This window comes from Streptomyces triculaminicus (genome assembly GCF_017349075.1).
In the GTDB taxonomy this organism is placed as follows: Bacteria; Actinomycetota; Actinomycetes; order Streptomycetales; family Streptomycetaceae; genus Streptomyces; species Streptomyces triculaminicus.
Genome location: NZ_JAFMOF010000005.1, coordinates 509,381 through 567,051, shown reverse-complemented (window position 1 = coordinate 567,051; position 57,671 = coordinate 509,381). Strand labels below are relative to the sequence as shown.

Below are 57,671 nucleotides of genomic sequence, written 5' to 3'. Positions count from 1 at the left end.
GGGAACGGCCGGTTGGATGGCATGTCGGCCCGCTGCGGTTTCCAGTAACCGCAACACGATCCCCTTGCCGACTGCGTGCCGGGCTCGGGACGATCGGACGCGACACCGGCCGGCGAGGGGGCAGAGTGAGGCTGACGCGGCTCGTAGGTGAGTGCGACGGGGGCGAGTGCCCCACCATCTATCGCACAGATCGGGGAACGCTTGCCTTCCAGGGTGAGCGGATCACCGACCACGGGATACGGGTTCCGGAGCACGAAGCCATGGTGGAGATCCCCGTCGAACTGATCCGAAGGACCATTCGTGACAAGCTCATCTAGAACTCTGGGCGAGTGGTTCTCGGAGTTCGAGCAGGAGGCGTTCCGGCTGGAGACGCTGGACGACTACAGCCAGTCGGGCGGCGTGGACGCGTACCACGCCTTTCTGGCCGGTGAGGAACAACCGGAGTCGTTCGTGTCGGCCGACTGGGTGACCACCGTGCGCAGCGCGACCCGAGCGGGAAAGCGCATGTATCGAGTACACGTTCTGTCCCGCCCGCTGACCGATTACCTGCGGTTCGAGCTGGGGTGGGGGTACCGGCGCAATGCTGCGGCAGGTGAGGAGTTCTACATCCTCGACATCACCGAGCGCGAGAGCCCACTTCCGGGAGTGCCGGACTTCTGGATGTTCGACAACCGTGTCGTCGGCGCCATGAGGTACGACGGTGCCGGAAAGTACTTGGGGGCCGAGTTCCTGGGAGACGACAGGCTGGCCGAGTTCAGTACGTACCGGGACACCGCCTTGGCTCATGCCGAGCCGTTCCCGGAGTGGTGGGCAAAGTACGGCGAGTGAACCGATCCGAACTTGGTTCCGCGCTGCGGGCACTGCGGGAGGCCTCAGGGATGGAGGCCAAGGCCGTGGCCCGCAGCGCAGCCATGTCCAGATCCAAGCTGAGCAAGATCGAGACGGGCAGTGTTGCCCCCAGTGTGGTCGACGTGTCGCAGATCCTCACGGCCCTGGGGGTGTCGGGCGAGGTCAAGGCCGAGTACATGGCTGCGGCCCGGGCAGCGGCTACCGAGGCCACGGCGTGGCGGCTCTATCGCCGACTGGGATATCACCGCAAACAACAGCAGGTGCAGGCCCTGGAGTCGAACACGAAGCTGTTGCGGCTCTTCCAGTCTTCGTTGATCCCAGGGCTGCTTCAGACTCCTGAGTATGTACGGGCCGTTTGGACACGCATGGATCTCGGGGAAGAGCAATTGGCCCGTGTCACGGCGGCGCGCCTGGCGCGTCAGGGCATCCTCTATGACGCTTCGAAGACCTTCCGTTTCGTCATCACGGAATCGGTCCTGCGGTGGCGGATCCTTCCGGCGCTGGTCATGGTGGGGCAGTTGGACAGGTTGATTTCCGTTTCCCGGCTGCCGAACGTCGACATTCGCATCGTCCCCCAGGCGGCGCCACAGAGCGATTTCCCATCGCATTCCTTCTCCATCAAGGATGACCGGATGGTGACCGTGGAAACGGTGCACGCGGAGTTGGTGGTCACCGACCCCAGGGATGTCAACCTGTACGTGGAGAAGTTCGAACGGTTCGAGATCTCGGCCATTTCGGGCGACGACGTCCGCTCCTTCGCTGCCGGCATCCGCGACGACTACTTGACCGAACAGGAAACCCTCTAGGTTCGCATCCCGCTTCTGTTCCACGATGTGCCGGTGACCGCATCGTTTCTTGGGAAGGTGGACCAATGAGCGTGACCGACCTGTACAGCCTGTCTTTGAACGGGACCAGGTTCATGAAGGCGTGCGGGGGCAATACGCACCCTGACGGCGAAGCGTGCGTCACTCTCGCGCGGATCGGTGGCGGCGCCTGGGCGGTGGGCGACAGCAAGCGGCCGGAGGCGGAGCCCCTGAGGTTCACGACGGCGGAGCTGGACGCGGCGGGCATCGACCCGGGTCGCTTCGGGCTTTCGGCCTGACCCTCATCGAGCCGTAGCTCCCGCTCCCCGGTGAAGGGGGCGGGAGCCGCCCACCCGCACGCGAACGGAACGTTCCATGCACTTTCACGGCTACCTGTGGGTCGGCGACAAGGCCATTTTCGACAAGGAGAGCGTTAGACGCCCGCCGTTGCCCGTGGAACCGGCAATGCCCAGTCCGCCGGACGTTGTTGAGCGGTACCGCGCTGCCGTCGCCGAGTGGCGGGTGACCGACGTGCCCCCGCTGGAGGTGGCGTACTGGTTGGTGAAGCCGGCCGGGCTTGTCCGGGGGACGTGGGCGCACCCGAAGGACGCCGCGCGATGGCTGGGAGACCGGCTGGCAGAGTACGCGCCGCGGTTCGCCGCGCGGAGTGACCGGGATGCGACGCGGCTCGCGCAGCGGGTGTTCCATGCGGCCGAGACGCTGGCGTTGGGCGGGGACGTGTCTTTCGGTTACTACCTGCGTCGGCCGCACTTTCTCAGCCTGGCTGTGGTGACGTGCTCGCCGAATCGCTCGGCGGCGAACCGGGAGTGCCCGGCGCCCTAAGCGTGCTGCTGCCGCAGGCGCAGCTTGCGCCACTCCACTTCTTCGACAGTCATCGGGGCCGTGATGCTGTTGACGTCACCGACCCGGAGGTTGCCCGGGGTGAGGTACTCGTCGTGCGCGCCGATGACGCTCACGGCCGCCAGTGACTCGGGCTGCCAGAACCAGCGGTAGTGCGGCGACTGGTCCGAAGGGACCTCGACGAGAGGCGTGCCGCGCTTCGCCAGCAGCCGCTGCAGCTTCTCGAACCGCAGCCGCCGCTCGAACCGGCCGTACCGGGTCCGGAGCGTCTTCTCGACAACATCGCTCCGCCCGTACGCGAGCCGGTGCACCTGCAGCGTGAAGTGGTGGCCCGCCCACGGGTGCTCGGCGGACTCGCGGCTCCAGAAGAACTCCGTCATGCCGTAGTCACGCCACATGTTGTGGACGTCGAAGGAGTTCTCGCCGAAGTCCGGCCCCAGGAGCTTCGCTACTTGGTCGGGGGTGTCCGTCGGCTTCGCGCCGAGGACCGTGCCGGAGGTGATGACGTCCATGTAGAACGCCAGGGAGTGGGGCGTCATGGTCAGGTGGTGGGGCGCTGACCGGTCACGAACGAGCCCATGCCGTGCGTGGTGACGATCAGCCCTTCCTCGCGCAGCGCGGCGGTGACCTTGCGAACCGTTCCGCGTGCGACGCCGAACTCCTGCTCGAGCAGCACCTCGGAGACCAGGTGGTTCGGCTGGTACTCACCTGTCTCGATGCGCTGGCGGATCACGTCTCTGATCTGCTGCCACTTCGGCTTGGTCGGGTCGAACTCCATCACGCGGGTGACTGTACGCATGAATGTCCAAGTGAAGATAGATATTCAATTCCTTGGACGACCATGGACATGGGTGAAAGACCCGCTCTATCGTGGTCACAGGAGCCCCCCGCGACCGTGCGACCGGCCCGGGGGAATGGCCACCAGCTACACGCAGGAGCTGATGACGTGAGGGACTCTATCGCCCGCTTCCTCCGCCGGGTAAGGGTCGCGTGGGCGCCCGCGACGGCGGCAACGGTCGACGTTCGAGCCGCAGCGCCGCCGCCGGAACCGCAGGCGGTGTTCGCGTTCGTGGGCGCCCACGGGATCGACATCCGGCGCCGCCCGGCCGAACCGATCGAGTGCCGCTGCCCCGCCCCCGAGCATCAATTCGCCCCCGAGCCGGGCGCGTTCGTCGTCGACACGCGTCGCGACAAGGTCGGCCAGGTCATGGGCCACGAAGGCCCCCGGTTGCAGCTTCGCCCACCACGTGGCGGCCGGGAGTGGGAGGCGGCGCCCGAGGACGTACGACCCGTCACGCACGCGGAAGCGGTCGGCGGGTGGGTGAAATGAGCGCTCACGCCGTGATCAGGTGGGCCGACTGGACGATCGGTCCCGACGTGGCGCCGGAGGCCCCGGTCGTCGACTTCGAGATGCAGTGCATCGAGTGCGGCGCCTCGTCCGGGGCCGACGAGGACTTCGAGACCGCGCGAGACTGGGCCTTCCGGCACGTCGGGCGCAGCCCGTCCCACACGGCATTCCGTGAGGTCATCCACCGGCCCTGGCGCGCGACGCTCGTCGGGTGACGCAAACGGCCGCCGTGACCGACGGATGGCGGTCGCGGCGGCCGTGACGGTCACTTGTCCTTGCGGACCTCGTTGCGGATGTTGGCCGTGGCCTCGGAGAGGTCCTTGGCCGACATGACGTTGCCGCCGGCAGAGGTGACGGTTCCGGCGATGCCGCCGGAGGTCTTGGTGACCTGGTGCTCGACGATGCCCACCGCGCTGCTGTCGGCCCAGACGCAGGTGCTGACCTCCGTGTGGGTCGACGTGGGGCCGGCGGTCCTGTCGGCCTTCTGCGTCAGGCACTTGACCACCGTGCCGTCGAAGCCGTTCGGGTGGTAGACGGCGGTCGGCGAGACGGTCTCGATGCTCGTCTTGAACGTCTCCGCGCTGCGCTTCTGGTTCTCGTCCATCTTCGCGAGCATCGCGTCGGCCGTCTTGCCGGGATCGGCGATCTCGCCGTAGATGCCGGTCACCCGGAGCTTCTGCTTCTCGTCGTTGCGGTACGAGCCCTTCACGGCCGTTCCGTTGACGATGCCCATCTCCTTGGCCTTGGCGTCGTTGCTGAGGTCCTCGGTCTCCTTCGCGCCCTCGAGGGACTGCTTGGTGTACTTCCCGTCGAGCAGCTTCTCCGGGAGCGCGATCGTGTACGGCTTCATCCTGCTGTCGTCCTGGCCGTTGGACCCGGACGTGAAGAACAGGATTCCGCCCCCGATCGCGCCGGCCGCGATGATGGCACCGAACGCGATGCCGATCGCCTTGCCCTTGCCGCCGCCGCGCTGGGGCGGCATCGGAGGCTGGCCGTAGTACGGGCCTGGCTGCTGCGGCGGGCCCCAGGCACCGGGTGCCTGCGGCTGCTGCGGCGGTATCGGCGGCGGGCCGTACGGGCCCGGCTGGTTGTGGCTCATGTGAATCCCCCGTAGAACCGTCGCCGGCCTACTTCTCCTTGCGGACCTCGTTACGGACCTTGGCCGTCGCCTCGGAGAGCTCCTTGGCCGACATGACGTTGCCGGTGGCGGCCATGGAGCTCGTGCTCCCGGTCAGGCCGCCCGAGGTCTTCGAGACCGTGTGACGGACCATGCCCACGGCGCTCGAGTCGCCCCAGATGCAGATGCTGATCTCGGCGGAACTGGAGATGCTGCCCGCCGAGTAGGTGGACTTCTTCGTCTGGCACTTCATGATGGCGCCGTCGAAGCCGCTCGGAGTGAACATGGTCCAGGGCGTGACCGTCTCGACCTGCGCGCCCTGGACGAGAGTCTCGCTCTTCTTCGCGCCCTCGTCCATCTTGGCGACCATGGCGTCCACAGTCTTCTGCGGGTCGGAAAGCTCGCCATAGGCGCCTCCGACGTACAGCTTCTGCTTCTGGTCGTTCGTGTAGTTGCCCTTGACGCCGGTGCCGTTGGAGATTCCCATCTCCTTGGCGGTCTTGTCGTTCGTGATGTCCTCGGTGTCCTTGCCGGCCGCGGCGCCCGGCGTCGCGCTCTTCGTGAACTTCCCGCCCAGCAGCGACTCCGGCATCACCATCGTGTACGGCTTCACCTCGCCGTCACTGCCCGCGCCGCCCAGGAAGAAGACGGCACCGCCCACGATGGCGCCCACCACCACGAGCGCGCCCACCACGAGGCCGATGGTCTTGCCCTTGCCGCCGCCCTGGGGCGGCATCGGCGGCGGGTACTGGCCCGGAACGCCCGGCATGCCCGGCTGCTGGCCGTAGGGGCCCGGCATGCCGGGGTGTTGCGGCTGGCCCCAGCCGCCCGGGTGCGGCTGCTGCGGCGGGGCGCCGTACGGCGCCGCCGGCGCCGGGGGCTGCTGCGGGTAGCCGTAACCGGGGGCACCGGGCTGGCCGTACGGCGGCTGTTGTGGGGGCTGGCCGTAGGGGCCCGGCTGCTGGGGGTAGCTCATCGTGTCTCTCTTCGGTGGGGACGTGCGCGACGGTGGTGGGGGTGCTCACGCGACAGATGGTCAACATCCTTGCGGATGGCTTATCCCAGCCTTACCTCGGAGACGCAACGGTTTCGGAACAGTCCCGTCTCCGTTGCGGGGCCGGGTGTTACGGGATTTCGACGCGGGTCTCGCGGCGCAGCTTGGCCGTGATGTCGCCCGCGGAGGCGAGGGGGATGTCCTCCTCGTTGAGCACCTTCGCCGCGTCGACCACGAAGACGCTGCCGACCGTGCTGTGGTCGGCCCAGATGCACAGCGGCATCTTGATGGGCTTGGGCGCGGTGGCGTCCTTGATCTCCGTCTTCTGGCACTTCATCACGGCGCCGTCGTCGAGGCCCTCGGGGGTGACCTTCTCCGGCTTGCCCTCGAGCTGGGTCTTGCTGTCGTCCTTGGACGCCAGCGAGACGCTCAGGAACATGCTGTCGACGGTGCTCTCGGGGTTGGCGACCTCGCCCCACAGGCCGCTCAGGCGCAGGGCCTTGCGGGTGAGGGCGGCGCCGTCGGTCTTCCACGCGCCGGCGATGCTCTCGGCGTTCTTGATGCCGACGATGGCGAGCTGGCTCTTGTCCTTGCCGGCGAAGCCGTCGTTGCTGCCGCTGGCGTCGTACTTGTACTCGCCGAGGACGGTGTCCGGCGTGGTGATCTTGTAGCGCTTGCCGGCGACCGGGGTCGCGGAGGGGGCGGCGCTGCTCGCGCTCGCCGACGGGGTGGCGCTGGCCTTGGGCTTGGCGTCGTCGGACTTGTCGCCCTTGCTGCTGCCCAGGAGGACGAATCCGCCGCCCACGATCGCGCCGACGAGGATGACGGCGCCGACCGCGATGCCGATGGCCTTGCCCTTGCCGCCGCCCTGCGGGGGCACCGGCGGGCCCATCGGCGGCGGGTACTGGCCGGGCACGCCCGGTCCGCCGGGCTGCTGGGCGTACGGGTTGGGCTGGGCGTACGGGCTCGGCTGGGCGTACTGCCCGGGCTGCGCGTACGGGTTGGGCTGGGGCTGGCCCTGCGGCGGCAGCGGCGGCTGCTGAGGGGGCTGCTGAGGCGGTATGCCACCGCCGTACGGGTTCGGCTGCTGGTCGGTCATCGTTGCCTTCACGTCTCTCACCGCCACGGGACTCGCGGCGGAACGGTTGCGCGCCATCCTCGCCGATGGCGCGTCGCGCTACTTCTTCGGGATCTCCACGCGTACGTCGGCGCGGAACTTCGCGGTGAGCCGGCCCGCTTCGTCCACAGACGTCTCCTTGCCGGCCATGGCGGTCGCCATGTCGACAGTGAACACCGCCGCCGTGGTGCTGTGGTCGGCCCAGATGCACAGCTGCATCATCGGGTGCTCGCCGCTTGGCGTGGTGGAGCCCACCACGCGGACCGCCTGGCACTTCATCACGCCGTCGTCGAAGCCGCTCGGGGAGACCGCCTTGGGGCTGCCGACGAGCTGGAGCTGGCTGCTCTTCTTGCTGTTCGCGGCGCGCATGCCGGTGAACATGTTGTCCACCACGGTCTCGGGCTTCTTGATGCGCCCCCAGGCGCCCATGAACCGGATCTGCTTGCCGGTGAGCTGCGCTCCGGGGGTCTGGTACACGCCGCTGAGGGTCTCGGGGTCGGCCACGCCCATGCCCTTGAGGTCGTCCTTCGCGGCCGTGCCGAACTCCGGAAGCTTCGCGTCGCGGTCCAGTTCGTACTCGCCGACGACCTTCTCCGGGGTCGTCAGCTTGTAGTGCTTGCCGTCGTCCGGGACCGAGCTGCCGCCCGCGAAGAAGAGGAAGCCGCCGATCACGACGGCGCCGACGACGATGACCGCGCCGAGCGCGATGCCGATGGCCTTGCCCTTGCCGCCGCCCGGCGGCGGGACCGGCGGCGGGTAGGGAGCCGGATAGGGGGCGGGGTACGGAGACTGCTGTGCTCCCGGATGGCCGTACGGGCCGGGATAGCCGTAGCCGGCGGGCTGCTGCCCGTAGCCGGCGGCGGGCTGCTGACCGTACGGCCCCTGCTGCTGCCCGTACGCGTCCGGCTGTCCGTAGCCGCCGGGCTGCCCGTAGGGGTTCGGCTGCTGGGGCGGCTGCGGCGATATGCCGCCTCCGTACGGGCCCGGCTGCTGGTGGCTCATCGTCGCCTCTGTGTCTCGACAGACATGGATAGGTCATCCTTCACGATCGTTTATCCGTCGCTTACGGCGGGGCCGGGCCGGACGGAAACGGGTTCGTGAGCTGTCACCCCCGCCCCGTAGAATTCCCCCCGTGACCGAGAACACTCAGCAGACACCAGACAGCGCCCCCGAACTGCCGACCCAGTACGCGCCGGCCGCGGTAGAGGGACCGCTGTACGAGCGCTGGGTAGAGCGCGGTTACTTCACGGCCGACGCCAAGAGCGAGAAGCCCCCGTACACCATCGTCATCCCCCCGCCGAACGTCACCGGCTCGCTCCACCTGGGCCACGCCTTCCAGCACACGCTCATGGACGCCCTCACCCGGCGCAAGCGCATGCAGGGCTTCGAGGCGCTGTGGCTGCCCGGCATGGACCACGCCGGCATCGCCACGCAGAACGTGGTCGAGCGTGAGCTCGGCAAGGAGGGCGTCTCCCGCCACGACCTGGGCCGTGAGGCGTTCACCGAGCGCGTCTGGCAGTGGAAGGAGGAGTACGGCGGCAAGATCCTCGGCCAGATGCGTCGTCTGGGTGACGGCGTCGACTGGAGCCGTGAGCGCTTCACCATGGACGAGGGCCTCTCCAAGGCCGTCCAGACGATCTTCAAGAAGCTCTACGACGACGAGCTGATCTACCGCGCCGAGCGCATCATCAACTGGTGCCCCCGCTGCCTCACCGCGATCTCCGACATCGAGGTCGAGTACCAGGACGACGACGGCGAGCTCGTCTCCATCACCTACGGCGAGGGTGACGAGACGCTGGTCGTCGCCACGACCCGCGCCGAGACGATGCTCGGCGACACCGCCGTGGCCGTCCACCCGGAGGACGAGCGCTACGCCCACCTCGTCGGCAAGCGGATCAAGCTGCCGCTGACCGACCGCACGATCCCGGTGGTCGCCGACACCCACGTCGACCCCGAGTTCGGCACCGGTGCCGTCAAGGTCACGCCCGCGCACGACCCCAACGACTTCGCGATCGGCCAGCGCCACGGCCTCGAGTCGATGACCGTCATGGACGAGCGCGGCATCATCACCGTCCACGGCCCGTTCCTCGGCCTGGACCGCTTCGAGGCCCGCTCCGCCATCGTCGGCGCCCTGCGCGCCGAGGGCCGGATCGTGGCCGAGAAGCGCCCCTACGTCCACTCCGTCGGTCACTGCTCGCGCTGCAAGACGACGCTCGAGCCGCGTCTGTCCATGCAGTGGTGGGTCAAGGTCGAGCCGCTCGCCCAGGCGGCCGGCGACGCCGTCCGCGACGGCAAGGTCGCCATCCACCCGGCGGACATGTCGAAGCGCTACTTCGACTGGGTCGACAACATGCACGACTGGTGCATCTCGCGCCAGCTGTGGTGGGGTCACCGCATCCCCGTCTGGTACGGCCCCGACGGCGAGACCGTCTGCGTCGGCCCCGACGAGCAGCCGCCGTCCGGCGAGGGCTGGACCCAGGACCCGGACGTCCTGGACACCTGGTTCTCCTCCGGCCTGTGGCCGTTCTCCACGCTCGGCTGGCCGGCGAAGACCCCGGACCTGGAGAAGTTCTACGCCACCGACGTCCTGGTCACGGGCCACGACATCATCTTCTTCTGGGTCGCCCGGATGATGATGTTCGGCCTGTACGCGATGGACGGCGAGCCGCCGTTCCACACGATCGCGCTCACCGGTCTGGTCCGCGACCAGTTCGGCAAGAAGATGTCGAAGTCGTCGGGCACCGCCGTAGACCCCCTGGACTGGATGGACCAGTACGGCTCCGACGCCGTCCGCTTCACCCTGGCCAAGGGCGCGAACCCGGGCACGGACGTGCCGATCGGCGAGGACTGGGTCCAGGCGTCCCGCAACTTCGCCAACAAGATCTGGAACGCCACCCGCTTCGCGCTGATGAACGGCGCCACGCTCGAGGGCGAGCTGCCGCCGGCCGAGGAGCTGTCGGCCACCGACCGCTGGATCCTCTCCCGGCTCAACGCCACCATCGCCGAGGCCGACGCCTACTACGACGACTACCAGTTCTCGAAGCTCACCGACGCCCTCTACCACTTCGCGTGGGACGAGGTCTTCGACTGGTACGTCGAGCTGTCCAAGACCACGTTCATGGGCGGCGGCGAGCCGGCCAAGGTCTCGGCGCGCGTGCTCGGCGAGGTCCTGGACGTCACGCTCAAGCTGCTGCACCCGGTCATGCCCTTCGTGACCGAGACGCTGTGGACCACGCTCACGGGCAAGGAGTCGGTCGTCATCGCCGACTGGCCCAAGGACAGCGGCTTCCGTGACGCCGCCGCCGAGGCCGAGATCGAGAACCTCCAGCAGGTGATCACCGAGGTCCGCCGCTTCCGCGCCGACCAGGGCCTGCAGCCCGGCCAGCGCGTCCCGGCGACGCTCGACCTGTCGGGCACGTCGCTGGCCGCCCACGAGGGCGCGATCCGTCAGCTGCTGCGCCTGCAGCCGGCCGAGGACGGCTTCCAGGCCACCGCGACCCTGCCGATCGCCGGTGCCACGGTCGCCCTCGACCTGTCCGGCACGATCGACGTCGAGGCCGAGCGCAAGCGTCTGGCCAAGGCGCTGGCGGCGGCCGAGAAGGACAAGGCGCAGTCCACGGCCAAGCTGGGCAACGAGGCGTTCCTCGCCAAGGCCGCCGAGGCCGCCGTGGAGAAGATCCGCAAGCGGCTGGAGACGGCCGAGGCCGACATCGAGCGGATCACCGCCCAGCTCGAGGGCCTGCCCAAGGGCTGACGCCCCCGGGCGGCGCCCCGAGGGCTAGCGCGCCCAGGGTCTTTCACGGCCCGGGTGCGCCCACGGCCTCGTACGTCCCGGATCCCACATGGGGCCCCACGGCCCCTCCACAGGCTCCTCGTCCCCCCGGTCGAGGGGCCTGTGCTGGTTCCGGTCCCGGCGGTCGCGTACGGGTGCGAAGAGCACGTAGGCCGTCGACACCACCACGAACCCCAGCCGGATCAGGCCCTTGGCCGACTCGTCCGGCACGGCGAACACGCTGCCGTAGAGCACCATCAGCGCGATCCAGCTCCACCACGGCACCAGCCGCCGCTGGCCGCACACGTCCCACAGCAGCGTGCCCAGCAGCACGGAGGCGGTGTAGTAGGTGTAGACGCTGGGGTCGAGGACGATCCGGGCGTTGGCGCCCAGCAGCACCACCGCCGCCCATCTGCCGCGCCAGACGGCGATCGCGCCGAGGCCCAGGCCCAGCGCGGCCTGGGCGGGCCGGGCCCAGTTCGGGGTCTCGGGGTCGTTGGCGCCCAGCCAGCGCAGGGCGGACGCCGGGTTGTTGGGGATGGTGAACTTCGCCGCGGCGAACGAGTGCGGGTCGACGACGAAGAACGGCAGCCACGCCACCGCCACCAGGCCCACGCACCACAGGCCCGCGCGCAGCCACCGCTCCTTGGGCAGGGCCAGCAGCAGCGGCAGGAACGCCAGCGCGGTGGGCTTGGAGTCCAGGGCCAGGGCCATGCAGATGCCGGTGCCCGCCGCGTTGCAGCGCGTGAGGCAGTACACCGCGAGGGCGGTGAAGAACAGCGCGAGAACGTCGTCCAGATGGGCGAAGCGGACCGAGACCTCGATCCACATGGGGATGAAGGCCAGGCCCGCGACGAGCACCCGCTGCCGCAGCCGCTGGTGGTTGGTGCCGGTGCCCAGGAAGTGGCGGGCGGCGCTGCGTCCGGCGAGGACCAGGATCACCAGGCCCAGGCCCGACATGAACGCCTCGGCCAGCACCTGCCCGACCTCGGCCGGGAAGGGGTTGAACAGCCCCGCCACCAGGAAGCTGATGGGGCCCATCTGCAGCTCGGGGTGGCGGGCGTAGAGGTTGAGCCCGCCGTCGCCCGAGGAGCCGCCCTCGTAGATCAGCTCACCGCCGGTGCGCAGGTAGTGCCAGGAGAAGCCGCCGCTGGGCTCCACGACGATGAACCAGAGCACTGCCCACGCGGTGAGCAGCAGCAAGTGCATCCGCGAGCTGAGTTCCGGTATTCGCACAACGCTCCGTTCCGCCACCCGGAACCGTTCCGGGCATAAATATCACCGGCGGTCAGATGGCGGAACGGTACGTGAAGTTGCCTCGTCGGCCGATTCTGTGACCGAACTCATGGCATGAACCGGTGATGGGGGCTCAGGCCTCGATGGCCACGGGGCCCGACTCCACGCGCTCGGCGTTGCGCCGGGTCTTGGCCCAGCCGTTGCGGCCGCGCAGCATCCGCGCGAAGCCGCGCGCGGACGCCGGGAAGAGGTGGTACGCGTACAGCCACAGTGCCAGCCCCCACAGCAGGGCGGTCAGCAGCGACCGGTCGGACGCGCGGTCGCGGCGGTAGACCGGGCCCCAGAGTACGAACGGCGTCACGGACACCACGGCCAGCGCCAGCACCAGCGGCCACAGCTCCAGCATGCCGCCGAAGGCCTCGTCCACGCCGTCCTGAGCGGCCGTCAGGCCGAGCAGCGCGAACATCACGGCGCACAGCGCGAGCGTGACCAGGTGGGCCACCGGCTGCAGGAAGGTGTAGAGGGTCTCCAGCACGCCCTTGCCGCCGTAGTGGCGGGAGGAGACGATGCGCGGCGCGTAGCGGACGCACTGCAGGTTGCCCTGCGCCCAGCGGGTGCGCTGGGTCAGGAAGCGGCGGCCGTGCGGCAGGCCCTCCTGGGAGACCCAGGTGTCGGCTATGTGGGTTATCCGGTCGCCGGTGAGGGTCATGTGCAGGCCCAGCTCGTAGTCCTCCAGCAGCGCGCCGCGCTGCCAGGGGCGGCGCTCGGCGGCGGCGATGCGGTCGAGCGAGGCCAGCCGGGTGAACTGGCCGTTGCCGCCGAGGCCCACGGAGCCGGTGCGGCCGCGCAGCAGCTGCATGCCGGCGTTGGAGACGGAGAACTCCATGTCCTGCATGCGCACCAGGAGGCGGGCGAAGGCGTTGGCGATCCGTCCGCGGCCGGGCAGCGGGCGCGGGTCGTCGGTGTTGCGCATCCGGACGCTGACCTGCACGCCGCCGGTCTCCGGGTCGCCGAAGCCCTGCGGGCCGGAGACCCGGGCCAGGGCGTGGGGGTCGAGCTGTCCGTCGGCGTCGATGACGCACACCACGGCGCGCTCGCGGTCGACGTCCTTGGACAGGAACTGGTTCAGCTCGTCGTACGCGGCGTTCAGGGCCGCGCCCTTGCCCTGGCGGGCGTGGGGGCGGTGGCGGCGGACGAGGTGGACGCGGCGGTCCTCCTCGGCCAGCGCGGCGACGATCGCGCCGGTGCGGTCGTCGCTGTCGTCGTCGATGACCCACACATGGGCGCCCGGGTGGTCGGCGCGCAGCCGGCTCACGGTGGTGCCGACCACGGCCTCCTCGTCCCGGCAGGGGACGAAGAAGTGCCAGTCGAAGGCGTGCGGGTCGCCGTCCTCGACGGCGGGGCGGCGCAGGTAGGCATGGCGCGCGCCCGCCCAGTAGAGCAGGAAGCACAGCAGGAGGAAGAAGGGGAAGGCGAGGAGGAAGGGGCTGGAGAACATGCGGGCTAATGGCTCCGGGTGGGTTTGCGGGGGCGGTCGTTGCGTGTGCGGCGCGGAAGGGGCCCCGGTCCCGCCCTTTCACCGTTTCTTGTCCTCAAGCGCCGGACGGGCTGGAATCCGAAGCCGTCCGGCGCTTGAGGACCGGGGGTACGGGGCGGAGCCCCGGTTACGGGAAGGGCGGGGCTGGGAAGGAACCCTTACGCGGCGGCGGCCAGCTCCGCCGGCGCGCCGATCGCCGTCAGCAGCGCCACGATGCGGTCCGACGCCAGGCCGTCCCCGAAGGGGCTCGGCAGGGCGGCCAGGCGCTCCAGTTCCTGCGCGCCGGAAGCCAGCCGGCGGCGTGCGGCCGCGCCGATGGCGGCGCCCGGCTCGACCAGGTCCGCGAAGTCGGCCATGGCCTCCGGCCGCTCCGTGGAGCGGCGGACGACCACCAGCGGGCGGCCCAGGACCGTGCACTCCTCCTGGATGCCGCCGGAGTCCGACACCAGCAGCGCCGAGTGGCGGGCCAGCGCGAGGAACTCGGAGTAGCCCAGGGGCGCGGTCACCGTGAGCGGGGCCAGCAGGTCCGTGAGGCCGGCGGCCTCCACGCGGGCCCGGGTGCGCGGGTGCAGCGGCAGCACGACCGGGCGGTCGGCGGTGGCGAGGGCGCCCAGCTCGCGCAGGATCGCCCGCAGCGCCTCGGCCGAGTCGGTGTTCTCGGGCCGGTGCACGGTGGCCAGGACATAGCCGTCGGCCACAAGACCCTGCCGGGCCAGGAGCGCCGCGCGCTCCCGCTCGCCGGGCAGCTGGTTGCGTACGGCCTCGACGACGGTGTTGCCGGTGACGGCGATGCGGGCGTCGGCGACACCCTCGGCGAGCAGGTTCGCCCGGTTGTCCTCGGTGGCGGCGCACAACACGTCGGCGACGCGGTCGATCAGGACCCGGTTGTGCTCCTCGGGCATGGCGCGGTCGTGGCTGCGCAGGCCGGCCTCGACGTGCACCAGGGGGATGCCGCGGGCGTTGGCGGCCAGGGCACCCGCGAGAGCGGCGTTGGTGTCGCCCTGCACGACGACGGCCAGCGGCGGCTCGGCGGTGAAGAGCGCGTCGAGCTGGGCGAGGGCGGCGGATATCTGCACCGCGCGCGGACGACCGCCGACGCCGGTCAGGAAGGTCGGCTCCGGCAGGCCCAGCTCGGTCAGGAAGCGGCCCGACAGCTCCTCGTCGTAGTGCTGTCCCGTGTGCACCAGGTGGGCCGCCGGGCCCAGCAGGCGCACGAGGTCGGTGAGCTTGACGAGCTCGGGGCGGGTACCGAGGACGACGGCGACACTCCGCGGGGGCAGGGGCTGCACGAGGGACTCCTGAGCTGGCGTGTGGGGACAGCACCAGAGCCTGCGGTTCCTCGGTTGCCCTTCCGGGGGGACTTCGGTTGCCGGACGGTTGCGACCGGATGATCGGTGACCTAGGTCCCGGCCGGGTCAGGGACCTTCGCCCCCTCCTCCGCCCCCTCCCGCGCCCCCGTGCTCCCCGCCCGCCGGCCCGTCCGGCGCGCGGTAGCGGTAGCCCAGGCCGCGCACGGCCTCCAGCGGGTCGGCGGCCTCGTCCCCGGCGGCCTGGCGCAGCTTGCGCCGCAGCCGCAGCACCGCGAACTTCACCCGCTCCCGGCCCGTGCCCTCCGGGTCGTCCCACACCCGGTCGAGCAACTGCTCGGTGGTGATCACCCGGCCCCGGTTGCGGACGAGCACCTGCAGCAGCCGGTACTCGATGTCGCTGAGCCGCGCCTCGTGCCCCTGCCACACCGCCGAGCGCCGCTCGGGCACCAGCCGCAGCCCGTCCCCGCCGAACGAGTCGCCCGCCCAGCGGGTCGGCGCGCTGCGCCGCAGCAGGGCCTCGACCCGGGCCAGCAGCTCGTCGTTGCCGAACGGCTTGGGCAGATAGTCGTCCGCGCCGGCGCGCAGGCCGCGCACGCGGTCGCTCTCGGCGCCGCGGGCCGTGAGCAGCAGCACGGGCAGGTCGCTCATGTCCCGGGTGCGCTCGAGCACCTCCCAGCCGTCGAGGCCGGGCAGCCCGATGTCCAGGAGCAGCAGGCCCGGCCGCTCGGCGAACAGCAGCCGCAGGGCCTCGCGGCCGTCGTCGGCGTGGGCCACCTCGTAGCCGGCGCGGGTGAGCAGCACGCGCAGGGCGAGGCCGAGGTCGGGGTCGTCCTCCACGACGAGGATGCGGGTCATGCGTCCTCCGGGGCGGGGGTACGGATCATGCGCCCTCCCGGGCCGGGTTGCCGGTCACACGTCCTCCCGGCCGGTGGGCGGCGGCCCCGCGATCGGCAGCCGGACGCGGAAGACGGCCCCTTCCCCTCCCGGCCCCCGCCGAGATGGCGCCGCCGTGCTGCTCGACGACGCTGCGCCCGATGGCCAGGCCCAGCCCCGTCCCGGGGTAGCCGCCGGAGCGGGCGTTGGACGCCCGGACGAAGCCGGTGAAGATCTCGTGGCGGGCCTCCTCGGGGATGCCGATGCCGGTGTCGGCCACCTCGATGTCCCAGTAGGGGCCGCGGGGGGCGGCCGTGACGGTGATGTCGCCGCCGGGCGGGGTGAACTTCGCGGCGTTCTCCAGCAGGTTGCCCAGCACATGCCGCAGCCGGTGCCCGTCGCCGCGCAGCGCGGGGCCGCTCGCGCAGTCCAGCACGGCGAACAGGCCCGCCCGCTCGATCGCCCCCATCTGGTCCATGACGGCGTCCTGCAGCATGCGCGGTACGTCCACGGGAGCGAACTCCAGCTCGGGCCCGGAGGCCCGCAGGCGGGTGGTCAGCAGCAGGTCGGAGATCACCCGCTGCATCCGCCCGGCGTTGCGCCGGATGGCGTCGAGGAAGGAGGCCTGCTCGGCGGTGAGGGTGCCGAAGGCCGGGTCCGCCAGCAGCTCGCCGAAGCTGCTGATGGAGGTGAGCGGGGTGCGCAGCTCGTGGGAGGCGGCGGCGGTGAAGGTGTTGCGCTGCCGGGCCAGCTCCGTCAGCGCCCGGTTGTCGCGCTCCAGGTCGCGCTCGCGTCGCTTGGCGTCGCTGATGTCCGTGAACATCCACAGGGCGCCCAGGTACGCGCCGTTCCTGCGCAGCGGCTCGACCACCCGCCGGACGACGCGCCCGTCCTCGAGCCGGATCTCGGCCACCCGGTGGACGTGCCGGCCGGGGGAGAGGCCGGCCCCGCCGTCCGTGCCGAACATGGCGGTGAACCTCCGGTTGACCGCCAGCACCTCGTCGGACGGGCTCTGCAGCACCGCGCCGGCGGGCAGCGCCTCCAGGACCGCCTGGAGCCGGTCCCGGTCCTCGGACCCCATGACTCTCACCTGCCGAACGCCCGTCGGAAACACACTCAACGGATCTTTCGGAAAAACCGTATGCCAAAGCGGATGCGAGCGCTCCCGATGCTCCGGCGGGTGCCCCGGCCCTCCGCGCGCCCCCGGTCCGTAGACTGGGCGCCGTGAGCGAGCGCCCCCTGAACGACGACAACGGCGATATCGAACCCGGCGAATCCGGCGAAACCGGTCCGGCCGACCGGTTCGAGGACATCGTCGAAGCCGAGACCGACCGCGACCCCGACCTGGCCGTGATCGAGGCCGGAAGCCGCACCCTGCGCACCCAGGGCGGCCCCCCGCAGGGCGACGGCGTACCCGCCCGCCCGGAGGACCCCGAGGTGGACCGGGCGCTGCGCGAGGTGGAGACCGAGCTCGCGGGCCGCTGGGGCGAGACCAAGCTGGACCCCTCGCTGGTCCGCGTGGAAGCCCTGATGGACATCCTGGGCCAGCCGCAGCGCGCGTACCCCTCGATCCACATCACCGGCACCAACGGCAAGACCAGCACCGCCCGCATGATCGAGGCCCTCCTGGCCGCCTTCGACCTGCGCACCGGCCGCTACACCAGCCCCCACGTCCAGTCCGTCACCGAGCGCATCAGCCTGGACGGCGCTCCGATCGCCGCCGAGCGCTTCATCGAGACCTACCGCGACATCGAGCCGTACGTCCGGATGGTCGACGAGCGCGAGGAGCACCGCCTCTCCTTCTTCGAGGTCCTCACGGGCATGGCCTACGCGGCCTTCGCCGACGCCCCCGTCGACGTCGCCGTCGTCGAGGTCGGCATGGGCGGCACCTGGGACGCCACCAACGTCATCGACGGCTCCGTCGCCGTCGTCACCCCCATCTCGCTCGACCACACCGACCGGCTCGGCTCCACCCCCGGCGACATCGCCCGCGAGAAGGCCGGGATCATCAAGTCCGGCGCCACCGTCGTGCTCGCCCAGCAGCCGGTGGACGCGGCCCAGGTGCTGCTCAAGCACTCCGTCGACGTCGACGCCACGGTCGCCCGCGAGGGCATGGAGTTCGGCGTCACCGCCCGCGAGGTCGCCGTCGGCGGCCAGCTGCTGACCCTGCGCGGCCTCGGCGGCGACTACGAGGAGCTCTTCCTCCCCCTCTACGGCGCCCACCAGGCGCACAACGCCGCCGTCGCGCTCGCCGCCGTCGAGGCGTTCTTCGGCATCGGCTCGCAGCACGCCCGCACGCTCGACATCGACACCGTCCGCCGCGCCTTCGCCTCCGTCACCTCGCCGGGCCGGCTCGAGGTCGTGCGCCGCAGCCCCACGGTCGTCCTGGACGCCGCGCACAACCCGGCGGGCGCCGCCGTCACCGCCGACGGCATCACCGAGGCCTTCGGCTTCAGCCGCCTCATCGGCGTCGTCGGCACCAGCGCCGACAAGGACGTGCGCGGCCTGCTGGAGGCCTTCGAGCCGATCTTCGCCGAGGTCGTCGTCACCCGGAACTCCACCCCGCGCGCCATGGACGTCGACGAGCTGGCGGCGCTGGCCGTCGAGGTCTTCGGCTCCGAGCGCGTGCAGGTCGAGCCGCGCCTGGACGACGCCCTCGAGGCCGCGATCACCCTCGCGGAGGAGGAGAGCGAGTACTCCGGCGCCGGCGTCCTGGTGACCGGTTCGGTGATCACGGTCGGCGAGGCCCGGCTGCTGCTCGGAAGGGGCTGACATGCGGACGCTGTGCGCGAGCACTCTGATCGGTGAATTCTTCGTCATCGGCTTCGCCGGCCTGGTGGCGATGCAGACCTCGGACCTGTCCACGGGCACGGTCTGGGCCGTCAGCGGCACCGCGATGGTGCTGAGCGTGCTGCTGTGCGGGATGCTCACCCGGCCGGGCGGCGTCCAGCTGGGCTGGGCGCTGCAGATCGGGCTGATCGCCAGCGGCCTGGTCGTCCCGACGATGTTCATCCTCGGCGCGGTCTTCGCCGGCCTGTGGTGGGCCTCGGTCCACTTCGGCCGCAAGGTCGACGAGGCGAAGGCACGCTTCGCGGCGGCCGCTGCGGCGGACGCCGCGTAGTCCGGTTGTGGGTGGGCGAGGGCGTCCCTGTACCCTTCGCCCCACCGCATCCGATTGCCTGCCCGCAAGGAGCCGTACGTATGAGCCAGCGCACCCTCGTCCTTCTCAAGCCTGACGCGATCCGCCGTGGGTTGATCGGCGAGATCATCGGCCGCATCGAGCGGAAGGCCGGCTGGACGATCGGCGCGCTGGAGCTGCGCACCCTGGACCGCGCCACGCTGGAGCAGCACTACGCCGAGCACGTCGGCCGTGAGTTCTACGAGCCGCTGATGGGCTTCATGTCCTCCGGCCCGGTCGTGGCCCTGGTCGTCGAGGGCGAGCGCGTCATCGAGGGCGTCCGGGCGCTGGCGGGTCCGACCGACCCCATCTCGGCCGCTCCCGGCTCCATCCGTGGTGACTTCGGCACCATCACGCGCGAGAACCTCATCCACGCCTCGGACTCCGAGGAGTCCGCACAGCGGGAAATCAAGATTTTCTTTCCCGGCCTTGCCTGATAGCGGACCAGGGGAACATCTATTCTGATCAGGGGCGACCGATTTCTTTTCGGTCGCCCTCTGGCATATGCCGCACCGAAGGAGGGAACCTCTCACTCCGACACGACGTCACCATTACTGGGGGCGGCTCGTGTTCCGCCGACAATGGCGGAGGAACCCTCGCGCCACGTTCGAGTGGGCGAGACTACGATGAAGCTCCGCGCCCCGCAGCGCACCACACCTGCCGACCTCGAGTAAGCATTCGCTCAAACTGGGAAGGCCAGACGTATCCTCATGGGGAACAACATGTCGTTCATCGGCCGTGACATGGCTGTCGACCTCGGGACCGCCAACACGCTGGTGTACGTCAGAGGCCGCGGGATCGTCCTCAACGAGCCGTCAGTCGTCGCGATCAATACCAACACCGGCGGCATCCTCGCGGTCGGGGCGGAAGCCAAGAAGATGATCGGCCGGACCCCCGGCAACATCGTCGCGGTACGCCCCCTCAAGGACGGCGTCATCGCCGACTTCGAGATCACCGAGCGGATGCTCCGCTACTTCATCCTCAAAATCCACAAGCGCCGCTGGATGGCCCGTCCGCGCGTCGTCGTCTGCGTGCCCTCCGGTATCACAGGGGTCGAGCGGCGTGCGGTGATCGAGGCCTCCACCCAGGCCGGCGCCCGGCAGGTGCACATCATCGAGGAGCCCATGGCCGCGGCCATCGGCTCGGGCCTGCCCGTCCACGAGGCGACCGGCAACATGGTCGTCGACATCGGCGGCGGCACCACCGAGGTCGCCGTGATCTCCCTCGGCGGCATCGTCACCGCGCAGTCCATCCGGGTCGCCGGCGACGAGCTCGACAACGCGATCATCCAGCACATCAAGAAGGAGTACTCCCTCCTGCTGGGCGAGCGCACCGCCGAACAAATCAAGATCACCATCGGTTCGGCCTACGACCTCGAGCAGGACGAGCACACCGAGATCCGCGGTCGTGACCTCGTCAGCGGCCTGCCCAAGACCGTCGTCATCTCGGCCGCCGAGGTCCGCAAGGCCATCGAGGAGCCCGTCAACTCCATCGTGGACGCGGTCAAGACCACCCTCGACAAGTGCCCGCCGGAGCTCTCCGGTGACGTGATGGACCGCGGGATCGTTCTCACCGGCGGCGGCGCTCTTCTGCGCGGCCTCGACGAGCGGCTGCGCCGCGAGACCGGCATGCCGATCCACATCGCCGAGGACCCGCTGGACTCCGTCGCCCTGGGGTCCGGCAAGTGCGTGGAGGAGTTCGAGGCCCTCCAGCAGGTGCTGGACGCCCAGCCCCGCCGGTAGGGCGCACGCCCCCGGCTCCCGGCGCGCCGATGGCGCCGGAACAACCTGATATACAGGCAGAACGCTTCCGATGACCGCCCGGTCCCGCAGCCGGGCGGTCCCACGAGAAGGGCCCGCCGCCGCACGTGAGGGACACACGAGAGAGCCGGCTGCTGCTGGTGCTGCTGATCGCGATCGCCTTCGCGCTGATCACGGTCGACATCCGTGGCGGTGAACAGTCCCCGCTCGACGGCGCCCGGCACGCGGCCGCCTCCGTCTTCGGCCCGGTGGAGGAGGGCGTCGCCGACGCCGTCGACCCGTTCGGCGACGCCATCGCGGCCGTACGGGACTCGGGCGACCGCAGCAGCCGGATCTCCGAGCTCGAGCGCGAGAACACCGCCCTCAAGCAACGGCTGGGCAGCAGCGACCGCAACCGCGGCCGGCTGCGCGAGCTGGACGCCATGCTCAAGACGGCGGGCCGGGGCCAGTACGGCATCAAGGGCGCCCAGGTCATCGCCATAGGAGCCGCGCAGGGCTTCTCATGGACCGTCACCATCGACGTCGGCGCCAACGACGGCATCAAGCGCGACATGACCGTGCTCAACGGCGACGGCCTCGTCGGACGCGTCACCACGGTCGGCCCCTCCACCGCCACCGTCCTGCTCGCCAGCGACCCCAAGTTCACCGTCGGCACCCGCATGGAGAAGACCGGCGAGATCGGCTTCGCCGGCGGTCAGGGCGACCGGCTGCTGCGCGTCGAACTCCTCAACGGCAAGGCCGTCGTCCATGAGGGCGACCGCCTGGTCACCTTCGGCTCCAGCAAGGACAAGCCCTTCGTCGCCGGCGTTCCCGTCGGCGAGGTCACCCGCGTCGAGCCCGCCGGCGGCGGCCTGACCCGCACCCTGCAGGTCCGCCCCTTCGTCGGCTTCAGCAAGCTCGACCTCGTCGGCGTCGTCGTCGAGGCGCCGCGCGAGGACCCGCGCGACACCGTCCTGCCGCCCAAACCCGAGGCTCCCAAGCCCACCCCCACCGTGACCGTCACCGTCACCCCCTCCCCGAGCGCCAAACCCCAGGACTGACCGATGCGCCTGAACCGGATCCTGCTCTCGGCCGTACTCGTGATGGTGGCCCTCGTGGTGCAGGTGAGCGTCTTCGCCCGCCTCCACCTCCCCGGCGCCGTCCCCGACCTGCTGCTGCTCGTCGTCGTCGGCCTCGGCCTGGTCTACGGCCATACCGCCGGCGCCCTCATCGGCTTCGGTGCGGGCCTGCTGGCCGACATCGCCCCGCCCGCCGACCACGCCACCGGGCGCTACGCCCTCGTGCTGTGCCTGATCGGCTATCTGGTGGGCCTGGCCCGTCCGGACAACGGCCAGCTGCGCTCGGCCACGGTGCCCATGCTGGCGGTCGTCGGCGCGGCCGTAGCCTCCACGCTGCTGTACGCGGGCGTCGGCTCCCTCGCCGGCGACACCGCGGCCCGCCATGTGGGCCTGACCGGGCTGGTGTCCACCGCGGCGCTGTACGACCTGTTGCTGGCGCCCTTCACGGTGCCGCTGATCATGGCGATCGCCCGGCGCACGGTCGCCGACCCGCTCACCGGTGACGGCACGGCCGTCGCGGCCGGCGGCGACGGCGCGTACAAGCGCGGGTCCGGCGGCTTCCGGATGGGCCGGATGAGCCGCCCGAAGCGCAGAAGCCGCCTGGGCGTCCGGACGAGCCGGATGGGCGCCCAGCGCACCGGCCTGATGCCCAGGCCCGCGAAGCGGATCAAGGGGGTCAAGCGGCTGTGAGCAACCTCCCGGAGACCGGGCGGACCTCGCGCATCACCATCCGGCTGGTCGTCATCCAGATCCTCGTCTTCTCGCTGCTGCTCACCCTCGGCGGGCGGCTGTGGTACCTGCAGATCCGCAACGGCGACCAGTACACCGCCGAAGCCGCCGACAACCACATCCAGCAGGTCGTCGCCCCCGCCACCCGCGGCTCGATCCTCGACGCCCGCGGCGTGCCGCTCGCCGACAACGAGACCCGCCTGGTGGTCTCCGCCAGCCGCACCGACCTGATGAAGATGAAGGACAAGGGCCGGGCCGTCCTGGCCCGCCTGGCCGGCGTCCTGGGCCTCAAGCCGGAGGAGGTCGCCGCCAAGGTCCGGCTGTGCGACGCCAGGACCCCCAAGCCCTGCTGGGCCGGCTCGCCCTACCAGCCCATCCCCATCACCGACGAGGCCACCACCCAGCAGGCGCTGCAGATCCGCGAGCGCCAGGAGGACTTCCCCGGCATCACGGCCGAGCCCACGGCCGTACGCCGCTACGCCGGCCCGGGCGGCTCCAACACCGCCCAGGTCCTCGGCTATCTCTCGCCCGTCACCGACGAGGAGATCGCCAAGGCCAAGAACGGCCGCTCCCCGCTGCTGCGCTCCGACCAGATCGGCCGCTCGGGGCTCGAGCGGCAGTACGACACCGAGCTGCGCGGCAAGGCCGGCGTCACCCGCTACGAGGTCGACAACCTCGGCCGCGTCATCGGCAAGGCCAAGAGCGACAAGGCCGTCCCCGGTGCCAACATCGTCACCAGCATCGACGCCCGGGTGCAGGCCATAGCGGAACGCGAGCTGGACCAGGCGATGAAGGACGCCCGCAAGGAGATCGACCGCAACACCGGCGTCCCCTACAAGGCCGACTCCGGCGCCGTCGTGGTGCTGGAGTCCAAGACCGGCCGCGTCGTCTCCATGGCCTCCAACCCCACCTACGACCCCAACGCCTGGGTGGGCGGCATCTCGGCCAAGGACTACCAGGACCTCACCGGCAAGGACTCCGACTACCCGCTGCTCAACCGCGCCATCCAGGGCCAGGCCGCCCCGGGCTCCATCTTCAAGGTCATCTCCACCACGGCGGCGGTCAACGCCGGGTACGACTTCAACGGCAGCTACAACTGCTCCAGCGCGTACAACATCGGCGGACAGGTCTTCAAGAACTTCGAGTCCAAGGGCTACGGGCCCATCAACCTCGGGCGGGCGCTGGAGGTCTCCTGCGACACCGTCTTCTACGACCTGGCCTACCGCCAGTGGCAGAAGGACGGCGGCAACAAGCCCAAGCACCCCGGCGACTGGTTCTACAAGACCGCCCACCAGTTCGGTCTCGGCAAGGAGACCGGCATCGACCTGCCCAACGAGGTCCGCGGCCGCGTCCCCGACCGCCAGTGGAAGAAGTCGTACTGGGAGGCCAACAAGGACGTCTGGTGCAAGCAGGGCGGCAAGGACGACAGCTACGCCGGGAAGATCGCCAAGGAGAACTGCGAGTCGGGCATGCGGATGCGCGCCGGTGACTCCGTCAACTACTCCATCGGCCAGGGCGACACCCTCGTCACCCCCATCCAGATGGCCACCATCTACGCCGCCATCAGCAACGGCGGCACCCTCTACAACCCCACCGTCGGCAAGGCCGTGATCAGCCCCGACGGCCGGAGCGTCCACGAGATCAAGCCCGCCTCCCACGGCAAACTGCCGTTCGACTCCAGGACGCGGGACCAGATCGACGCCGCCCTCGCCGGCGTCGCCACCCGGGGTACCGCCGCCTGGCGGTTCGAGGGCTGGCCGCAGAAGGAGATCCCCATGCACGCCAAGACCGGCACCGCCGAGGTCTACGGCAAGCAGACCACCTCGTGGATCGCCACCTACACCGCCGACTACACGATCATCATGACGATCTCCCAGGGCGGCACCGGCTCCGGCGCCTCCGGCCCCGCCGTCCGCAAGATCTACAACGCCCTCTACGGCGCCGACGACAAGGGCAAGATCGACGCGAAGAGGGCCCTGCTCCCGCACCCCGAGAGCAAGCTGCCCACCATCGAGAAGGACGGCACCATCGAGGCCCAGCCCATCGCCTCGCCCACGCCCACCCCCTCGGCCTCCGCCTCCGACGGCTCCTCGGCCCCGCCCTCGGACGCGCCGGCCTCGGACGCCCCGGCCTCGCCGGAGCAGTCCCCGTCCCGGAAGGAGGACGACGACCGGTGAGCACCGCCGGCGGCTACCCCGTACGCCGCTTCACCCCCGAGCGCGGCACCTGGTCCCGCCTCACCGCCCGCGACTCCGTCCTGCGCCGCCTGGACTGGGTCATGCTGCTCGCCGCCCTCGCCCTGTCCGGCATCGGCACCCTGCTCGTGTACTCCGCCACCCGCAACCGCACCGAGCTCAACCAGGGCGACCCGTACTACTTCCTGCTGCGCAACATCCTCAACACCGGCATCGGCCTCGCCCTGGCCCTCGGCGCGGTCTGGGTCGGCCACCGGGCGCTGCGCGGCGCCGTGCCGATCCTCTACGGCATCTCCGTGCTCTTCATCCTCGCCGTGCTCACCCCGCTCGGCGCCACCATCAACGGCGCCCGCTCCTGGATCCAGCTCGGCGGCGGCTTCTCCATCCAGCCCTCCGAGTTCACGAAGATCACCATCATCCTGGGCATGGCCATGCTGCTGGCCGGCAAGGTCGACGCCGGCGACCGGCGCCAGCCCGACCACCGCACCGTCATGGAGGCCCTCGGCCTCGCCGCCCTGCCCATCGTGATCATCCTGCTGATGCCCGACCTCGGCTCGGTCATGGTCCTGGTGGTCATCGTGCTCGCCGTGCTGCTGGCCTCCGGCGCCTCCAACCGCTGGATCGCGGGCCTCATCGGAACGGGCGTCATCGGCTGCGTCCTGGTCTGGCAGCTCGGCGTCCTCGACGAGTACCAGATCAACCGCTTCGCCGCCTTCGCCAACCCCGCCCTCGACCCCGCCGGCGTCGGCTACAACACCAACCAGGCCCGCATCGCCATCGGCTCCGGCGGCCTCATGGGCTCCGGCCTCTTCCACGGCTCCCAGACCACCGGCCAGTTCGTGCCCGAACAGCAGACCGACTTCATCTTCACCGTGGCCGGCGAGGAACTCGGCTTCGTCGGCGCCGGCGCCATCATCTTCCTGATGGGCGTCGTCCTGTGGCGCGCCTGCCGCATCGCCCGCGAGACCACCGAGCTCTACGGCACCATCGTGGCCGCCGGGATCATCGCCTGGTTCGCCTTCCAGAGCTTCGAGAACATCGGCATGACGCTCGGGATCATGCCCGTCACCGGCCTCCCGCTGCCCTTCGTCTCCTACGGAGGATCGTCGATGTTCGCGGCCTGGATAGCGGTCGGACTCCTCCAGTCGATCAAGGTCCAGCGCCCGATGTCCGCCTAGCCCCGGCGGCGGATGTCCGCCTGGCCCCGGGGCCAGGCGACCAGGTCCCGAAAGCGACCTGGTCCGCCCGCCCTCCGCGCACTAGATTCGGCTTCATGGCGGACACCGTGAGGGAGATCGAGCGGAAGTACGAAGCCGGAGCCGGCGCCGGCGGCACGCCCCCGCTCCCCGACCTGAGCGCGGCCGCGCCCGTCGCGAGCGTCACCGACCGGGGCACGGCCGAACTCGACGCCGTCTACTACGACACCGCCGACCACCGCCTCGCCGCGGCCGGCATCACCCTCCGCCGCCGCACCGGCGGAACCGACGCCGGCTGGCACGTCAAACTGCCGGTCGCCCCCGGCATACGGGACGAAGTCCGCGCCCCCCTCTCCAACGGCGTCCCCCGCACACTCGCCGCCCTCGTCCGCTCCCGCACCCGCGGCGCCCCCCTGACACCGCTGATCCGCATCGTCTCCCGCCGCGAGGTGCGGCACCTGCTCGACGACCACGGCACGCTGCTCGCCGAGGCCAGCACCGACGACGTCACGGCCACCCTGATCACCGGCGCCGGAGGCACCGCCTCCTGGACCGAGGTCGAGGTCGAACTCGCCCCCGACGGCGACCCCGCCCTCCTCGACGCCCTCGAGCCCCACCTGCGCGCGGCCGGCCTGCGCCCCTCCAAGGCACCGAGCAAACTCGCCCGGGCACTGAAGGAGACGGGGGCGGGCGCCCCCGCGCCCGCCCCCAAGAGGCCCTCCCGGAAGGCCTGCGCCGGCGACCACGTCCTCGCCTTCCTCCGCGAACAGGCCGAAGCCGTCGCCGCCCTCGACCCCGGCGCCCGCCGCGGCACCGAGGACGCCGTCCACCAGATGCGCGTCGCCACCCGCCGGCTGCGCAGCGCCTTCCGTACGTACCGCAAGGTCCTCGACCGCCGTGTCACCGACCCCGTCGGCGAGGAGCTCAAGTGGCTGGCCGCCGAACTCGGCGTCGACCGCGACCGCGAAGTCCTCGCCGAACGACTGAACGCGCGCCTCGACGAGGTGCCGCCCGACCTCGTGCACGGCCCCGTCCACGCCCGGCTGCGCACCTGGTCCGGCGACGGCCGCACCGGCTCCCGCCGCCACCTGACCGCCGTCCTCGACGGCAAGCGCTACCTGCGCCTCCTCGACACCCTCACCGCCCTCCTCGCCGACCCGCCCCTGCGCCCCGCCGCCGACCACCCGGCCCGCCAGGTCCTGGCCAAGGCCGTGCTCTCCGACTACGCGCGCCTCGCCGGCCGCGTCGAGCACGCCCTGAGCACCGAAGCCGGCCACGACCGGGACGTCGCCCTGCACGACGCCCGCAAGGCGGCCAAGCGCGCCCGGTACGGCGCGGAGGCGGCCACGGCCGCGCTGGGCAAGGACGCCAAGCGCTTCGCCAAGCGGATGAAGGCGGTCCAGTCGCTGCTGGGCGAGCACCAGGACAGCGTCATGGCCCGCGACGCCCTGCGCGCCATCGCCGCCGACGCGGAGGCGGCGGGGGAGTCCGCGTTCACCTTCGGGGTGCTCCACGGCCGCGAGGAACAGTGCGCGGAACGCTACGAACGGGAGTTCCCGGCCCTGTGGGCGAAGGCGTCGGACGCGCGGTGGCGGAAGGGGCTGGAGGCGTGAGCGGCCATTTCCCGGGCCCGTGGGGATAGGCAAGATCGCGTACGAGGGACGATTCGCGGCACGTTACGCTTGAGAGTCGCCCTTTGCCCGCTCACGAAGGTTCGCCCCAGATGACTGCCGAATCGGTCTTCCCACAGCTCGAGGCCCTGCTCCCGCATGTGCAGAAGCCCATCCAGTACGTCGGCGGAGAGCTGAACTCCACCGTCAAGCCCTGGGACGAGTGCGACGTCCGCTGGTGTCTGATGTACCCGGACGCCTATGAGGTCGGGCTGCCCAACCAGGGCGTCATGATCCTGTACGAGGTCCTCAACGAGCGCGAGGGCGTCCTTGCCGAGCGCACGTACAGCGTGTGGCCGGACCTCGAGGAGCTCATGCGTGAGCACAAGGTGCCGCAGTTCACGGTGGACGCGCACAGGCCCGTCAAGGCCTTCGACGTCTTCGGCCTGAGCTTCTCCACCGAGCTGGGCTACACCAACATGCTCACCGCCCTGGACCTCGCCGGCATCCCGATGGAGTCCAAGGACCGCACCATCGACGACCCGATCGTCCTGGCCGGCGGTCACGCGGCGTTCAACCCCGAGCCCATCGCGGACTTCATCGACTGCGCCGTGATCGGCGACGGCGAGCAGGCCGTCCTGGAGATGACCGAGATCATCCGGGCGTGGAAGGCCGAGGGCCGTCCCGGCGGTCGTGACGAGGTGCTGCTGCGCCTGGCGAAGACCGGCGGCGTGTACGTCCCGCGCTTCTACGACGTCGAGTACCTGCCCGACGGCCGGATCGGCCGTGTCGTGCCCAACCGCTCCGGCGTGCCGTGGCGCGTGTCCAAGCACACCGTCATGGACCTCGACGAGTGGCCCTACCCGAAGCAGCCGCTGGTCCCGCTCGCGGAGACCGTTCACGAGCGGATGTCGGTGGAGATCTTCCGCGGTTGCACGCGCGGTTGCCGTTTCTGCCAGGCCGGCATGATCACGCGCCCCGTGCGGGAGCGAAGCATCACCGGCATCGGCGAGATGGTGGACAAGGGTCTGAAGGCCACCGGCTTCGAGGAGGTCGGCCTGCTGTCGCTGTCCTCCGCGGACCACACCGAGATCGGTGACATCGCCAAGGGCCTGGCCGACCGGTACGAAGAGGACAAGATCGGTCTGTCCCTGCCCTCGACCCGTGTCGACGCGTTCAACGTCGATCTCGCGAACGAGCTGACCCGTAACGGCCGCCGTTCCGGTCTGACGTTCGCCCCCGAGGGCGGCTCCGAGCGCATGCGCAAGGTCATCAACAAGATGGTCTCGGAAGAGGACCTCATCCGGACCGTCTCCACGGCGTACGGCAACGGCTGGCGCCAGGTGAAGCTGTACTTCATGTGCGGCCTGCCGACCGAGACCGACGAGGACGTGCTGCAGATCGGCGACATGGCGGTCAACGTGATCGCCAAGGGCCGTGAGGTGTCGAAGTCCAACGACATCCGCTGCACCGTCTCCATCGGCGGCTTCGTGCCCAAGCCGCACACCCCCTTCCAGTGGGCGCCGCAGCTCTCCGCCGAGGAGACCGACGCCCGCCTGGAGAAGCTGCGCGACAAGATCCGCGGCGACAAGAAGTACGGGCGTTCCATCGGCTTCCGCTACCACGACGGCAAGCCCGGCATCATCGAGGGCCTGCTCTCGCGCGGCGACCGCCGCGTGGGCGCGGTCATCCGGGCGGTCTACGAGGACGGCGGCCGTTTCGACGGCTGGCGCGAGCACTTCAGCTACGACCGATGGATGAAGTGCGCCGAGCAGACGCTGCCCGAGCAGGGCGTGGACGTCGCCTGGTACACGACGCGCGAGCGGACGTACGAGGAGGTCCTGCCCTGGGACCACCTGGACTCCGGTCTGGACAAGGACTGGCTCTGGGAGGACTGGCAGGACGCGCTCGACGAGACCGAGGTCGAGGACTGCCGCTGGACGCCGTGCTTCGACTGTGGCGTCTGCCCGCAGATGGACACCTCGATCCAGATCGGCCCGACGGGCAAGAAGCTGCTGCCGCTGAGTGTCGTCAAGCCTGTGACCAGCTGAAACAGCTGCTGATACGAGCGGTGCGGCGCCGTCGCGGCGCCGCCGGGATCCCGGCAGAGGCCGGCGGGAATCGGCAGCCGAGCGGGATGTAACCGGCCGGGAGCGGGGCGCGATCAGCGACGCCCTCGGTAAATGCACGGCCCTCATGCGGCCCGTCGCCATCAGGCGGCGGGCCGCAATGCGTTTGAAGCGGGAGGTGCGGGCGCCGGAGCGCCCTGCGCCGGAAGCCCAAGCGCTGCGGCGGGTGAGGTTCATCGCGGGGGCGGTGAACAGGCGCTGGAAGGCGGGTCCTGGGCAGGCCTCGGCAACGGGACTGGCGCAGGCCGAATGCGCGGATGCCTTGGGAAACCCCAGTAATGATGTCGCCCCTGCGAGCCCATTTCTGTAAAACCGGGATAACCGATTTATCGCGGAAGACCACCCGAATGTTCCATCTTTTGTGACGGCATGACCCCTCACGGATCACTATCCTGCCTTTGGAACATTCAGTGCGCATAATCTCCGCCCAGGACAGTATAGGGTAATCGCATTTTCTGTCGTTCGGAATTCTGCGCATTCGGAGGTCAGTGCTCATGGCCGCCTGAAATCAGTTCTACCGAACCCTTCGAAGGAGGTGGGCGCCTCGATGAAATCGGACGTCTTTACCGTTTCTTATTGGCGCGGATCCACGGCGTGGATGGCCGCCGTCTTCACGCTGGTGCTCGTTGCCGCAGGGATGGCGCTGATGCCGACCCGCGCGAGCGCGATCGGCGTAGCCCCCAATCTCGGTACGGCAGACAGCTACGCGGTCCTGGGCGGCCAGAGCGTCACCAATACCGGCCCCTCCACGATCAATGGGGACCTCGGTGTGAGCCCGGGGTCCTCGGTGACCGGATTCCCTCCCGGCACGGTGAACGGAACCATTCACGCCGCAGACGCGCAAGCGGCGCAGGCGCAGAGCGATCTGACCATCGCGTACGACTTCGCCGCCGGTCAGGCGCCTGATGCCACCCTCACCTCCCCCGGAGATCTCGGCGGCATGACGTTGAACCCGGGGGTCTACAAAGCAGCGTCGTCGATCAATATCACGGGCACGCTCACGCTCGACGCCCATGGCGACCCCAACGCGGTCTGGATCTTCCAGATCGGATCGACGCTGGAGACGGCCTCCAGCAGCTCGGTGTCCCTCATCAACGGCGCACAGCCGTGCAATGTCTTCTGGCAGGTGGGCAGTTCCGCCACGATCGGGACCGACTCCAGCTTCGTCGGCACGATCATGGCCCTGACATCGATCACGGTCGACACCGGGGCGACCATCGACGGCCGCGCGCTCGCCCGCAATGGGTCGACCACGTTGGACACCAACACCATCACCCGGGAATCGTGTGCGGCCGGCACGGGCGGCGTGATCGCCGGCACGACGGGTGGGGTCACAGGCGTGACCACGGAGGGAACCGGCGGCGCGATCGCCGGTCCGGCGACCGGAGGCATGACCACTGGCGGCCCGACCACTGGCGGCCCGACGACTGGCGGCCCGACGACTGGCGGCCCGACGACCGGGGGTCCGACCGGCGGCCCGACGACCGGAGGCAACGGAGGCCCGGCTGGTCCGATCATCGGAGGTCTGCTCGGAGGCATGCTCACCGGCGGTACGAGCGGCGGCCCGGGCGGCGGCGGCCCGGGTGGGGGCGGTCCGGGTGGGGGCGGTGACCATCACCACGGTGACCACCACCACGGTGAGCACCACCACCACGGTGAGGACCATGACCACGGTCGGGACCACGACCACGGTGAGGATCACGACCACGGTGAGGATCACGACCACGGTCGGGACCATGACCACGGTCGGGATCACGACCACGGTCGGGATCACGACCACGGTGAGGGCCGTCACCATGGCGAGGACCACGACCACGGTCAGGGGCACAACTACCAGTGCGGTCGCTGCGACCACGAGCGCGGCCACGACCGGCAGTCCGGGTCCTGTGACCGTCGGGACGACGGTGAGCACGGGCGCGGCGGGCACGGTGGATGCGGCCGCGAATGCGATCGGCACCACTCCGAGTGCGAGGACCACGGACGTCGCAGCCGATGACGTCGTGGGAGTCCGTATGAGGTAGCCCGCCATGGCGCGGTCCGCGTAGCTCGCGGGCCGCGCCCGGCGGGCGGACCGCACGGCGTGCTTCCTGACGACAGACGACAATTTTCTGCCTCCCCGGGCGACGTGCACCACGCCCGGGGCGGACGCCGACAGGGCCTGGGGCGGCGCGTGACGAATGGACCGAATCCATGAGTCCACCACGCGATCCCACCCGAAAGTTTCCGTGAGCGACGTTTCTCCTGGAAAATCACTCGGATGCTCCACCCCTTTGTGAGGTTCCGGTTTCTCCAACCGTGTCTACTATTCCCTGGGCTTATTCGAAGCGCGTGGTCTCCGTTCGGGAGAGCTGAAAGACAACGGTTTCTGTCCGGCATGGAATTCCTTATGTGCTTCCAGCACAAGCGCTTCAGGCCGCCTGTACAGGATTCACCGAACCCTTGAAGGAGTTGGGCACCTCGATGAAATCGAACGTTCCTTCCGCGCCTCATCGGCGCAGATTCACCGCTTGGGCCGCAGCGGGCCTCACGGTGGTACTCGGCGCCACGGGGGTGGCGCTGATGCCGAGCAGCGCGAATGCGATCGACGGCATTCCGGCGGTCCTCCCGGGCACCAGTCTCACCCTGGGACTGACATCGGGAGGCGTCCTCGGGCTGACGGGCGGCCATTTCGGCCTTCTTGCCGGTCCGACCGTCGGGGGCCTCCTCATCCCCAGGAGCACCGCCACGGTGACCGGCGGCTCGGGCATGAGCACCACGGGCGGCGGCTCCGGTGGGTACGGGCAGCACGGTCACAGGTGCGACCGCTGCGACCACGACCGTTGCGGTCATGGTCGTGGTCACGACCACGACCGGGACTACGGGTCGTGTGACCGTGGCCACGACGGCGGTTACGGGCACGGCGGCCACGACGGTGGTTACGGCCACGACGGCGGTTACGGGCACGGCGGCCACGACGGCGGTTACGGCCACGACGGCGGTTACGGGCACGGCGGCCACGACGGTGGTTACGGCCACGACGGCGGGTACGGGCACGGCGGGCACGACGGTGGTTACGGCCACGACGGTGGGTACGGGCACGGCGGGCACGACGGTGGTTACGGCCACGACGGTGGGTACGGGCACGGCGGCCACGACGGTGGTTACGGGCACGGCGGACACCACTCCGAGTGCGGGCACCACTCCGAGTGCGGGCACCACGGCCAACACGGTCGGTGAAGTCACAGGCATCCGCTTTCGGCAGCCTGTGAGGGCGCGGTCTCGCGCAGTTCGCAGACCGCGCCAGGCGGGCGGAACCGCACGACGTATTTCCTGACGCCCCGGGCGACCTCCACCGCGCCCGGGGCGGACGGGCGGACCGTTGCGGTCGGCGGGCTCCGCGGGCCAAACGATAAAGAGGACGGGATGAACAGCACCGACTACAACCGCGCGGGGAACGGCAGCGTGCCGGTAAAGGATGAAGAGTCGGCTCCGAAGCTGCCCATAACCGCTACCGGACCCGGCGCGTCGGACGTGGAGGAAACCGGTGGTGAAGGGCCGGCCTCGCCCGTGCCGACGTCGCGACCGGCGGGGTTGTTGATCGCCTTCGCGGTCGCCGCGTGCGTCGCGACGGCCATCGTGCACGTGTCCATGGTGTTCCTGTCCGTCGCACCCCCCAACATCGTCTCCCAGCGGTACGAGGGGAGGATCAGCACGTGGGTCTATCCCTACTTCGAACAGAACTGGCGGCTGTTCGCCCCCGACCCGGAGGGCGCTCGGCGGACGGTCCTGGCGCGCACTGCGACGACGTCGCCCGATGGCACCCGGCAGGTGAGCGGCTGGAGCGATCTGAGCGCCATCGACGCCTCTGCCGTGCGGCACAACGCCTTCCCCAGCCACGTCAACCAGAACATGCTGCGGCGGGCCTGGTCCGCCTACCTGGACTCGCACGGGACCAGTGACGAGTCCGACTCGGACCGGGCCAGGATCATCCAGAGATATCTGCTCAACATCGCCGCGCAACGCGCGGCCCGCGACCACCGTTCCTTCGACGCGATCCAGCTGCGCGTCGTCACCACCCCGATCGCGTCGCCGGTACGCAAGGCCGACGGCAGCCGCCTCCCGCAACCCCGCTCCGAATCCAGGTCTCTCCCGTGGTGGCAGGTGACGTCCCATGACAACTGACCGGACGACCGGCGTCGGCTCCCGGCCGGACAGCCCGCCGCCGAGCGCCGCGCCTCGGCACCCCGACCCTGTGACCAGGGCATTCACCTTCCTGACCGAACGAGCGGTCTCACTCCACGCGGCGGCAGTGTTGCGCATGGGGTATGGGCTTCTGTATCTGGTCTTCCTGCTGCGTGAGTTCCCCCACCGGGACGAGATCTGGGGACCCGGCTCGCCCTGGACCCCGGACCTCTCGCGAGAGCTGCTCGGTCAGACCGGCTGGTTCAGCGTTCTGCCCCTCTCCGACCGGCCCGTGTACTTCGAGACCTGCTACGTACTGGCGCTCGTCACGTGCGCGTTGTTCATGGTGGGATGGCGCACCCGGGTGCTGTCCGTGCTGTTCGCCGTCGTGGTGACTTCCTTCCATGGCAGGAACATCTTCATCACGGACGGAGGGGACAACCTCATCGTCCTGATGGCCCTGTACCTCGTGCTCACCGCGTGTGGCCGGCGCTGGTCCCTCGACGCCCGCAGAAAGCGGCTCCGCGCCCGCGCGGACGGGCGCGGAGACCAGCGGTCGAGTTGGCTGCCCGCCCGGCAGCAGGTCGTGTTGGTCCGGGGGCAGCTGAGTGTCCTGCTGCACAACTGCGGGATGTTCGTCATCGCGGCCCAGGTCTGCATCCTGTACGGATGCGCCGGTCTGTACAAGGTGCAGGGAGGCACGTGGCGCGACGGCACCGCGCTGCACTATGTGCTGAATCTCGACCTGTTCCGCCCCTGGCCCGGGCTCTCCCATGTGGCCGACAGCCACCAGCTCCTCATGGCCATCGTCGGATACCTCACCGTGCTGGTCCAGGTGGCCTGCCCGTTCGCCCTGTTCAGCAGGCTCAAGTACGTCGTTCTCGTCCTGCTGATCGGCATGCACGTCGGGATCGCCGTCCTGCTGGGCCTCCCGGTGTTCTCCGGCGCGATGATCATCGCCGACGCCGTGTTCCTGCCCGACGGCTTCTTCCTGTTCCTCCAGCGGACCTGGCGCGCGCGCCTGTCACGGCCCGCTGCCGAGGCGATGGTGCCCAAGGCTCGCACCGGAAGCCTGATCCCGCCGCGGGCCAGTGCTTCTGTGGCGGCTCGCCACGCTCAGGAAAAGGTCCCCGACCAGCAGGAATAGCGGCCCGCGACGAGAGTGCCATCCTGCGCGTCTCTCACGCACGTGAGAGTGGAGGCTGGGTTCGCAAGGCCGCGAGCGGGCACTTCGACCCAGATCGACAAGCGTTCCAACGAGGGCCCTGCCGGATCGGCAGGGCCCTTGTTGCACGTACGCTAGGTAGCAGAACGACCGCACTCACGAGGGACTGAGACAAACTGGGTAAGCGACAGCCCGAAGGCCCGCCGCCCGCACCCGCGGTGCAGCGCATTCGTCTGCGTTACACCAAGCGCGGCCGCCTCCGGTTCACCAGCCACCGCGATTTCCAGCGTGCCTTCGAGCGGGCGCTGCGGCGTGCCGAGGTGCCCATGGCGTACTCGGCGGGCTTCACCCCGCACCCCAAGGTTTCCTACGCCAATGCCGCACCCACCGGCACGGGCAGTGAGGCCGAGTACCTGGAGATCCAGCTCGCCGCGGTGCGCGACCCCGCCGTTCTGCGCACGCTCCTCGACGAGTCGCTGCCGGACGGTCTGGACATCGTCGACGCCGTCGAGGCGCACACCTCCTCCTTCGCCGACCGGCTGCAGGCCTCCGTGTGGGAGCTGCGGCTGGAGGGCGTCGAGCTGGAGGACGCCGAGAAGGCCGTCGCGGCGTTCATGGCGGCGGAGACGGTCGAGGTCCAGCGCCGGACGAAAAACGGGTTGCGGACCTTCGACGCGCGTGGCGCGGTGACCCGACTCGAGGCGCTCGCGGCTCCGGCCGATAGGCCCGGCGACGGTGCCTGTGCGATACTGCGGCTGGTTGTTCGGCATTTGACACCTGCCGTTCGACCCGACGACGTCCTGTCCGGTCTCCGCGTCACGGCCGACCTGGCGCCGCCGGTCCCCGCTGCGGTGACCAGGCTGGCGCAGGGGCTGCTCGACGATGAGACCGGCACGGTGACCGATCCGCTCGCGCCCGACCGCGACGCCGCCCCGGCCGCTTCTACCACGGCCGCCGGGCCGAGTGCCGCGCAGCAGGTGCCGGAAGGTTCCGCGTAAGGACGGCCGTCGACGCGCCGCCGCGCCACCAGGGAGCCACCCGGTCCGGCAGGCGCACTGACCAGGAGACTTTTCGCCGGTGCCGTGACACTCGGACCCGGCGAGCGAGACGACAGCTCCCGTGCGGCGACCGCGCCCCGGACGGCGGTACCGCGCTCATTACGCGGACCGGCGGGTCGGAACACGACGCGGCGCCCGGGAGCGTGACGGGAGAACCGCCCGCATGCTCGAATCCATTGAGCCCACCGAGCCCGGGGCCGCGCAGAGCGTCCCCGGCAACAACGCCGACGAGAGCCCCAGCGACACGCTGCCTCCGCGACGCCGCCGCCGTGTGGCGTCCCGTCCGGCGGGTCCGCCGGTCGGCGAGGCGGCCGTGACGGCCGCCGCCGACACCGCCTCCGGGCCGGCCGCCGAGGCCGAGGCCCCGGAGACCCCCGCGCGGCCGCGCCGCCGGGCCACCCGTAAAACCGCCGCGCCCGAGGCTCCGGCTGCGGCGGAGACCCCGGCACGTACGCGTCGCCGTGCCACCCGTAAGGCCGCCGCGCCCGCCGGTGCCCCGCAGGCCGGCGAGGCCGCTCCGGAGCCGGTCGTCGAGGCCGCCGAGGCCGTCGAGGCTGCCGCTCCGGCGGAGGAGAAGCCCGCTCGTACGCGTCGCCGTGCCACCCGTAAGGCCACTGCGCCCGCCGGTGCCCCGCAGGCCGCGGAGCCGGCCGCCGAGGCCGCTCCCGAGGCCGTCGAGGTCGTCGCGGAGGAGGCTCCGGCCGCCGTCGAGGCTCCGGCCCGTCCGCGCCGTCGTGCCACCCGTAGGGCGTCCGCGCCCGCCGGTGCTCCGCAGGCCGCCGAGGCCGCTCCGGAGCCGGTCGTCGAGGCCGCCGCCGAGCAGGTCGAGGTTGTCGAGGCCGCTCCGGCGGAGGAGAAGCCCGCTCGTACGCGTCGTCGCGCCACCCGTAAGGCCACCGCCCCGGCGGGTCCGCCGCAGGCCCCCGAGAGCGTCGTGGAGCCGGTCGTCGAGGCCGAGGAGGAGGCCGAGGTCGAGGCCGAGGCCGCGCCCGAGGTTCCGGCCGCCAAGCCGACCCGTACGCGTCGTCGTGCCACTCGTGCCGTGAGCGCCCCGACCGGTGAGCCGCTGGCCGCCGCGTCGCTCGTGGCCGAGGAGACGGCGGCGGTCGCCGACATGGCCGAGACCGCCCCCGCGATCGTTCCGGTCGAGGAGGCCGCCCCGGCGCCGGCCAAGCCGGCCCGTGGCCGTCGCCGCGCCACCCGTCCGGCGGGTTCCACCGTCGGTGAGAAGCCCGCCGCCGAGGCGGCCGCCGAGGCCCCCGCCGAGGAGGCCGCGGAGCCGGTCGCCGAGCCGCGTGCCCGTCGTACGCGCCGCCGTGCCGCCGCCGCCGAGGCCGCCGCCCCGGAGGCCGCCGCCGAGCCGGCCGCCGCCGAGGCCCCGGCGCGCTCGCGTCGTCGTGCGGTGCGCCCGCCGACCGCCGTGTTCCAGGCCCCGGTGTTCACCGAGCCGATGTTCCAGACGCCCGAGACCGCTGCCGCCGCCGCGGCCGCCGCCGCCGAGGTGCGGGAGGAGCGCGAGGAGCCGGAGGAGCCCGCCGTGGAGGCGGCGCCCGCCGCCGGTGGCCGTCGTCGCCGCCGTCGCCGTGGCGAGGCCGCCGAGGCCGCCCCGGTCCAGGCCGAGGTCCCGGCCGAGGTCCCCGCCGAGGTCGAGGAGGAGCCGGAGGCCGCCGAGGAGCTCGAGGGCGCCGCGTTCGAGGACGAGGAGCAGGGCGAGCGCCCGTCGCGCCGTCGTCGTCGTGGTGGCCGCCGTCGTCGCCGTGGTGAGGCCGCCGAGGCCGAGCTGGAGGCCGGCGAGGAGGAGGCGGAGGCCGAGGAGGCCGCCGAGGAGGCCGCCGAGGAGCTCGAGGCCGAGGAGGAGGAGCCGGAGACCGAGGAGGCCGCCGGTTCGTCCGCGGGCAGCCGCCGTCGTCGCCGTCGCCGTCGCCGCAGTGGCGAGGCGCTGGAGACCGAGCCGGGTACGGACGAGCCGGAGCGTACGGTCGTCAAGGTCCGGGAGCCGCGTGAGCGCGCCGCCCGGATGGAGGGCGGCACGGGCTTCGACGAGGTCCAGTCCATCAAGGGCTCGACCCGTATGGAGGCGAAGAAGCAGCGCCGCCGTGAGGGTCGTGAGCAGGGCCGTCGCCGGGTGCCGATCATCACCGAGGCCGAGTTCCTGGCCCGCCGTGAGGCCGTCGAGCGGGTGATGGTGGTCCGTCAGAACGGTGACCGCACCCAGATCGGCGTGCTCGAGGACAACATCCTCGTGGAGCACTTCGTCAACAAGGAGCAGGCCACCAGCTACGTCGGCAACGTCTACCTGGGCAAGGTCCAGAACGTCCTGCCGTCGATGGAGGCCGCCTTCGTCGACATCGGCAAGGGCCGCAACGCCGTGCTGTACGCGGGCGAGGTCAACTTCGAGGCGCTCGGCATGGGCAACGGCCCGCGTCGCATCGAGGCCGCGCTGAAGTCCGGCCAGTCGGTGCTGGTGCAGGTCACCAAGGACCCGATCGGTCACAAGGGTGCCCGTCTGACCAGCCAGGTGTCCCTGCCGGGCCGCTACCTGGTCTACGTGCCCGAGGGCTCGATGACCGGCATCAGCCGCAAGCTGCCCGACACCGAGCGCGCGCGTCTGAAGCAGATCCTCAAGAAGATCGTCCCCGAGGACGCGGGCGTGATCGTCCGTACCGCCGCCGAGGGCGCCAGCGAGGACGAGCTGCGTCGTGACGTGGAGCGGCTGCAGGCGCAGTGGGAGGACATCCAGAAGAAGTCGAAGCAGATCTCGACGAGCTCGCCGAGCCTGCTGTACGGCGAGCCGGACATGACCGTCCGGGTCGTGCGCGACATCTTCAACGAGGACTTCTCGAAGGTCATCGTCAGCGGTGACGGCGCCTGGGAGACCATCCACGGCTATGTCTCGCACGTGGCGCCCGACCTGGTCGACCGGCTGCAGAAGTGGACGTCGGACGTCGACGTCTTCGCCACGTACCGGATCGACGAGCAGCTGATGAAGGCGCTGGACCGCAAGGTCTGGCTGCCCAGCGGCGGCTCGCTGGTGATCGACCGGACCGAGGCGATGATCGTCGTCGACGTCAACACCGGCAAGTTCACCGGCCAGGGCGGCAACCTGGAGGAGACGGTCACCAGGAACAACCTGGAGGCGGCCGAGGAGATCGTGCGCCAGCTGCGGCTGCGCGACCTCGGCGGCATCATCGTGATCGACTTCATCGACATGGTGCTGGAGTCGAACCGGGACCTGGTGCTGCGGCGTCTGCTGGAGTGCCTGGGCCGGGACCGTACGAAGCACCAGGTCGCCGAGGTGACCTCGCTGGGTCTGGTCCAGATGACGCGCAAGCGTGTCGGCCAGGGCCTGCTGGAGTCCTTCTCCGAGGCCTGTGTCCACTGCAACGGCCGTGGCGTGCTCGTCCACATGGACCAGCCCGCGACCACGGGCGGCGGCGGTGGCGGCGGCAAGCGCGGCAAGAAGAAGGGCAAGGGTGCCGCCGAGGCCCCCGAGTCCGTCGCCGCGCCGGAGGCCGTGGAGGAGGCTCCCGAGCTGGAGCCCGTGCCGGTGGCCGAGGCGGAGCTGGTGCCGACGGTCGGCGGTGACGAGGAGGAGTGGTTCGGCAGCGCGGCCGAGGCCGAGGCGGCCGCCAAGCGCGGCGGTCGTACGCGTCGCCGGGCGACCCGTAAGGCGTCCGCTCCGGCGGGTGCGCCGCGGGCGGAGCGGGTGGCCGAGCCCGAGGTCGTCGTCGAGGCGCCCGTCGAGGTCGTCGTGGAGCCCGAGCCGGCGCCCGCGCCGGTGGTGGAGCCCGAGATCGTCGAGCCCGAGGTCGCTCCCGAGGTCGCCGAGCCGGTGGCCGAGGCGGTCGTGACCGCGGAGGCGGCGGCTCCGGCCCGTCCGCGCCGCCGGGCGACCCGCAGGGTGTCCTCTCCGGCTGGTTCGCCCTCTGGTGCGGAGGAGGCGGCCGTGGTCGTGGTCAGCGCTCCGGCGGCGGAGCCGGTGGCGGCCGAGGCGCCGGTCGTGGAGCCGGTCGTGGAGTCCGAGGAGGCGGCCGAGGAGGCAGCCCCCGCCAAGAAGACGGCCCGTAAGACGGCCGCCAAGAAGGCTCCGGCGAAGAAGGCCGCCACGGCCAAGAAGACGGTGGCGAAGAAGACCACCACCGCCAAGAAGACGGCGGCCAAGAAGACGGCCACCAAGACCGTCAAGAAGGCCACCACCAAGAAGGCGGCGGCCAAGAAGACCGCGGCCGCCGAGGCCTCCTCGGAGGACTGAGCAGTGCCCGGTGGTCCGGGCCCCGCCACGGGGCCCGGACCCCGGTTTGACCCCCTGGTCAAGGCCCCGTAACCTTGACCGTCGGCGTCTGTTTGGCGCCGTGCCACTGAGCAAACACCTCCCGGTCCGCGTTGTTCCGCGACGGGGAGAGGCCGCTCACCCATTGGGATTCACGGGCCCTGCCCGTGTGAGCGGCTGGCATCAGAGGTCCCGTTTACTAGCGAGAGTGAGATCCGCGTGTACGCAGTCGTGCGTAGCGGTGGTCGCCAGCACAAGGTTGCTGTCGGCGACATCGTCGAGGTTGACAAGATTTCCGACGGCAAGGTGGGCGACTCGGTCGAGCTCTCCACGCTGCTCGTGGTCGACGGCGAGTCCGTCACCAGCGACCCGTGGGTCCTGGCGGGCATCAAGGTCCAGGCCGAGATCGTGGACCACCACAAGGGTGCCAAGATCGACATCCTGAAGTACAAGAACAAGACCGGTTACCGCAAGCGCATCGGTCACCGCCAGCAGTACACCGCGGTGAAGATCACCGGCATCCCGACGGCTGCGAAGTAAGGGACTGAGAACACATGGCACACAAGAAGGGCGCATCGTCCACCCGGAACGGTCGCGATTCCAATGCTCAGCGGCTCGGCGTGAAGCGCTTCGGCGGTCAGGTCGTCAACGCCGGTGAGATCCTGGTCCGCCAGCGCGGCACCCACTTCCACCCGGGCGCCGGTGTCGGTCGCGGCGGCGACGACACCCTGTTCGCGCTGCAGGCCGGTGCGGTGCAGTTCGGCACCCACCGTGGCCGCAAGGTCGTCAACATCGTTCCGGCCGTCTGATCCATCTGAATCAGGCGCCGTAGAGCGATGAGCGAGGGCGGACCTTGCTTCCCTGCGGGGAAGCAGGTCCGCCCTTGTCGCGTTACAACAGAGACATTCCCGTTCGTATCTGGAGGCACACCGCTATGACCACCTTCGTGGACCGCGTCGAGCTGCATGTCGCCGCGGGTAACGGAGGCCACGGCTGCGCCTCCGTACACCGTGAGAAGTTCAAGCCCCTCGGCGGCCCCGACGGCGGCAACGGCGGCCGTGGCGGTGATGTGACGCTGGTCGTTGACCAGTCCGTCACCACGCTTCTGGAGTACCACCACAGCCCGCACCGCAAGGCCACCAACGGCAAGCCCGGCGAGGGCGGCAACCGCTCCGGCAAGGACGGCACGGACCTGGTCCTGCCGGTGCCGGACGGCACGGTCATCCTGGACCGGAAGGGCAACGTCCTGGCCGACCTGGTCGGCGAGGGCACCACCTACGTCGCGGCCCAGGGCGGCCGCGGCGGCCTCGGCAACGCCGCGCTGGCCTCGGCGCGCCGCAAGGCCCCGGGCTTCGCGCTGCTGGGCGAGCCGGGCCAGGCGCAGGACATCGTCCTGGAGCTGAAGACCGTCGCCGACGTGGCGCTGGTCGGCTACCCGAGCGCCGGCAAGTCCTCGCTGATCTCGGTCCTCTCCGCCGCCAGGCCGAAGATCGCGGACTACCCCTTCACCACCCTGGTGCCCAACCTGGGCGTGGTCACCGCCGGCGCGACCGTCTACACCATCGCCGACGTCCCCGGCCTGATCCCCGGCGCCAGCCAGGGCAAGGGCCTGGGCCTCGAGTTCCTGCGCCACGTCGAGCGCTGCTCGGTGCTGGTGCACGTGCTCGACACGGCCACCCTGGAGTCCGAGCGCGACCCGCTGAGCGACCTCGACGCCATCGAGGCCGAGCTGAAGGAGTACGGCGGCCTGGACGACCGGCCCCGCGTCGTCGTCCTCAACAAGGTCGACATCCCCGACGGCCAGGACCTCGCCGACATCATCCGGCCCGAGCTCGAGTCCCGCGGTTACCGCATCTTCGAGGTCTCGGCCATCTCCCGGCTGGGCCTGAAGGAGCTCTCCTTCGCGCTGGCCGACATCGTCTCCCGGGCGCGCGCGGCCAAGCCGAAGGAGGAGGCGACCCGCATCGTCATCCGCCCGAAGGCCGTCGACGACGCGGGCTTCACAGTCACCCTGGAGGAGGACGGCATCTACCGCGTGCGCGGCGAGAAGCCGGAGCGCTGGGTGCGCCAGACCGACTTCAGCAACGACGAGGCCGTCGGCTACCTGGCCGACCGCCTCAACCGCCTCGGCGTCGAGGACCAGCTGATGAAGGCCGGTGCCCGCTCGGGCGACGGCGTGGCCATCGGCTCCGAGGAGGACGCGGTCGTCTTCGACTGGGAGCCCTCGATGTCCGCCGGCGCGGAGATGCTCGGCCGCCGTGGCGAGGACCACCGCTTCGAGGAGCCGCGTCCCGCCGCGCAGCGCCGCCGCGACCGCGACGCCGAGCGCGACGAGGCGTCCCAGGAGTACGAGGGCTTCAACCCGTTCGGGTGAGCCCGGTCGCGTGGCCGCCGCCGGGAGGGGGCGGCCACGACGTGGGAGACAGGACCGTGACGGCATGACGAAGGCCCCCGGGAGGAGAACCTCCCGGGGGCCTTCGTCATGTCCGTACGGGCGGGCGCCCACCTCCTGACGTCAGGAGGTGGGCGCCTGGGGGGTACGCGCGCGTGGGCGCGCCTACCCGCCGGGCTACGCGGCGGTGACCGGCTCGTCCGCCGTGCCGGCGGCGGCACGCGGCGAGGGGATGTCCGAGGCGCGGGCCTCCATCCGGACCCGGCGCTCGTCCGCCTTCGCGCACAGCGCCTGCGCGGCCGCGTTGAAGCGGACCAGCGACGGCGGGTCGGCGGGGCCGAGCAGCTGGACCTTCAGCTCGGCGCGGGCCTCGGCGAGACCGTCCAGGGCGGGGTCGCGGACGGCGGCCAGCAGGCCGGCCACCTCGCCGGCCTCGGGCGTGAGGATGGTCGCGGCGCTGACCGTGGGGAAGTTCGCCCGGAACTCCTCCTCGGACATGCCGCTGGTGTTCGCCACGGCGTACGGCTTCTCGCTGACCAGGTAGTCGGAGACGACGCTGGAGACGTCGCTGATGAGCAGGTCCGACTCGTTGAAGCAGTTGAAGAGCGCCGGGCGGGCGGTCGTGATGATCTGGTGCTCCCACTCGGGCAGCGAGGCCCAGTAGGCGGCTTCCCAGGCGGCGGTGGCGGCCTCGACGGTCGCGGCGCGGCCCTTCTCCGGGGTGCCCTGCAGCAGCATCCGCTCGACCTCGTCGGCGCTGTCACGGAACGTGCTGGTGGTGAGCTCGTCCAGCTCGGCCGTGCGGCGGGCGAGCTCGGCGGCCGCCTCGGCGCCCGGGCGGGGGCCGGAGCGGTGGGTGTTGGCCTCGCGGATCAGGGCCTGGATGCGCTCGTCGGCGCGGCCGGCGCGCGGGTCGACGGAGCCGGTCATCGGGTGCGGCTTGTACAGCAGGCGCACGCCCGGGTCGGCGAGCAGCGCGCGGACGATGTTCTCGCCGGCCAGGATGACCGAGGTGTTGCCGGGGTTGCCGTCCCAGCCCTCCCAGGTGGGCGCGTACAGCACGGTGGTGTACGTACCGGTGGGCGCGCCGCTGTACGGCGTGATCGGCGCCAGCTGCGGGCGGCCGACCTCGACGACGTCCTTGTCCTCGACGCCGATGTCGGCGAGCTGGTAGCGGTCGCGGGCGGCCGGGCCGGCGACCCAGATCTCGTCGTACGCCTTGGAGTAGGGGTTGCAGCTGGAGAGCTTGTCGCTCTCGCCGTGGTTGATGAAGGAGTGCTTGATCGACGGCATCCGCAGGACCTGCGAGGTCTTACCGGAGTTCGCCGGGTGCAGCATCATCTTGAGCGAGGACGTCTCCAGGGCCATCAGGTGGACGACCTTGGGGATGCAGATGATCGGCACGTCGGTGGCCTCGATCTTCTGCATCATGAAGCGCTCGCGGAGCACGATGACGGGGTTGCCGTCCAGCTCGGCGAGGGTGGAGAGCCACATGTTGGCCTGGTAGGCCGAGGTGGTGCCGCCGGAGAAGTACATGCCGACGGTGGGCTTGTAGTCGGCCAGCCAGCGGTCGAGCCACTCCAGGGCCTGCTGCTCGCGGGCGATGCGCTTCTTGGGGCGCAGCCAGCCGGCGAGGTGGAGCGTGCCGCCGAGGGCCAGCAGCAGCGAGGCGCCGACGCCGATCCCGGCCCACAGGGCGTTGTGGGTGCCCGCGGTGACCAGCAGGCCGGCCGTGGCGGGGACCGCGAAGCGCAGCAGCCGGCGGCCGTGCTGGCGGGCCAACAGGCGCGGCGGGGCGGCGGTCAGGTGCAGACCGCTGGTGTCGACGTTGCGCGTGAGGAACGGCAGCGTGCGGGTGCGGCGGACGAGGATCGCGGTGGCCTGGCAGGCGAGGTGGGCGGCGTAGAAGAGCACGAGCCCGGTGACCACGGGGACGTAGCCGCGCAGCGAGCCGTCGCCGTGCAGCCGCACGAGCCCGATCAGCAGCAGCATGTCGCGCAGCAGCTGGCGCACCATGACGTCGAAGCGGATCTTGCCGAGTACGGCGACGAGACCGGGGTCACGGTGCTGCAGATAGAGGTCGAGCGCGAGGCCCGCCGCCGAGGCGGTGATGAGGAGCGGCACATTGGGCAGCAGCGAGCCGACGAGCTGGGTGGCGAAGAACACCAGCATCGCGAGCAGCGCCGCGAGCTGTACGGCTCGGCGGGAGGCTGTTCCGGCAGAAGGCACTGGACGGGCTCCTGGCAGCAGGACTAGGGATTCAGGGGGGAACCGTCGTGGCGCGCGGAGCCCGCGGTGGACAACGGTCGACCACCGACCGTATGACGGTCGCCGGTCCGGGAGCAATCTTCCCCCATGTCAACCAGCACAAAATAGGGTCGAACGACCACAATCGCCAGGCGGTAGATTTGCGTCCCTGAGCAGGCAGGGAACAGCCATGGCGATCACAGGGGTGTACGTACGTTGACAGGGGCAGGCGAGCTGCACGGGGTCCGGCGCGAGGTCGTGGCCGCCCGACGGATCGTGGTCAAGGTAGGGTCCTCCTCCCTCACCACCGCGGGCGGGGGACTGGACGCGGACCGCGTTGACGCGCTGGTCGACACGCTGGCCAAGGCCGGCGGGGACAAGGAGGTCGTGCTGGTCTCCTCGGGTGCCATCGCGGCCGGCCTCGCGCCACTGGGCCTGGACCGCCGCCCGCGCGACCTGGCCCGGCAGCAGGCGGCCGCGAGCGTGGGCCAGGGGCTGCTGGTCGCCCGTTACACCGCGTCGTTCGCCCGCTACGGGCGCCGGGTCGGGCAGGTGCTGCTGACCACGGACGACACCAGCCGCCGGGCGCACTACCGCAACGCCCGCCGGACCCTGGACCAGCTGCTGGCCATGGGGGCCGTGCCGGTCGTCAACGAGAACGACACGGTCGCCACGGACGAGATCCGCTTCGGCGACAACGACCGGCTGGCCGCTCTCGTCGCCCACCTGGTCCGGGCCGATCTGCTGGTGCTGCTGTCGGACGTCGACGGCCTGTACGACGGCGACCCCAGCCTCCCGGGCACGTCCCGGATCGCCGAGGTCACGGGCCCCGGCGACCTCGAGGGCGTGTCGATCGGCAGCGCGGGCAAGGCCGGCGTGGGCACGGGCGGCATGGTGACCAAGGTCGAGGCCGCCCGGATCGCGGCCGCGGCCGGCATCCCGGTCGTGCTGACCTCCGCCAGCCAGGCCGCCGACGCTCTGCGCGGGCACGGCACCGGCACGTACTTCCACCGCACCGGCCGCCGCTCGGCCGACCGCCTGCTGTGGCTGGCGCACGCCTCCACCCCGCGCGGCGCCCTGACCCTGGACGACGGGGCGGTGCGGGCCGTGATCGAGGGCACCGCCTCGCTGCTGCCGGCGGGCATCGCCTCGGTCGAGGGCGAGTTCAGCGCGGGCGATCCGGTGGAGCTGCGGGACGGCGCGGGGCGGGCCGTGGCGCGCGGGCTGGTCACCTACGACGCGGCGGAGATCCCCCAGCTGCTGGGCCGCTCCACCCGTGACCTGGCCCGTGATCTGGGGCCGGGCTACGAGCGCGAGGTCGTGCACCGCGACGACCTGGTCGTGCTGCGCCGCTGACGGGCGTCGTGCCACGGCGGCGACCGCCGGGCGGCGTGCCGCATCGCTGACGAACGTTACGCAGGGGCGAGAAAAGCTCGGTAAGGCCAGCCTTTCCATGGAGCCTTTCCGTAAAACCGTCACGCGGCCGCCCCCGGACTGGTCAACTTTGATGCATGGGGCCGTGATGGACGCACGACCCCTCGGCACCACGGCTCCGCCGCACGCGCGCGGAGCAGCGAGCAAGGAGGCCGCCGGTGAGACGAGGGCGCCCAGGGGCGCTGCCCCGAGGGACGGCTGGGCGGACACTGACCAGCGTCGGGGCAGGCGACACGGGGGATCGGGCGGAGGAGGCCGCGCACGACGCGGCCGCGCGGCTGTGGCACGTCACCCTCAGCGTCTCGGGTGCCGAGGCGCCGCTGGGGGAGGTCCGGCGGGCGCTGGAACAGCTCGCCCACGACCATCCCTTCCTGCTGACCAGCCGCTACGCCAACGACCACGCCGAGATCCGCTACTGGGAGGAGGCACGCGACCTGCACGACGCCGCGGCCGTGGCGCTGCGGCTGTGGGGCGAGCACCGCTCGACCGCCCGGCTGCCGCCGTGGGAGATCGTCGGGCTGGAGGTCATCGACCGCGAGACCTACCACCAGCGCATCGCCGAGGGGTACGGCCCGCTGCCGGCCACCCCGGTGGGAGTGCATCCCTTCTGACCCGTGCCGGTCCCGTCCGACCCGTGCAGCGCCTCGTCCGACCCGTGCCGACCCGTGCCGGTGTCGCGGGGGATCCGGCGGGCCCGCCGTGACCACGCCTTCCGTTTCCGCTTCCGTCCGTCTCGCTCCGGTCATACCGGCCGTCCCGGAGTGTGGAATACCGGATGGCCGCGGCCTGCCCCACGGTTAGGCTGCGGTCATGAGCAGCGTCTTCCCCTCCCCCCTCGCCGACCCCATGCCGCAGTCCCCGGTCCTGCGCGCCGCGTACCGCGCCCGCGCCGCGGCCGCCGAGCTGGCGCCGCTGCCACGGTCGGCGAAGGACGAGGCGCTGCTGGCCATCGCCGACGCGCTGGAGGTGCGCACCCGCGAGATCCTCGACGCCAACGCCGAGGACGTCGCCAAGGCCCGCGCCGCCGGTACGAGCGAGAGCGTCGTCGACCGGCTCACCCTCACCCCCGAGCGGATCCGGGCCATCGCCCAGGACGTCCGCGACGTCGCCGCCCTGCCCGACCCGGTCGGCGAGGTGGTGCGCGGCTCCACGCTCCCCAACGGCATCGACCTGCGCCAGGTGCGGGTGCCGCTCGGCGTCGTCGGCATCATCTACGAGGCCCGGCCCAACGTGACCGTCGACGCCGCCGCCCTGTGCCTGAAGTCGGGCAACGCCGTGCTGCTGCGCGGCTCCTCCTCCGCGTACGCCTCGAACACCGCCCTGGTGCGCGTCCTGCGCGACGCGGTCGGCGGGGCCGGGCTGCCGGCGGACGCCGTGCAGCTGGTCCCGGGCGAGAGCCGGGAGTCCGTGCGGGAGCTGATGCGCGCCCGCGGCATGGTGGACGTGCTGATCCCGCGCGGCGGCGCCTCGCTGATCCGCACGGTGGTCGAGGAGTCCATCGTCCCGGTGATCGAGACGGGCACGGGCAACTGCCATGTGTACGTCGACGCCGAGGCCGACCTCGACATGGCCGTGGAGATCCTGATCAACTCCAAGGCCAGCCGGGTCAGCGTCTGCAACGCCGCCGAGACCCTGCTGGTCCACCAGGACATCGCCGAGCGCTTCCTGCCGCGCGCCCTGGCGGCGCTGGCCGAGGCGGGGGTGACCGTGCACGGCGACGAGCGCGTCGTCGAGCTGGCCTCGGCCGCGGACACCGGCGCCAAGGTCGTGGCCGCCACCACCGAGGACTGGGAGACCGAGTACCTCTCGTACGACATCGCCGCCGCCGTGGTGGAGGACCTGGACGCGGCCGTGCGCCACATCCGGCTGTGGACCTCCGGCCACACCGAGGCGATCGTCACCACGTCGCAGGCCGCCGCCCGCCGCTTCACCCAGCTGGTGGACTCCACCACGGTCGCGGTCAACGCCTCCACGCGCTTCACCGACGGCGGTCAGTTCGGCTTCGGCGCCGAGATCGGGATCTCCACGCAGAAGCTGCACGCCCGGGGGCCGATGGGGCTGCCGGAGCTGACGTCGACGAAGTACATCGTCACGGGCGACGGGCACATCCGCGGCCGGTAGCCCTAATTCCCGTACCGGCCGCGCGGATTGACCGGTTCGGGTCTACGCTGGACGGGTGCCGGACGACGTGGGGGGCAGGCCGTTCCCGGACGGCGAGGAGCCCGACAGCCACCGCCATGGAGACGCGGACGACGCGTTCGCCTCCGTGGTCTTCGACGAGGAGTTCGTGCGGTCCGCCGCGATCCACGAACCCTCCGCGGTCGAGCGGATGCTCGCCGCCGACCGGGCCCGCGCCGAGGCGGACGCCGCGTGGACCCGGGCCGGAGGCGGCTCCGCCGACGACGACCCGTACGACGACGACCGCGCGGTCGGCCCGGCCGGCGGCCTGGCCGGGCCCCACGCCGACCGGCTGGGCGAGCTGCGCGGCTTGGCCCGCGACCTCGACCCGGACGACGCCTACGGCCCCTACGGCCGCTACGGCATCGTGCGCGGCCCCTACCGCGGCCATGCCCGCTGGCACCGCCCTGTGGCCTGGGTGCTCGCCGTCGTCATGGGCATAGGCGTGGTGGCCCTCGCCTTCACCGCGGTCTACCGCGGCGCCTCCTCCGGGAAGGGGCAGGAGCCCGCCCCGCCGCCCGCGAGGACCGGTGTGGACGCCCCGGCGGGGGAGCGCCAGGGGCCCCTGCCGTCGGTGTCCGCCGACTCCGAGCCGCCGGTGGCCTCGGCCGTACCGCCCCAACGCTGAGCCACCCCGACACTGACGGTCACATTCGGCCGATTCCGATGACTTTCTGTCATTCGGTGACGGGCCGCGACAGCCTGGGCCAAGGCCGTCACGCTCCTGCGGGCAGCTTGGAATTTCGTCGGAAGTTGTCGCGTACCAGGGCGTTTACCAGGCGCTCCGCAGACCTACTCTTGAGATATGAACGGGCCTGGAGACCCCCCTGAGGGCACGCCCGAAGGCCCCCAGGGAGGCGGCGAGGAAGAGTACCGATCCGTCGTGTTCGACGAATCGTTCGTGCGTGCTGCGCGGCTCCAGGAGTTCTCCGCCCGGGAGCGCATGGACGACCACGCGCCCGCCGTCCGCACCCGGCACGCCTGGGCGCGGGTCAGTGCCTCCCGGCAGGTGCTGCTCCTGGTGATGCTGATCGCCCTCGCCTTCGGCACCGCCGTCTACATGGGCCTGCGCCACCCCTACAAGGAGCCCAGGCCGCCGTCCGCCGAGCCGCTGCGGATCACTCTCGTCCCCCTGGCGCCACGCGATCCGGTGCCCGGAGCGGCGTTGGCGAACGACCTCTTCGCCAACAGCCCGGCCGCCCAGTTCCGCGACGGCGCCGAGGGCGTCACCCTTCCGGCCGCACGGCGCACCCAGAATTTCTCCGAGAGCCTGGTGATGACCGCCCTCGCCACGGCCAAGGAGTACACCGTCAAGTCCGCGCTCGACCCGGCCGTGCTCACCGGCGGCGCCCAGCGCGGCGTCCGCCTGCTGCTCGCCCCCTCGCAGCTGGACCAGTTCGACCGCAGCCTGGCCCGCCCCGCCGACGACGGCCGGCACGCCGCCACCGGCTGGCTGGTGCGCTTCGACCCCGCCCGTGTGGCCCTCGCCGACCCCCTCGTCCGTACACAGGGCACCTTCTCGATCGTCGAGGCGTCCCCGGCGGCGCTGGAGGTCACCTCCGACCACACGTTCGTCTACGCCGTGCGCGGGGCCAAGGGCGACCCCGCGGACGCCTCGCTGTTCACCGTGCGGCGCACGATGCACTTCCGCTTCGACCGGGACGACCTGCAGGAACACCATCTGCAGGTGCTGCAGAGCGCCCTGCAGGCCGGCCCCGAGTCCTGCGCGGTCGACGACGCGGCCTACCTCCGCCCGCTGCTGGCCGGCCAGAAGGCCGCCGCCGAGGGCCCGGCGGGCACGGACCCGTACGCCACGGGCCCCACGACGACCGCCGACCTCTGCGGCACCCTGGCCCCCGGCGCCCAGCCCAGCCCGCCGAAGCACTGAGCGGGCGTGAAGCGCTGAGCGGGCCGTGAAGCACTGACCGGGCCGTACGGAGCGGGTCCTACGCGTCCGGTCCGTCGCCCTTGGGCGCCCCGGGCCCCTCGCTCTTCGAAGGCCCGGATCCCTCGCTCCCGGACGCCCCGGAGCTCCGTCCTCCGCCGAACGTGTCCTTCAGCCGGCCGCCCAGCCCCGACGCCCCGCCCGCGATGTCCCGCACCAGGCCCATCAGCGGGTCCTTGCTGGCGCGCACCGAGTCGGCGTAGTGGTTCGCCGACTCCCGGAAGGAGTCGGACACCGAGGCGTCCTTGTCCTCCGACCGGCGCGGGTAGTGGCCGTCCATGAGGCGCTGGTGGTCGCGGCTCTCCGACCACTTCTTCAGCTCCGCCGCCCGCACCGTGGTGAAGGGGTGGCTGCGCGGCAGCATGTTCATGATCTTCAGCACGGAGTCGCGGAGGTCGCCGCCCTTCTCGTACTCGTCCGCCTGCTCGAGGAAGGCGTCCACGTTCATCTCGTGGAGGTGGTTGCCGCCCGCCATCTTCATCAGCCCGCGCAGGGACGCCTGCAGGTCCTGGCCCACCAGCAGCCCGGCCCGGTCCGCCGACAGCTCCGACTTGCGGAACCACTCGCGCAGCGCCGTCACGATCGCCGACACCGCGAGGTTGCCCAGCGGGATCCAGGCGACCTTGACCGCCATGCCGGTCAGGAACAGCAGGACCGTGCGGTAGACGGCGTGACCCGACAGGGCGTGGCCCACCTCGTGGCCCACGACCGCCCGCATCTCCTCCTCGTCGAGCAGCTCCACCAGGCCCGTGCTCACGACGATGATCGGCTCGTCCAGGCCGATGCACATCGCGTTGGGCTTCGGGTCCTGCACGACGTACATCGCGGGGACGCGCGGCAGGTCGAGGACGGCGCAGGCGTCCAGCAGCAGCGCGTGCAGGTGCGGGAACTGCCGCTCGCCCACCCGCACCGAGTCCGAGAGGTAGAGCAGGCGGAGGCTGCGCTCGGGCAGCAGCCCGCTGAGGGTCCTGAAGACCGTGTCGAAGCCGCTCAGCCGGCGCAGCGCCACCAGGGCCGAGCGGTCGGCGGGGTGCTCGTAGGCGCGCGAGGAGAGATCAGGGAAGCGCCTGCGGCCGGATCCCCACGGCTGCTCGCGGCCCTCGCCGTCGACGCCGCTGTTGTCGCCGCTGTCGATGTCGGTCATAGAGACCCCCTCAGTGGGCTTGATCATGGCCCGTCCCCCGGCTTCAGGACCCCAGACTAGGCCGTACCACCGACACGGCTACCGTGGGGACATGGCAGTCATCGACCCCGTCACCGCGCATTCCGGATTCACCGAGCTCCTCGCCGTCTCCAAGGGCGACCAGGGGCCGGGTGTGGTGCTGCGCACGGTTTTGATCGTCGGCGTGGTGGGCATCGTGCTCGTGGCCTGGTTCCTGCTGCGCGGGTACCGCGACAAGGACTGACCGCCTCTCCGCGGAGTCGGCGTGAGCCCGCCGACGCGCCCCGCATACGATGTGGCAGAAGTCTCCACCCGATCCCATCCCGGATAGGTCCTGCCGTGATCATCGCCTCCGCGCACAACGCCCTCGTCAGCCTCGCCTCCGAGGGCGAGCACGTGGACACCCACGAGAGCATCAGCCCCTACATGACCGGTGGCGCCGCGCTGGTCATCCTGCTGTTCCTGCTGTGGGTCACCACCCGCTTCAACCGCGACCGCTGATCCCGCCGGTCCCCGAGGACCCGGGGTGTCACCGCGCCCAGTAGGGTCTGCACGCATGGGAGAGCAGACAGGGCCCGTGAAGCGGCGGCTCGGCGTGATGGGCGGAACGTTCGATCCGGTCCACCACGGTCACCTGGTCGCCGCGAGCGAGGTGGCCTCGCAGTTCCACCTCGACGAGGTGGTCTTCGTACCGACCGGGCAGCCGTGGCAGAAGAGCCACAAGCTGGTGTCGCCGGCCGAGGACCGTTATCTGATGACGGTGATCGCCACCGCGTCCAACCCACAGTTCTCGGTCAGCCGCATCGACATCGACCGCGGCGGCCCGACGTACACCACCGACACGCTCCGGGACCTGAGCGTCCTCAACGAGAACGCGGATCTGTTCTTCATCACCGGCGCCGACGCGCTGGCGCAGATCCTCACCTGGCGGGACACCGAGGAGCTTTTCTCGCTCGCGCACTTCATCGGTGTCACCCGACCGGGCCACATACTGGCCAACCCCGGACTGCCCGAGGACCGGGTCTCCTTCGTCGAGGTCCCCGCCCTGGCCATCTCCTCCTCCGACTGCCGCGCCCGCGTGGCGCAGGGCGAGCCCGTCTGGTACCTCGTGCCCGACGGTGTGGTGCGCTACATCGACAAGCGCAAGCTGTACCGTCACGACGGCTGAGAGCGACCGCGACGGCCGTCTCCGGCTCGAGGGGCAGCGAGGGGCGCTCGTGAACGACCGACAGGATTCGCGGCCGCGACAGCAGGTTCGTTACGACGCCTACGGGCGGCCCGTGTACCGCCCTGACGCCCCGGAGCGCGCGTACGACGACCGGTACGGGCAGCCGCCCGGGCCACGCCGCCCCGAGCCCGGCCCCGCTCCTGCCCCGGTCTCCTCTTCCGCCCCCGCCTCCGCTCCCGGCCCCGCCTCCGCGCAGATTCCCGAGCCCCGGCCGGCCCCGGACTACCGCACCGAGCAGTTCTCCTTCGTGGAGGAGCCGGACGAGGAGTCCCAGGACGTCATCGACTGGCTCACGTTCAGCCAGAGCCGCGCCGAGCGCCGGGGTGAGCGCCGGCGCAGGAGCCGCAAGCGCGTGCGCGCCCTGGCCGCGACGCTCGGCCTCGCCGTCGTCGGCGGCGTCACCTGGCTCCTGCTGTCCGGGGGCGACGACAAGAGGGACGGGTCGGCGGCGGGCGCCGTGCGCGAGCGGAACGTGATCATCGTCCATCTGCGGCAGACCCAAGGCGGCGACAGCTCCACCGCCTTGCTGGTCGACGACGAGGGCGCGCACAAGGGCACCACGCTTCTGCTGCCCGACTCGCTCGCCGTGTCCGGGGAGGGCGGCGGCGCGACGACGCTCGGCAGATCGGTGCTGGACGAGGGCACGGGCGGCACCCGCGACGCCCTGAACACCCTGCTCGGCACGGACATCAAGGGCAGCTGGCGGCTGGACACCCCCTATCTCGAGAACCTGGTCGAGCTCGTCGGCGGCGTCACCGTCGACACGGACACCGCCGTGCCGGGCCCCCGTCCCGGCGACCGCCTGCTGGTGGCCCCCGGCGAGGGCCAGAGCCTCGGGGGCCGGGCGGCGGTCGCCTACGCCACCTACCGGGCGGCCGGCGAGGGGCGTACCCCGCAGCTCGCGCGGTTCGGGCGGGTCATGCAGGCGGTGCTGCGGAAGATGTCCGGCGACCCGCGGGCGGCCACCACGACCGTCGAGGCGCTCGCCCAGATCCCCGACCCCTCCCTCGGCCCCGAGCAGCTCGGCGCCTGCCTGGCCCGCCTCGCGACGAAGGCGAAGGCGGGCTCGTACGAGACCACCGTCCTGCCCGTGCGCGCGGACGGCACGCTCGGCGGCCGGGCGGCCGACACCCTGATCGAGGACGTGCTGGGCGGCGCGGCCCGGGACGCCGCCCGGAACGCCCCGCCCCGGGTGAGCGTGAAGAACGCCACAGGAGACGGGGGAGCGGCCGAAGCGGCGCGGGTCACCCTGGCCAACGGCGGCTACACGTTCATCGGCGCGGGCTCGGCGAGGGCGCCCCAGGCGGCCTCTGCGGTGCTCTACGCCCAGGGGAGCCGGGCGGCCGAGGCCGGGGAGGTGGCCCGGACGCTGGGCCTTCCCGAGCGCGCGGTGCGCCGGGGCGAGATCCCCGCGCACGCCGACGTCGCCGTGGTCCTGGGCCGGGACTACCCGCCCCGCACGCGCTGAGCGGGCCCGGGGGGCGAGGCGGAAAACACCGGGAGTGCTGTCGGCGGGTCGTGAGACCCTTGAGAGGTACTGACCCTCTTTACGAAAGCATGGCTTGTGACCGCCACGGACCGCTCCATCGAGCTCATCCAGGCCGCCGCCCAGGCTGCCGCCGACAAGCTCGCGCACGACGTCATCGCCTACGACGTCAGCGACGTACTGTCGATCACCGACGCCTTCCTGCTGGCCTCGGCCCCCAACGACCGCCAGGTCAAGTCGATCGTCGACGAGATCGAGGAGCGGCTGCTCAAGGACCTCGGCGTCAAGCCGGTGCGCCGTGAGGGCGACCGCGACGCCCGCTGGGTGCTGCTGGACTACGTCGACATCGTCGTGCACGTGCAGCACAGCGAGGAGCGCGTCTTCTACGCCCTCGAGCGCCTGTGGAAGGACTGCCCGGAGATCGAGCTGCCCGCCGACGCCGTCGCCACGCGTGGCAAGGCCGAGGCGCACGCCCAGGCCCAGGCCGCCGCGGGCGACGCGGACGGAGACTTCAGCTGAGCGGCGGCGGGGCCGCCCGCGGCCGCCGGATCGTCCTCTGGCGCCACGGTCAGACCGCATGGAACGTGGAGCGCCGCTTCCAGGGCTCCACGGACATCGAGCTGACCGGGACCGGCGTCGCCCAGGCGCGCCGGGCCGCCCGCCTGCTGGCCTCGATGCGTCCGGACGCGATCGTCGCCTCCGACCTCTCGCGGGCCAGGGCGACCGCGGCCGAGCTGACGGCCGTCACGGGCGTCGCCGCCTCCCACCACGCCGAGCTGCGCGAGACGTACGCGGGCGTGTGGCAGGGCCTGACGCACGACGAGATCATCGAGCGTTTCGGCGAGCAGTACAGGGCCTGGAAGCGCGGCGAGGCCGTGCGGCGAGGCGGCGGCGAGCTGGAGACCGAGGTGGCCGACCGGGCCGCTCCGGTCGTGCTGTCGCACGCGGAGAAGCTGCCGGACGGCGGCACCCTCGTCGTGGTCAGCCACGGCGGCACCATCCGCACCACCATCGGCCGGCTGCTGGGCCTGGAGTCCTCCTCCTGGGAGTCGCTGGGCGGCCTGAGCAACTGCTGCTGGTCCGTGCTGGGCGAGGGCGCGCGCGGCTGGCGCCTGATGGAGCACAACGCCGGGACGCTGCCCGAACCGGTCCTCGGCGACGACGACTGAGGCCTTGCGGTGGCCTCCGTGGGGCTCCTGAGGCCCGATTTCACATCTGGGCAGGTCGCAGGCTAAAGTTCTTCTTGTTCGCGGGGAACGCGGGGGAAAACCTCCGGGGGAGCCGAGAACAGCGGGGCTATAGCTCAGTTGGTAGAGCGCCTGCATGGCATGCAGGAGGTCAGGAGTTCAATTCTCCTTAGCTCCACAGTTCGACGATCCCGTCTCCCGATCACAGGGGGGCGGGATTGTTGCTGTTCCCGCGTGGTCCCGTGGCAGAATCGGACCGGCGGGAGTGAACGCTGCCGAAGGGGAGGGGGTTGGAGCTGTCCCATGGGTGCTCACAGCCGGAAGTGCGACTGGTGCGGCAGTGGAACGCCGATCGTTCGCGACATGGAGCCGCTCAACTCCGAGTACCAGTACTGGTGTGTGGAGTGCGCGCGGGCGCTGATCATAAAAGGCGACCCGATCGAGACCTACCGTGAGCTCGAGGGTGAGCCGATCTACGGACGTCTGCTCGACGAGCACTGCGCCCTGAAGAGGTTCTACTCCTTCGCCACGGCCTGACGCCACGGTCTGACGCCACGGTGAAAATCGGTCATATCGACCCGAGATGGGCCGTGATACCCACCGATTTGGCGGATGGGGGGGAGGTCCGTGTAATGTAATCCGTGTCGCCAGGGAGACCGCGAGGAAAACCCCGGCCGAAAACAGAACAAGGGGCTATAGCTCAGTTGGTAGAGCGCCTGCATGGCATGCAGGAGGTCAGGAGTTCAATTCTCCTTAGCTCCACAGTGAGAGAGCGGGTCGTCCGATGGACGGCCCGCTCTCTGTTTTTCGGCGTGACGGCGTGCGGTGGTTTACGGCGCGCGGTCCAGCCGCAGGGCCAGCGCCGGGCAACGGCGTACGGCCCGACGCACCCGGCTCCGTAAGTGATCCGGCACCCCGGCGTCCGCGAGCGAGGGAAATCCGTCCGCTCCCATGCGAACGAGCTCCGGCAGCAGCCCCGCGCACAGCCCGTGCCCCTCGCACAGGGTCCAGTCCACCGCGAGCCGCTCCCCGCCACCGCCTCCGTTCCCGTCGCCCGCCGCCGCGCCGCCCGGGCCCGGCAGCGGCAGCACCCCGGCCGTGCCGCGCCCGCAGCCGCCGCCCAGGACGTGCGCGGCCAGGTCGTCGGTGAAAGCCGCCAGCGCGCTCAGCGCGAAGCGCGCCGCCCCGTCCGGGTGCCCGCACGCCCCCGGCCGCGCACGGCCCCGGCGGCCTCCCGTACGGCCTCCAGGGCGCCGCGCCCGCCCCCGGCCACCACGTCCGCCAGCGCGCCCGCCAGCGTGGGCAGGCCCGTCCGGCAGGGCCCGCACTGCCCCGCCGACTCCGCCGCCAGCCAGTGCGCCACCCGCACCGCCTCGCCCAGCGGGCAGGTCGCGGCGGGCAGCGGCAGCACCGCCCCGGCGCCCAGGCTCGCGCCGCGCGCCGCCAGGGCGTCCCGCGAGAGCACCGCCCCGGTCGTCGCCGCCGCGTCCAGCCACGCGCCGTGGTAGCCGCCGACCAGCACCCCCTCGGGAGCGGGCTCGGCGCCGCACTGGGCGAGGACGTACGACAGCGCCGCCCCGCCCGGCACCTCCACCACGCGGGGCCAGGGCACCGCCCCGGAGACGGTGAGCAGGAGGGTGCCCGGCTCGTCGGGCGTGCCGGTCGCCGCGTAGCCGGGGGCGCCCAGGCGGGCGGCGAGGGCGAGTTGGGCGTAGGTCTCGGTGTTGGACAGCAGCGTGGGCAGGCCGCCCAGGCCCGCCTCGCTGGTCCGGGCGCGCCGGCCGGGAGGGAGCGCGGGGCCGCCGCCGAGGGCGCGCAGCAGCGCGGAGGACTCACCGGAGACCATGCGCTCGGGGACGCGCACGACCCGGGCGCGCAGCGCCCGCCCGCGCCGGTCGGTCAGGCCGCGTTCGGCCAGTGCCTCCCGCACGGAGGCCTCGGCGGCGGGCCGGGTCACCCCGACCACCAGGCTCGCGGCGCCGAGCGCCTCGGCGGCGAGCAGCGCGCCGTCCAGCACCAGGTGCGGGGCGCGCCGGAGCAGTACGGCGTCCTTGCGGCAGGCGGGCTCGCCCTCGCAGCCGTTGAC

Annotated in this window: 52 protein-coding genes, 2 tRNA genes and 1 pseudogene (1 of these 55 cut by a window edge); 41 read left to right on the top strand and 14 right to left on the bottom strand. The window is 71.4% G+C overall.

What is annotated here, in order from left to right:
* Positions 1-125: 125 nt before the first annotated feature.
* From J1792_RS34725 to J1792_RS30965, 5 genes are all read left to right on the top strand, one after another.
* Entirely contained in the window at positions 126-317 is a 192-nt protein-coding gene (locus J1792_RS34725) for a hypothetical protein (RefSeq protein WP_307843136.1), read from the top strand.
* Positions 301-828, top strand: a complete 528-nt coding sequence (locus J1792_RS30980; RefSeq protein ID WP_207248659.1) for a DUF6879 family protein — start codon at positions 301-303, stop codon at positions 826-828. The genes J1792_RS34725 and J1792_RS30980 overlap by 17 nt, the downstream gene beginning before the upstream one ends.
* On the top strand, positions 825-1,655 hold the full coding sequence (locus J1792_RS30975) for a helix-turn-helix domain-containing protein (RefSeq protein ID WP_207248658.1): 831 nt from the start codon (positions 825-827) through the stop codon (positions 1,653-1,655). The genes J1792_RS30980 and J1792_RS30975 overlap by 4 nt, the downstream gene beginning before the upstream one ends.
* A 71-nt stretch (positions 1,656-1,726) precedes the next feature.
* Positions 1,727-1,951: a DUF397 domain-containing protein gene (locus J1792_RS30970; RefSeq protein WP_207248704.1), complete on the top strand. Its 225-nt coding sequence runs from the start codon at positions 1,727-1,729 to the stop codon at positions 1,949-1,951.
* 76 nt (positions 1,952-2,027) lie between these two features.
* A complete protein-coding gene (locus J1792_RS30965) occupies positions 2,028-2,495 on the top strand; it encodes a hypothetical protein (protein ID WP_207248657.1) in 468 nt (155 codons plus the stop codon).
* Here J1792_RS30965 and J1792_RS30960 read toward each other — a convergent pair.
* Together J1792_RS30960 and J1792_RS30955 are read right to left on the bottom strand one after the other, a co-directional pair.
* A complete protein-coding gene (locus J1792_RS30960; protein ID WP_207248656.1) occupies positions 2,492-3,052 on the bottom strand; it encodes a hypothetical protein in 561 nt (186 codons plus the stop codon). The genes J1792_RS30965 and J1792_RS30960 overlap by 4 nt on opposite strands.
* 2 nt (positions 3,053-3,054) lie before the next feature.
* On the bottom strand, positions 3,055-3,312 hold the full coding sequence (locus tag J1792_RS30955; protein WP_242646824.1) for a GntR family transcriptional regulator: 258 nt from the start codon (positions 3,310-3,312) through the stop codon (positions 3,055-3,057).
* A 147-nt stretch (positions 3,313-3,459) separates the two neighbouring features.
* On the opposite strand from J1792_RS30955, the gene J1792_RS36010 reads away from it, so the two are divergent.
* Together J1792_RS36010 and J1792_RS30945 are read left to right on the top strand one after the other, a co-directional pair.
* Positions 3,460-3,843, top strand: a complete 384-nt coding sequence (locus J1792_RS36010) for a hypothetical protein (RefSeq protein WP_372446202.1) — start codon at positions 3,460-3,462, stop codon at positions 3,841-3,843.
* Positions 3,840-4,076 carry a DUF7848 domain-containing protein gene (locus tag J1792_RS30945; RefSeq protein ID WP_207248655.1) on the top strand — a complete coding sequence of 79 codons (237 nt, stop codon included), beginning with the start codon at positions 3,840-3,842 and terminating at the stop codon, positions 4,074-4,076. The genes J1792_RS36010 and J1792_RS30945 overlap by 4 nt, the downstream gene beginning before the upstream one ends.
* Positions 4,077-4,126: 50 nt before the next feature.
* On the opposite strand, the gene J1792_RS30940 is transcribed toward J1792_RS30945, so the two are convergent.
* The 4 genes from J1792_RS30940 to J1792_RS30925 all read right to left on the bottom strand — a co-directional run bounded on the left by J1792_RS30940 (position 4,127) and on the right by J1792_RS30925 (position 8,091).
* Positions 4,127-4,960 (bottom strand): hypothetical protein, encoded by an 834-nt coding sequence (locus tag J1792_RS30940; protein WP_086571314.1) that lies wholly within the window; start codon positions 4,958-4,960, stop codon positions 4,127-4,129.
* A gap of 28 nt (positions 4,961-4,988) precedes the next feature.
* On the bottom strand, positions 4,989-5,954 hold the full coding sequence (locus J1792_RS30935) for a hypothetical protein (RefSeq protein WP_086571312.1): 966 nt from the start codon (positions 5,952-5,954) through the stop codon (positions 4,989-4,991).
* Positions 5,955-6,102: 148 nt separating this feature from the next.
* Positions 6,103-7,071 carry a hypothetical protein gene (locus tag J1792_RS30930; protein WP_086571311.1) on the bottom strand — a complete coding sequence of 323 codons (969 nt, stop codon included), beginning with the start codon at positions 7,069-7,071 and terminating at the stop codon, positions 6,103-6,105.
* A gap of 78 nt (positions 7,072-7,149) precedes the next feature.
* Positions 7,150-8,091 carry a hypothetical protein gene (locus J1792_RS30925; protein ID WP_086571309.1) on the bottom strand — a complete coding sequence of 314 codons (942 nt, stop codon included), beginning with the start codon at positions 8,089-8,091 and terminating at the stop codon, positions 7,150-7,152.
* A gap of 130 nt (positions 8,092-8,221) precedes the next feature.
* Here J1792_RS30925 and J1792_RS30920 point away from each other — a divergent pair, with 130 nt between their 5' ends.
* Positions 8,222-10,843 (top strand): valine--tRNA ligase, encoded by a 2,622-nt coding sequence (locus J1792_RS30920; protein ID WP_207248654.1) that lies wholly within the window; start codon positions 8,222-8,224, stop codon positions 10,841-10,843.
* 24 nt (positions 10,844-10,867) lie between these two features.
* Here the strand turns inward: J1792_RS30920 and J1792_RS30915 are convergent, their stop codons facing one another.
* The 5 genes from J1792_RS30915 to J1792_RS30895 all read right to left on the bottom strand — a co-directional run bounded on the left by J1792_RS30915 (position 10,868) and on the right by J1792_RS30895 (position 16,898).
* Positions 10,868-12,070 carry a hypothetical protein gene (locus J1792_RS30915; protein ID WP_207248702.1) on the bottom strand — a complete coding sequence of 401 codons (1,203 nt, stop codon included), beginning with the start codon at positions 12,068-12,070 and terminating at the stop codon, positions 10,868-10,870.
* A gap of 160 nt (positions 12,071-12,230) precedes the next feature.
* Positions 12,231-13,595 (bottom strand): XrtP-associated glycosyltransferase, encoded by a 1,365-nt coding sequence (locus J1792_RS30910; RefSeq protein ID WP_086571304.1) that lies wholly within the window; start codon positions 13,593-13,595, stop codon positions 12,231-12,233.
* Between the two features lie 197 nt (positions 13,596-13,792).
* A complete protein-coding gene (gene wecB / locus J1792_RS30905; RefSeq protein ID WP_207248653.1) occupies positions 13,793-14,923 on the bottom strand; it encodes a non-hydrolyzing UDP-N-acetylglucosamine 2-epimerase in 1,131 nt (376 codons plus the stop codon).
* A 126-nt stretch (positions 14,924-15,049) separates the two neighbouring features.
* The gene (locus J1792_RS30900) at positions 15,050-15,799 is read right to left on the bottom strand and encodes a response regulator transcription factor (RefSeq protein WP_207248652.1); all 750 of its coding nucleotides are present in this window, start codon (positions 15,797-15,799) and stop codon (positions 15,050-15,052) included.
* A 25-nt stretch (positions 15,800-15,824) separates the two neighbouring features.
* Complete coding sequence (locus J1792_RS30895; protein WP_242646823.1) at positions 15,825-16,898, bottom strand: sensor histidine kinase; 1,074 nt, start codon at positions 16,896-16,898, stop codon at positions 15,825-15,827.
* A gap of 143 nt (positions 16,899-17,041) precedes the next feature.
* Here J1792_RS30895 and folC point away from each other — a divergent pair, with 143 nt between their 5' ends.
* From folC to obgE, 19 genes are all read left to right on the top strand, one after another.
* The gene (gene folC, locus J1792_RS30890; protein ID WP_207248651.1) at positions 17,042-18,589 is read left to right on the top strand and encodes a bifunctional tetrahydrofolate synthase/dihydrofolate synthase; all 1,548 of its coding nucleotides are present in this window, start codon (positions 17,042-17,044) and stop codon (positions 18,587-18,589) included.
* A 1-nt stretch (position 18,590) separates the two neighbouring features.
* Positions 18,591-18,938, top strand: coding sequence for a DUF4233 domain-containing protein (locus tag J1792_RS30885; RefSeq protein WP_086575478.1), 348 nt, complete (start codon positions 18,591-18,593; stop codon positions 18,936-18,938).
* 80 nt (positions 18,939-19,018) lie between these two features.
* The gene (ndk, locus tag J1792_RS30880) at positions 19,019-19,432 is read left to right on the top strand and encodes a nucleoside-diphosphate kinase (protein ID WP_086575476.1); all 414 of its coding nucleotides are present in this window, start codon (positions 19,019-19,021) and stop codon (positions 19,430-19,432) included.
* A 285-nt stretch (positions 19,433-19,717) separates the two neighbouring features.
* A complete protein-coding gene (locus J1792_RS30875) occupies positions 19,718-20,737 on the top strand; it encodes a rod shape-determining protein (protein WP_004950903.1) in 1,020 nt (339 codons plus the stop codon).
* Positions 20,738-20,862: 125 nt separating this feature from the next.
* Positions 20,863-21,795: a rod shape-determining protein MreC gene (mreC, locus tag J1792_RS30870; protein ID WP_207248650.1), complete on the top strand. Its 933-nt coding sequence runs from the start codon at positions 20,863-20,865 to the stop codon at positions 21,793-21,795.
* 3 nt (positions 21,796-21,798) lie between these two features.
* Positions 21,799-22,503 carry a rod shape-determining protein MreD gene (gene mreD, locus J1792_RS30865; RefSeq protein ID WP_086568911.1) on the top strand — a complete coding sequence of 235 codons (705 nt, stop codon included), beginning with the start codon at positions 21,799-21,801 and terminating at the stop codon, positions 22,501-22,503.
* On the top strand, positions 22,500-24,719 hold the full coding sequence (gene mrdA, locus J1792_RS30860) for a penicillin-binding protein 2 (RefSeq protein WP_086568912.1): 2,220 nt from the start codon (positions 22,500-22,502) through the stop codon (positions 24,717-24,719). The genes mreD and mrdA overlap by 4 nt, the downstream gene beginning before the upstream one ends.
* Complete coding sequence (rodA, locus tag J1792_RS30855; protein WP_086568914.1) at positions 24,716-25,915, top strand: rod shape-determining protein RodA; 1,200 nt, start codon at positions 24,716-24,718, stop codon at positions 25,913-25,915. The genes mrdA and rodA overlap by 4 nt, the downstream gene beginning before the upstream one ends.
* Before the next feature lie 95 nt (positions 25,916-26,010).
* Positions 26,011-27,546, top strand: coding sequence for a CYTH and CHAD domain-containing protein (locus tag J1792_RS30850; RefSeq protein WP_207248649.1), 1,536 nt, complete (start codon positions 26,011-26,013; stop codon positions 27,544-27,546).
* A 110-nt stretch (positions 27,547-27,656) separates the two neighbouring features.
* On the top strand, positions 27,657-29,594 hold the full coding sequence (locus J1792_RS30845; protein ID WP_086568916.1) for a TIGR03960 family B12-binding radical SAM protein: 1,938 nt from the start codon (positions 27,657-27,659) through the stop codon (positions 29,592-29,594).
* A gap of 625 nt (positions 29,595-30,219) precedes the next feature.
* Complete coding sequence (locus tag J1792_RS30840; protein WP_207248648.1) at positions 30,220-31,668, top strand: ice-binding family protein; 1,449 nt, start codon at positions 30,220-30,222, stop codon at positions 31,666-31,668.
* A 563-nt stretch (positions 31,669-32,231) separates the two neighbouring features.
* Positions 32,232-32,888, top strand: a complete 657-nt coding sequence (locus J1792_RS30835; protein WP_207248647.1) for a hypothetical protein — start codon at positions 32,232-32,234, stop codon at positions 32,886-32,888.
* Positions 32,889-33,074: 186 nt separating this feature from the next.
* Entirely contained in the window at positions 33,075-33,833 is a 759-nt protein-coding gene (locus J1792_RS30830; RefSeq protein WP_242646822.1) for a DUF5819 family protein, read from the top strand.
* Between the two features lie 136 nt (positions 33,834-33,969).
* Complete coding sequence (locus tag J1792_RS30825; RefSeq protein WP_242646940.1) at positions 33,970-34,980, top strand: HTTM domain-containing protein; 1,011 nt, start codon at positions 33,970-33,972, stop codon at positions 34,978-34,980.
* A 236-nt stretch (positions 34,981-35,216) separates the two neighbouring features.
* Positions 35,217-35,996 carry a TIGR03936 family radical SAM-associated protein gene (locus J1792_RS30820; RefSeq protein ID WP_207248646.1) on the top strand — a complete coding sequence of 260 codons (780 nt, stop codon included), beginning with the start codon at positions 35,217-35,219 and terminating at the stop codon, positions 35,994-35,996.
* A gap of 223 nt (positions 35,997-36,219) precedes the next feature.
* Positions 36,220-40,308, top strand: coding sequence for an Rne/Rng family ribonuclease (locus J1792_RS30815; RefSeq protein WP_207248645.1), 4,089 nt, complete (start codon positions 36,220-36,222; stop codon positions 40,306-40,308).
* A 237-nt stretch (positions 40,309-40,545) separates the two neighbouring features.
* Positions 40,546-40,866 (top strand): 50S ribosomal protein L21, encoded by a 321-nt coding sequence (gene rplU, locus J1792_RS30810; RefSeq protein WP_086568924.1) that lies wholly within the window; start codon positions 40,546-40,548, stop codon positions 40,864-40,866.
* Positions 40,867-40,880: 14 nt separating this feature from the next.
* A complete protein-coding gene (gene rpmA, locus J1792_RS30805; RefSeq protein ID WP_071963337.1) occupies positions 40,881-41,135 on the top strand; it encodes a 50S ribosomal protein L27 in 255 nt (84 codons plus the stop codon).
* Between the two features lie 125 nt (positions 41,136-41,260).
* On the top strand, positions 41,261-42,700 hold the full coding sequence (gene obgE / locus J1792_RS30800) for a GTPase ObgE (protein WP_086568926.1): 1,440 nt from the start codon (positions 41,261-41,263) through the stop codon (positions 42,698-42,700).
* 195 nt (positions 42,701-42,895) lie between these two features.
* Here the strand turns inward: obgE and J1792_RS30795 are convergent, their stop codons facing one another.
* Positions 42,896-44,947 (bottom strand): CDP-glycerol glycerophosphotransferase family protein, encoded by a 2,052-nt coding sequence (locus J1792_RS30795; RefSeq protein WP_086568928.1) that lies wholly within the window; start codon positions 44,945-44,947, stop codon positions 42,896-42,898.
* 294 nt (positions 44,948-45,241) lie between these two features.
* On the opposite strand from J1792_RS30795, the gene proB reads away from it, so the two are divergent.
* From proB to J1792_RS30770, 5 genes are all read left to right on the top strand, one after another.
* Positions 45,242-46,321, top strand: coding sequence for a glutamate 5-kinase (gene proB / locus J1792_RS30790; protein WP_443742782.1), 1,080 nt, complete (start codon positions 45,242-45,244; stop codon positions 46,319-46,321).
* 236 nt (positions 46,322-46,557) lie between these two features.
* The gene (locus J1792_RS30785) at positions 46,558-47,010 is read left to right on the top strand and encodes a DUF8830 family protein (RefSeq protein ID WP_086568929.1); all 453 of its coding nucleotides are present in this window, start codon (positions 46,558-46,560) and stop codon (positions 47,008-47,010) included.
* A 199-nt stretch (positions 47,011-47,209) separates the two neighbouring features.
* Positions 47,210-48,520, top strand: coding sequence for a glutamate-5-semialdehyde dehydrogenase (locus J1792_RS30780; RefSeq protein ID WP_086568931.1), 1,311 nt, complete (start codon positions 47,210-47,212; stop codon positions 48,518-48,520).
* A gap of 55 nt (positions 48,521-48,575) precedes the next feature.
* The gene (locus J1792_RS30775) at positions 48,576-49,205 is read left to right on the top strand and encodes an SCO2584 family spore wall biosynthesis protein (protein ID WP_086568933.1); all 630 of its coding nucleotides are present in this window, start codon (positions 48,576-48,578) and stop codon (positions 49,203-49,205) included.
* A 177-nt stretch (positions 49,206-49,382) separates the two neighbouring features.
* Complete coding sequence (locus J1792_RS30770) at positions 49,383-50,465, top strand: SCO2583 family membrane protein (protein ID WP_086568935.1); 1,083 nt, start codon at positions 49,383-49,385, stop codon at positions 50,463-50,465.
* Between the two features lie 58 nt (positions 50,466-50,523).
* On the opposite strand, the gene J1792_RS30765 is transcribed toward J1792_RS30770, so the two are convergent.
* Entirely contained in the window at positions 50,524-51,666 is a 1,143-nt protein-coding gene (locus tag J1792_RS30765; RefSeq protein ID WP_207248644.1) for a M48 family metallopeptidase, read from the bottom strand.
* Positions 51,667-51,757: 91 nt separating this feature from the next.
* Between J1792_RS30765 and J1792_RS30760 the strand changes: the two genes are divergently transcribed.
* From J1792_RS30760 to J1792_RS30720, 9 genes are all read left to right on the top strand, one after another.
* On the top strand, positions 51,758-51,928 hold the full coding sequence (locus J1792_RS30760; protein ID WP_179198851.1) for a hypothetical protein: 171 nt from the start codon (positions 51,758-51,760) through the stop codon (positions 51,926-51,928).
* 95 nt (positions 51,929-52,023) lie between these two features.
* The gene (locus J1792_RS30755; RefSeq protein WP_086568938.1) at positions 52,024-52,185 is read left to right on the top strand and encodes a hypothetical protein; all 162 of its coding nucleotides are present in this window, start codon (positions 52,024-52,026) and stop codon (positions 52,183-52,185) included.
* Between the two features lie 55 nt (positions 52,186-52,240).
* A complete protein-coding gene (gene nadD / locus J1792_RS30750; RefSeq protein ID WP_086568940.1) occupies positions 52,241-52,852 on the top strand; it encodes a nicotinate-nucleotide adenylyltransferase in 612 nt (203 codons plus the stop codon).
* Between the two features lie 49 nt (positions 52,853-52,901).
* Positions 52,902-54,380, top strand: a complete 1,479-nt coding sequence (locus tag J1792_RS35535) for an LCP family protein (protein ID WP_307843130.1) — start codon at positions 52,902-52,904, stop codon at positions 54,378-54,380.
* A 96-nt stretch (positions 54,381-54,476) separates the two neighbouring features.
* Positions 54,477-54,917: a ribosome silencing factor gene (rsfS, locus tag J1792_RS30740; protein WP_086573554.1), complete on the top strand. Its 441-nt coding sequence runs from the start codon at positions 54,477-54,479 to the stop codon at positions 54,915-54,917.
* Positions 54,914-55,567: a histidine phosphatase family protein gene (locus tag J1792_RS30735; RefSeq protein ID WP_086573555.1), complete on the top strand. Its 654-nt coding sequence runs from the start codon at positions 54,914-54,916 to the stop codon at positions 55,565-55,567. Before rsfS ends, J1792_RS30735 begins: the two co-directional genes overlap by 4 nt.
* Positions 55,568-55,690: 123 nt before the next feature.
* A tRNA-Ala gene (locus tag J1792_RS30730) sits at positions 55,691-55,763 on the top strand.
* Between the two features lie 185 nt (positions 55,764-55,948).
* The gene (locus J1792_RS30725; protein WP_207248642.1) at positions 55,949-56,122 is read left to right on the top strand and encodes a hypothetical protein; all 174 of its coding nucleotides are present in this window, start codon (positions 55,949-55,951) and stop codon (positions 56,120-56,122) included.
* A 152-nt stretch (positions 56,123-56,274) separates the two neighbouring features.
* Positions 56,275-56,347: transfer RNA gene (locus tag J1792_RS30720), tRNA-Ala, on the top strand.
* Positions 56,348-56,415: 68 nt separating this feature from the next.
* On the opposite strand, the pseudogene J1792_RS30715 reads toward J1792_RS30720, so the two are convergent.
* A pseudogene (locus J1792_RS30715) lies at positions 56,416-57,671 on the bottom strand (NADH-ubiquinone oxidoreductase-F iron-sulfur binding region domain-containing protein); it runs 255 nt beyond the window's last position.

Bases quoted from the DNA above. Each gene is read 5' to 3' on its own strand.
- J1792_RS30965 (WP_207248657.1), top strand. From the start codon at position 2,028: ATGCACTTTCACGGCTACCTGTGGGTCGGCGACAAGGCCATTTTCGAC.
- J1792_RS30960 (WP_207248656.1), bottom strand. From the start codon at position 3,052: ATGACGCCCCACTCCCTGGCGTTCTACATGGACGTCATCACCTCCGGC.
- J1792_RS30955 (WP_242646824.1), bottom strand. From the start codon at position 3,312: ATGCGTACAGTCACCCGCGTGATGGAGTTCGACCCGACCAAGCCGAAG.
- J1792_RS30945 (WP_207248655.1), top strand. From the start codon at position 3,840: ATGAGCGCTCACGCCGTGATCAGGTGGGCCGACTGGACGATCGGTCCC.
- J1792_RS30940 (WP_086571314.1), bottom strand. From the start codon at position 4,960: ATGAGCCACAACCAGCCGGGCCCGTACGGCCCGCCGCCGATACCGCCG.
- J1792_RS30935 (WP_086571312.1), bottom strand. From the start codon at position 5,954: ATGAGCTACCCCCAGCAGCCGGGCCCCTACGGCCAGCCCCCACAACAG.
- J1792_RS30930 (WP_086571311.1), bottom strand. From the start codon at position 7,071: ATGACCGACCAGCAGCCGAACCCGTACGGCGGTGGCATACCGCCTCAG.
- J1792_RS30925 (WP_086571309.1), bottom strand. From the start codon at position 8,091: ATGAGCCACCAGCAGCCGGGCCCGTACGGAGGCGGCATATCGCCGCAG.
- J1792_RS30915 (WP_207248702.1), bottom strand. From the start codon at position 12,070: ATGCACTTGCTGCTGCTCACCGCGTGGGCAGTGCTCTGGTTCATCGTC.
- J1792_RS30910 (WP_086571304.1), bottom strand. From the start codon at position 13,595: ATGTTCTCCAGCCCCTTCCTCCTCGCCTTCCCCTTCTTCCTCCTGCTG.
- J1792_RS30900 (WP_207248652.1), bottom strand. From the start codon at position 15,799: ATGACCCGCATCCTCGTCGTGGAGGACGACCCCGACCTCGGCCTCGCC.
- J1792_RS30895 (WP_242646823.1), bottom strand. From the start codon at position 16,898: ATGGGGTCCGAGGACCGGGACCGGCTCCAGGCGGTCCTGGAGGCGCTG.
- J1792_RS30885 (WP_086575478.1), top strand. From the start codon at position 18,591: ATGCGGACGCTGTGCGCGAGCACTCTGATCGGTGAATTCTTCGTCATC.
- ndk (WP_086575476.1), top strand. From the start codon at position 19,019: ATGAGCCAGCGCACCCTCGTCCTTCTCAAGCCTGACGCGATCCGCCGT.
- J1792_RS30875 (WP_004950903.1), top strand. From the start codon at position 19,718: ATGTCGTTCATCGGCCGTGACATGGCTGTCGACCTCGGGACCGCCAAC.
- mreD (WP_086568911.1), top strand. From the start codon at position 21,799: ATGCGCCTGAACCGGATCCTGCTCTCGGCCGTACTCGTGATGGTGGCC.
- J1792_RS30850 (WP_207248649.1), top strand. From the start codon at position 26,011: ATGGCGGACACCGTGAGGGAGATCGAGCGGAAGTACGAAGCCGGAGCC.
- J1792_RS30845 (WP_086568916.1), top strand. From the start codon at position 27,657: ATGACTGCCGAATCGGTCTTCCCACAGCTCGAGGCCCTGCTCCCGCAT.
- J1792_RS30840 (WP_207248648.1), top strand. From the start codon at position 30,220: ATGAAATCGGACGTCTTTACCGTTTCTTATTGGCGCGGATCCACGGCG.
- J1792_RS30835 (WP_207248647.1), top strand. From the start codon at position 32,232: ATGCCGAGCAGCGCGAATGCGATCGACGGCATTCCGGCGGTCCTCCCG.
- J1792_RS30830 (WP_242646822.1), top strand. From the start codon at position 33,075: ATGAACAGCACCGACTACAACCGCGCGGGGAACGGCAGCGTGCCGGTA.
- J1792_RS30825 (WP_242646940.1), top strand. From the start codon at position 33,970: ATGGGGTATGGGCTTCTGTATCTGGTCTTCCTGCTGCGTGAGTTCCCC.
- J1792_RS30815 (WP_207248645.1), top strand. From the start codon at position 36,220: ATGCTCGAATCCATTGAGCCCACCGAGCCCGGGGCCGCGCAGAGCGTC.
- rpmA (WP_071963337.1), top strand. From the start codon at position 40,881: ATGGCACACAAGAAGGGCGCATCGTCCACCCGGAACGGTCGCGATTCC.
- obgE (WP_086568926.1), top strand. From the start codon at position 41,261: ATGACCACCTTCGTGGACCGCGTCGAGCTGCATGTCGCCGCGGGTAAC.
- J1792_RS30780 (WP_086568931.1), top strand. From the start codon at position 47,210: ATGAGCAGCGTCTTCCCCTCCCCCCTCGCCGACCCCATGCCGCAGTCC.
- J1792_RS30770 (WP_086568935.1), top strand. From the start codon at position 49,383: ATGAACGGGCCTGGAGACCCCCCTGAGGGCACGCCCGAAGGCCCCCAG.
- J1792_RS30765 (WP_207248644.1), bottom strand. From the start codon at position 51,666: ATGACCGACATCGACAGCGGCGACAACAGCGGCGTCGACGGCGAGGGC.
- J1792_RS30760 (WP_179198851.1), top strand. From the start codon at position 51,758: ATGGCAGTCATCGACCCCGTCACCGCGCATTCCGGATTCACCGAGCTC.
- nadD (WP_086568940.1), top strand. From the start codon at position 52,241: ATGGGAGAGCAGACAGGGCCCGTGAAGCGGCGGCTCGGCGTGATGGGC.
- J1792_RS30725 (WP_207248642.1), top strand. From the start codon at position 55,949: ATGGAGCCGCTCAACTCCGAGTACCAGTACTGGTGTGTGGAGTGCGCG.